This window comes from Rubricoccus marinus (genome assembly GCF_002257665.1).
Classification (GTDB): domain Bacteria; phylum Bacteroidota; class Rhodothermia; order Rhodothermales; family Rubricoccaceae; genus Rubricoccus; species Rubricoccus marinus.
The window spans coordinates 3,060,366-3,116,282 of the sequence record NZ_MQWB01000001.1 but is presented as its reverse complement, the minus strand read 5'-3'; the positions used below and the strand labels follow the sequence as shown (position 1 = coordinate 3,116,282).

The window sequence follows — 55,917 nt, the reverse complement described above, 5'->3', positions numbered from 1 at the left end:
GAGGCACGCCCGTCGTGAGCGCGACCGAGGGCATCGTGGCCGAGGTGGGCACCAACAACCTGGGCGGCAACGTGGTCTGGGTGCAGGGGCCGGGCCGCGAGGCGCACTACTACGCACACCTCGAGACGCAGCAGCCGGGGCTCGCCTCTGGCGACCGAATCGCCCCGGGCGACACGCTGGGCTTTGTCGGCACGAGCGGTAACGCGGCCGGCACGCCGCCGCACCTCCACTACGGGATCTACAGCGCCGGGGGCGCCACGAACCCGTACCCGAGGCTCGTGGAGCCGGAGGGCGGCACGCCAGAGGCCGAGTAGCGCCCGGGCCTCTGGCGCCGCACACGCACCGCGCCAGGGGTCCGTCTTCCATTGCGCGGCACCGGCCCGGCCCGTAACGTGCAGGCCGCACTGTCCCCTGCCGGCCCATGAGCGACGCCTCAACGACCCACGCCCCCACGCCCGACCCCGCACGCGCCTCCCGCCCCTCGGAGGAGCCGCACGCCGAGGGCAACCTGGAGAAGATCCGCGACCTGCTGTTCGGCCGCGAGATGAGCACCATCGAGACACGCTTCCTGCGCCTCGAAGCCCGCATGGAGGCTCAGGCCGCCGACCTCCGCGCCGACATCTCCGCGCGCATGGACGCCTTGGAAGCGCACGTCCGCTCCGAGCTTTCCAGCCTGTCCGCGACCATCACCCAGGAGCGCCGCGAGCGCATCGACGCGCTGGACCGCGCGACGGCCGACGCCTCTGGCGGTCGCGCCACGCTCGCGCGGATGATTCGCGAGCAGAAAGAGGAGCACGACCTCACCGCGCAGGCCGTCCGCCAGCAGATCCTGGACGAGGCCGCGACGGCGCAGAACGCGCTCCGCACGACGACCGACGAGATCCGCCGCACGATGGCGCACCACGCCGGCCTGCTCCAGACCCGCAAGGCCGACCGCGCCTCGCTCGCGGCCATCTTCTCCGAAGCCGCCTCACGTCTCGAAGACGGCACCTAGCCTCTCGTGCGCATCCGCCTCTGGCGCCCGATGCCCTCCGACCCGCGCCCTGACCCGCCTCCGTTCGCGCCGCTCGCCGCCGGCGGCGCGGACGCGCCCTCCGGCGACGGCTCGCCGCCAGAAGCCTCCGCCGAGGAAACGCTCCGCCGCCTCCTCCTCGGAGACGACCATGACGCCGCGCTGGACCGCGTCGTCCGCAACGAACTCCCGCCGCCGGAGATGGACCCGCGCGCGGTGGCGCGCGTCCTGCCCGAGGCCGTCCTCTGGCGCGAGACCGAAGACCACGCCCTCGGCGACGCGCTCGCCGGCCCCATCGAGCGCGGGCTGAAGGCGAGCGTGGAGCGCAACCCGCAGCCGGTCGTGGACGCCATCTTTCCCATTATCGGCCCGGCCATCCGGCGGTCCATCCAGCACGCGATGGCGCAGTCGCTGGAGTCCGTCAACCAGTCTGTCAACTACGGGCTCTCGTGGCGCGGCTTGAAGTGGCGCATGGAGGCGCGCCGCAGTGGGCTCTCCTTTGGCGAGGTGGTCTTGCGCCACACGCTGCAGTACCGCGTGGAAGAGGTGCTCCTCGTCCACCGCGAGACCGGGTTGCTCCTCAAGCACGTCGTGGCCTCTGGCGTGCCCGGCGCGGGCGAGGACGGCGACCTGGTAAGCGCGATGCTGACCGCCGTGCGGCAGTTCGTCGGCGACTCGTTCAGCGTGGACGAGGGCGACGCACTGGACACCATCGAGGTCGGCGATCTCAACGTGTGGATCGAGCCCGGGCCGCGCGCCATCCTCGCCGCCGTGATCCGCGGCCATCCGCCAGAGGCCTACCGCCAGCGGCTCAAAGCCGCCTGCGAGTCCATCCACTCGCGCCTGGGCGACGCGCTGACGACCTTTACCGGCGAGACCGCCCCGTTCGACGCCGCCGGCTCCGTCCTCGAAGACCTCCTCGACGCCGAGTACGCCGAGACGCCCGCCAGAGGCCTCTCGCCCAAGCTCCTCGTGCTTCTCCTGCTGGCGCTTGGCCTCGCCGCGTGGGGCGGCTACCGCTGGTGGGACGCCCGCTCCCGCGAGTCCGCCTACGTCGAAGCGCTCGACGCCACGCCCGGCCTGGACGTGCTCCGCACCGACCGCGAGGGCGGCCGCTTGGTCGTCGTCGGCGCGCGCGATCCTCTGGCGCCCGACCCCGCCACGCTTCTCGCGCCCGCCGGCCTGGACGCCGACGACGTGGACGCCCGCTGGGTGACCGCCTTCTCCACAGACACGAGCGTCGTGGCCCGCCGCGCCGCCGAGGCCTTTGGCACGCCGCCCGGCGTGCGCCTGCGCGCCGGCGCCGACGGCACGGTCCGGGCCTCTGGCGCGCGCGAGGACACGAGTTGGGTGGCGCGCGCAAGAGAGATCCTGCCCCTCGTGCCCGGCGTTCGGCGCCTGGACGTTTCCGGCCTGCGGGACGACATCGACGCTGCCCGCTCGGGGGTGGAGACCTTCTCGTTGCAGTTCGACGAGAGCGGAGCCGTGCCGCCCGACGCCGCCCTGGCCGATGCCCGGACCCGCATCGCGCGGCTCGACGCCGCCGCGGGCGAGCGCCGCCAGAGGCTGACCCTGGAGGTCACCGGCCATACGGACGACCTCGGCACGCCCGACGCCAACGCCGCGCTGGGCCTCGCGCGGGCCCGCGCCGTCGCCGCCGCGCTGGAAAGCGAGGTGGAGAACCTCGACGTGCGTACCCTGAGCCGTGGCGCGCAGGACGCCCTTGCCAACGGGCCGCACCCGCCCAGCCGCCGCGTCACCTTCCGCGTTCTCCGCTAACTCCGCGCCAGAGGCCGTCCCCATGAGCGAACCCCACGAGACCCTCCGCCTCAAGGTCTGCCTCGTCGGCGCGCCCGCCGTGGGCAAGACGAGCCTGGTGCGCCGCTACGTGGAGGGCACGTTCTCCGAGGACTACCTCACCACCATCGGCGTGCGGATCAGCCGCAAGCGCGTAACGGTGGACGGCGAGGCCGTCGGCCTCATCGTGTGGGACATCAACGGCGACGACGCTTTCGCGCCGCTCCAGAGCGCCTACCTGCGCGGCGCCTCGGCCTTCCTCCTCGTCGCCGACGGCACGCGGCCGATCACGTTCGACCGCGTGGTCGCCCTCCGCGACGAACTCGGCGAGGCCTTTGGCGGCACGCCGTCCATCCTCGCGCTCAACAAGCGCGACCTGGACGACGAGTGGGCCATCGACGAGGCGCAGGTGGAGGCGCTCCGAAACGCGGGCGTGGACGTGCGCGAGACGAGCGCCCGCGATGGCATGGAGGTTGAAGAGGCGTTCCTCGCCCTCGCCCGCCTCGCCATCGCCCATGCTCGTGGCTGAACCGACCCCGCTTCCGGGCGGCCTCATGGCCGCGCTCGATGTCGCCGTGCTGGAGCGCGGTGCCAGCGGCCTGTTCTCCCTCGTGGGCAAGCCCCCGGCGTGGTTCGAGGGCCTGTTCGCGCCGAGCGCGGAGGCTCCGGCCTCTGGCGACGCCGCGCCCGCCAGAGGCGCCGTGGACCCGGCCGAAAGCTCGGACTTCCTCGCGGACTTCCTGCCCAGTGCCATCGCAGTCTGGGACCGCGCGGAGCCAGGACGTCTGTCTTCGGGACCGTACACCGAGGCCGGCCGCGACGGCGTGGAGCGCACCCTGGAGGCCACCGCCCTCCGCGCCGATGGCCGCGCGCTGCTCCTGCTCGGCCCGCCGACGATGAGCTACGAGAGGACGCAACGCCTGCTTCAGACCGCCCGCGACGAGCGCTTGGACGTGGAGCGCACGCGCCGCCGGACGGAAGAGCGCGAGGTCCTGCTCCACTGCATCGTCCACGACCTCGCGAACCCTCTGGCGGGCCTCCGCGGCAGCCTGGGCCTCCTCGACGCCAGCGGCTTGCCCGAGGACGACCGCGAACTCGTGGACATCGCCCGCCGCCAGGCCGAGCGGATGCAGGGCATGATCCGCGACGTGCTGGACACCTTCCGCCAGGAAGTGGACGCCATGCAGCCCGCGACCGCCGCGCCTGCCGACGTGGGCGAGGCGCTCCGCCAGAGCGCCCGCGCGCTTGCGCCCCGCGCCCAGGCCTCTGGCGTAGCGCTCGCCGTGGACGCGCCAGAGGCTCCGCTCCGCGCCGTCGCCGACGCGCGTCGGCTGGAGCGCGTGGTGATGAACCTGCTGGAGAACGCGATCCGGCACTCGCCCGAGGGCGGCACCGTCCGCCTCCTGGCGCGCGAGACCTCGGATGGCGTGACGCTCGCCGTCGAGGACGACGGCCCCGGCGTGCCGCCAGAGGCCACCGCCGACCTGTTCAAGCGCTTCCGACCGCGCGGGCCGCAGCGCGGGCAGGCGGGGCTCGGGCTTTACTTCTGCCGCCTGGCCGCCGAAAGCTGGGGCGGCACGGCCGGCTACGAGCCGCGCGAGAGTGGCGGCGCCCGCTTCTGGGTGCGCCTGCGGCCCGCCCGTACGCCTCTGGCGGAGGGCGCCGCGTCCTAAACGCTCTGCGATCCAAAGCCTCTGGCGCCAGAGGCCGCTAGCTTCGCCGCATGGATTCTACGCCCCTCCGCGTCGCCCTCGTCGACGACGACCCCGACTTCTCGCGGCTGATCGCGCTGCGGCTCAAGCGCGGCGCCGGCGTGCCGTGCAAGACCACCGCGTTCGCCTCTGGCGCCGCGTTCGTGGACGCCCTGAACGGAGAGGCGGCGTTCGATCTCGTCTTCCTCGACGTGGTCATGCCCGAGATGGGCGGCCTGGACGTGCTGCGCCACGTGCAGGAGCGGCGCCCGGATCTGCCCGTCGTGATGGTTTCGGCGCAGTCCTCCATCCCGGTCGCGCTAGAGGCCATCGAATCCGGCGCGCAGGACTACCTCGTCAAAGGCGACGACGCGCTGGACCGCGTCCCCGTCCTCGCGCGCGCCGCAGCGGACCGGCTCGCGCTCGTGAGCCAGATCGACGCGCTCCGCCAGAGGCTGGGGGACCGCGCCGTCGCGCCGGAGATCGTCGGCGAGAGCCCCGAGATGGCGAAGGTGCTCCGGCTCGTGAGCCAGGCCGTCCGCGGCGATCTCGCCATCGCGGTCGTAGGCGAGAGCGGCAGCGGCAAAGAGCTCGTCGCGCGGGCCGTCCACCGCGGCTCGGCGCGCGCCAGAGGCCCGTTCGTGGTCCTCAACTGCGGCGCGATCCCGGCGGAGCTGATGGAGAGCGAGCTGTTCGGCCACGAGAAAGGCGCGTTCACCGGCGCCATCGCGCGCCACGCCGGCGTCTTCGAGCAGGCCAACGGCGGCACGCTGTTCCTGGACGAGATCGGCGAGCTGGACGCGCGCTTGCAGGCCAAACTGCTCCGCGTGCTCCAGGACCAGACCATCCGCCGCGTTGGAGGCCGCGAGGCGTTCCAGGTGGACGTCCGCATCGTGAGCGCCACGCACCGGGATTTGCAGGCGATGGTGGCCTCTGGCGAGTTCCGCGAGGACCTCTTCTACCGCCTGGTGCAGTTCGTCATCCCCGTCCCGCCTTTGCGCGACCGTGGCCTGGACGTCTTGCTCCTGGCCGAGCGCTTTCTCAAGGCCGTGACCGCGCGCTACCCGGACCTCAACGCCCGGCAGTTCTCGCCCTCGGCCCGCAAAGCGCTTCTCCGCTACGGGTGGCCGGGCAACGTGCGCGAGCTGAAAAGCGCCGTCGAGCGCGCCGCGCTCGTGGCCTCTGGCGTCAACGTCGGCGCCGGGGACCTCCGGCTGGGGCGCTCGCTGATGGGCGAGGCCCGCACGCCCGCCGAGCACGCGACGCACGCCGGCGCCGAGAGTGAGATCGTGCCTTTTGAGGAGCTGAAGCGGCTCGCGCTGGAGCACGCCCTGCAAATCTGCGAGGGGCAGATCGAGAAAACGGCCGAGGCGCTCGGGATCACGCGCTCCACGGTCTACCGCCTGCTCAAGAAGTACGAGATCGAGGCGTAGCGCCAGAGGCCTCTGGCGGTCCGGATGGGGCGGCTCCTAGTTCACGAGATGCTCGTCCCGGGATCGAACACCCGTGTCGGTGTTTGTCGCACAGTCGAACGCGAGGGGCGCCTATACCTGCGCTGGGGGGCTGAAATCGATGTTCGCAGCGTGGCACGGCTCTTGGAATAAGGGCTGTGCATCCCGGGATGCCGGTTCCTCGCCTCTCACCACAAGGGGCCGCCACCGAGGCCCGCCCCGGAGATGCATCCGTTCTTTCGCGCTCTGCGCAGATCCGCCCCACCTCTCACCCACGGGGGCCGCCCGTGCCCGCCCCTGGCCGGAGCGGATCTGCCGAGCACCAAAGCGCCGCCTCAACCGACCGGCAGCCCATTCCTGACGCTTGTGGGGCTGACACGCGCAGGGATCCGGGTCCGGTCGACGGGGCCGGGGTGACACGCCAGGGACGTCACCTCGGTCCCACTCGATCTCGCCCCGCTGGCCCGTAAGCCAGCGGGGCGGACTCATGTCTGCTCACCACGCCGGGAACTCCCTGGCGCGCCGCCGTTCACAGCATCCCTCTCTCCGTACATGATGCGCACCTCTCTCGCCGTCCTCCTCGTCCTCGCGGCCCTTCTCATCCTGGTTTCTGGCTGCTGGACCGAGACGCCCGCCGACACGCCAGAGGCCTCTGGCGACATGGCCGTCCAGTCGGTCTCGATGATCGGCGGGGACGAGCTGCCGTCCGACGAGGAGGTGGAGCGCGACCGCTACATCACGCGCCCGGTCCAGCTCGCGAACGTGGACACGCTCGCGCGCGCCGAGGCCGAGCAGGCCAACACCGAACGCCTCGCGGACCTGGACACCACGCGGGCGTGGTCCACCGAGATGCAGCTCCCGTTGGGCGGCAACGTGGAAGGCCCGAGTGTGCTCAAGCTCCAGGTGCTGCTGGACCGCGCGCGCTTCTCGCCCGGCGAGATCGACGGCCGCTGGGGCAACAACACCGAGGCGGCGCTGGTCTGGTTTCAGAAGTCCGCCGGCATGGAGGCCTCTGGCGTGGCGGACTCCGCGACCGTCGCCGCGCTCGGCCGCCGCGCCGGGCGTCCGGATTCCCTCGTGGTCACGTACACGCTCACCGCAGGTGATGTAGAAGGCCCTTTTGAGCCGTTGCCCGAGGACGTGTACGAAAAAGCCAAGCTGGAGCGCCTGGGCTACGAGTCGCTTGGCGAAGCCCTCGGCGAGCGCTTCCACGCCTCGCCCGCGCTCATCTCGCGCCTCAACGACAGCATGACGCTGGACAGCCTCTCCGCAGGCGACCGCATCCGCGTGCCCAACATCATGGGTGCCCCACGGGTCTCCGGCGAGATCGCGATGATCGTCGTCTCCGGCAGCGGGCATTACCTCCAGGCGCTCTCCGCCGACAGCACCATTCTGTTCCACGCCCCCGCCACCCTCGGCGCCGAGTACGACCCCTCGCCCAGCGGTGACTTCGAGGTGACGCGCACCGCGCGCAACCCGACGTGGCACTACCAGCCCAAGATCCTCGCGAGCGTCCCCGACGACCAGGAGGACGCCGTTCTTCCCGGCGGCCCGAACAACGCCGTCGGGACGGTCTGGATCGCGCTTTCCGAGCCGCATTACGGCATCCACGGCACGCGCGCGCCCAGCACCATCGGCTACGCCAGCTCGGCGGGCTGCACGCGCCTGACCAACTGGGACGCGGAGCACCTTCTGAGCATGGTCAAGACCGGCACCCCCGTCCAGTTCCGCGACATCACGGGCCGCGACGCCTCTGGCGCGAAGACCTCCACGTCGCGGTCCTGAGCCTCTGGCGCCAGAGGCCAGGCCTCAGCGCGCCAGGAGGTCGTACGGGTTGATCGGCTCGCCGTCCCAGAAGCTATCGCCGGGCTCGATGGTCCAAATGGCGAAGTGGAGGTGCGTGTTGCCGGGTGCCGCGTTGCCCGTATCGCCAACCGTTCCCAGCCGCTCGCCTCTGGCGACGCGCTGCCCGGCCTCCAGGCCCGGCGCGTACGCGTCCAGGTGCGCGTAATACGTCACGATCCGGCCCTCGCTGCCTAGGACGTAGACGGTCAGGCCGCCCTTGTCGCTCGTGAACAGCCGCTGCACGGTCCCCCCAAACGCGGCGACCACCGGCGTGCCGCGCGGCGCGAGAATGTCGATCGCGTTGTGTGTGCGGCCCTCGCTGCGCGCGGCGGTAAAGGTGTCTACCAAGTCCTCAGGCGCGATGCCGAGGACCGGGACGGCCCAGCCGCTACCGCTGACGTTGGGCGCCAGAGGCTTCGGCTTCTGGCGTGGCGTGGCCTCGCCAGCGCGCCGCGCCGTGACGCGCGCGGTGTCGCCTGCCGCGACGGGCGGATCGGGCGCGGAAGCGCTCGCGCTGTCGCCAGAGGGCTCTGGCGCAGGCTCGGGAGCGGGCGTCTCCAAGCGGCACCCCGACGCCACGAGGAGGATCAGGAGGAGCGCGCGGGTCACGTGTTCATCAGCCGGACGAGCCCCTCCTGTGTGGCGCTCGCCACCAGGCGTCCTTCGGCGTCGTGCACGGCGCCGCGCGTGAACGCGCGCCCGCCAGAGGCGCTCGGGCTGTCCATCGTGTACAGCAGCCAGCCATCAATGCGGAAGGGACGGTGGAACCAGATCGCGTGGTCTAGGCTCGCGGCCATAATGCCGGGGTCGAACACGCTGCGCGCGTGCGGGCGGAGCGCCGTGCCCAGCAGGCCGTAGTCGCTCGCGTAGGCCAGCAGCGCCTGGTGGATCAGCGGGTCGTCAGCGAGTTCGCCAGAGGCCTGTAGCCACACCTTGAGCTCGGCCTCCGTCGCCTCTGGCGCGAACGGGTTGACGGGGTCCACGGGGCGGTAGTCGATGGCGCGCTCGCCGGTAAGCGTGGCGCGGAACCGGCGGGGGATGCGGTCGGCGAGTGCCCGCGCGATCTCGACCTCGCTCGTGACCTCGCCGGGCGCGGGGACGGCCTCTGGCGCCGGGTCGGCGTGGTCCAGGCCCGGCTCTTCGCGGTGGAAGGAGAGCGCGGCGTTGAAGATGGGGCGGCCGTGCTGGATGGCCGTCACGCGCCGCGTGGCGAACGAGCCGCCATCGCGCAGCCGGTCCACGTGGTAGAGGATGGGCGCCTGCGCGTCGCCGGGGAGGATGAAGTAGGCGTGCAACGAGTGGCAGCGCCGGTCTTCTGGAACGGTCCGCCCGGCCGCGATCACGGCTTGCGCGAGCACCTGCCCCCCGAACACGCGCGGGGCGCCGTACGAGGCGCTCTGGCCGCGGAAGTAGTCGTGCTCCAGCAGTTCGAGGTCGAGAAGCGTGAGGAGGTCGTCGAGAGCGGAGGGCATGGGGCGCGAGAAAGAGGCGGAAGGATGGGGAGAGCCCCTGGCGGAAGAAAGCCCTTCACGTCGTACACGCCGCTTCTTCAACGCATCAGGTATTGGAGAGGGCATTCTACAGCGGCATATATTGCGGCGTGCGCTCAAGCACATCCGAGCCTCTCACCCCGGCTCGACATCACCCACCTGCATTCGCCCCTTTGGGGCATACGACTATGTTCAAGAACATCAGCATCTTCGCGCTCGCGTTCGCATTCATCGGCCTCACCGGCTGCTCCGACAACGACACCGTGGAGACCACGGAGATCGACGGCACCGAGGCCGAGGTCGTCACGCCCGTCGTGCCGTCCGACGAGACGATCGAGGGCGAGATGGAGGAGGCCGGCGCCGAGATGGAGGCTGGCATGGAAGAGATGGAGGCCACCGGCGAGGAGATGATGAACGACGCCGAGGCTGGCATGGAGGAGGTTGAGGCAGAGGTCGACGGTCAGTAGACCCTCGGCTCTTTCGAGCTTCCGGCCCGGCTGCGCACCCCGCGCGGCCGGGCTTTTTTTGTCCGCCCGGCTCGGCGCCTCTGGCGCCAGAGGCGACTGGAGTCCACATCCACAGCGGCTCTGCGCAGGTCCGCCTCCGCAAAGACGCGTCGCACGAAGCAGCGCCAGAGGCCTCTGGCGGCTATCCCGCCCGCTCGATCCGCACGAGCCGGTACGCGCCGTCCACCACGTCGAACGTGAGCCCGACGGCGCTCTCCGTGATCGCCTCGTCCTCCGGGACCACGTTGCCCTCCGCATCGTAGCCGACGACGACGTATACCTCGCGGCGCGTGCCCTCGCGGCGGTAGCGCTCCACGCCAGCGGCGAGCACGTGCTGCCGGACGGCGTCGTCTTCCGCGACGGCGGCGAAGTCCTGCGCCGAGAGCCCGGGCGCCGCGAGGCGCCGCGCGGTCCCTTTCTGGAGCGCCACCTTGAACTCCGTCAGGAAGGGCGCGAACGAGGGGCCGGGGTCCGGGAGCGCGGTCGCCTCCAGCGAGTCGGCCTCTGGCGTGCCGAGCGAGTCCGCGTCCTCAAACGCGTCGTCGAAGTCGTCCAGATCGCCCACGTCGGGGATGGACGGGGGGGCGGGTGGTAGGGCAGGGGCGGCCGGTTGTTGCGCGTTCTCGCCGCCGCATCCGCTGGCGAGGAGCGCTACCGCGAGGGCCCAGCGCTTCATGCCTCGGCGGGCGTGGCGTCGCTGGCGTCGGCGCCAGAGGCCTCGGGCGTTTGCACGCCGGAGAGCACGGCCCAGATCACGCCGAGGTAGCCGCCGAGCAGCAGCAACGGTGCGACCGTCAGCGAAAGCGCGCTGTCGACCGGGTTGTCACTCACGGCGTTGTCCACCAGCATGAGCACGTACCCCACCACGATCAGGGCAATGGCACCGAGCAGCAAGACGTAGTTGCGGCGCTCGAAGGGCATCCGAGCCGAGCGCGGGCCGCGGCGGGCGGCGGGCGCGGTTTTCGTCGCGCGCTTTTTAGAGGAACGCTTGGCCATCGGAGGGTCTGGAATCGTGTGGCGCAAGATACCGGCAACGGCCCTGTACGCACCCACAACCTCTTCCAGGCACAGGAGCGGTACGCGCTCCGGGGCGGCTCCGGCCTCTGGCGCCAGAGGCCAGCCACGGCGGTGGGGTGCGGGGAGCGGTTGTACGCGCAATTGGGTGCCACCCCGGGGAGTTGCCCGGGTAGCTTTGCCCCCGTCCCTCGTCCGTCTCCGATGCGCTTGCTCCGCCGCCCGTTTCTCTTCCTCGCGCCTCTGGCGCTCGCCGCCGTCGGCATCGTCGCGTGGCCACAGGCCTCCGTCGCCGACCCGCTCCAGGCCGACAGCGTGTCGGCCTCGGTCGACAGCGCCGTCACGTCGCCCGCGCGCGTGTCCGACGCGGAGATGGCCACCATCCTGGCGGAGATCTTGGACGACCCGGACCTGCCGCGCGCCATCTGGGGCATCCACGTGCAGGACCTCACCACCAGCCGGACGCTGCTCGCGCGCAATGCCGACCTCACGCTGCTGCCCGCGAGCACGATGAAGCTGCTCACGACCGCGACGGCCCTGGACGCGCTCGGCCCCGACTTCCGCTACACGACGCAGCTCTTCCACTTCGGCGACGAGGTCGGCGGCACGCTCCGCGGCGACCTCGTCATCCGTGGCGCCGGGGATCCCACGTTTGGCAGCGAATGGGTCAGCGCGGACCCGCTGAAGAACTGGGCCGAGGCGCTCTACGAGGCGGGCGTGCGGCGCGTCGAAGGCCGCATCATCGGCGACGACGACCGCTTCGAGGACGCGGCGTACGCCGAGGGCTGGGACGTGAGCCACATCGCGACCGAGAGCTACGCGCCGGCCTCTGGCGGGCTGGCATGGGGCGACAACCTCATGGCCGTCCGCTTCCGAGGCGGCGAGGTCAGCGTGGACCCGCCGGGCTTTGTCGAGTTCGTGACCGATCTCGCGGCCGAGCGGCGCGGCGGCGGGCGGCTCCGCGTGGGCCGGACGGTCGGCACCAACAAGGTCACGCTCTCCGGCACGATCCAACTCCCCGTCGAGAACCCCACGCTCTACGCCGCGACGGCCTTCGCAGACCGCCTGGCCGACGCGGGCATCGCCGTGGACGCGGCGATCGTGGACGTGGACGAGATGGCGACCGCGCCCAGCTACGAGGGCGCCGAGCCGCTCCGCGCCTACGTCTCGCCGCCGCTCCGGGAGATCGTGCAGCGCATCAACCGCAAAAGCGACAACCTGTACGCTGAGCACCTTTTCCGGACGCTCTCGTCCAACGGCTCTACCGAAGCCTCGGCGCGTCGCGTCAAGGACTTCCTCGCGAGCGCCGGCGCGCAGACTGACGGCCTCAACATCGTGGACGGCTCGGGCCTCTCGCGCAAGGACATGATCACGCCAGAGGCCATGGGCGCGCTCCTGGCGCGCATGAACCAGCACCCGGCTTCGGGCGCGTTCCGCCAGTCGCTGCCGCAGGGCGGGGGCGCGGGGTCCACGCTGCGCAACCGCATGCGCAACGTTCCGGTTCGGGCCAAGACGGGCTCGCTGCAAGCCGTCCGCGCGCTCGCGGGCTACGTCGAGGGGCCGCGCGGCCAGACGCTCGCGTTTGTGCTGATGGCGAACAACTACACCGCGCCCGACCGCAACATCACGCAGGCGATGGACCGCATCGTGGACGCGCTGGCCTCTGGCGAGCGGCCGCCGGCGGACGAGGAGTGAGCGTGAGGGCGCGAGCGAGGAGGGGTGTGTGGGGACGTTGAGAGCGCCAGAGGTTGGAGCCTCGGAGACTCCGCCCTGTCTTCCAAACGGCACCCGGCGCCTCTGGCGAAACTGGCGCTGAACCACGAGACACGACGATGGGCAAACGAGACGGCGCCAAGCACGACGGCTGGGACACGCATGAGGTCGACGGCTTCGAGATCCTCGTGGGGCTGAGCGCAAAGGAGAATGACCGCCTCACGCTGCGAGTGGCAGACCCGCTCGATGTCTGGATGCACGCCGCCGGCTGCCCCGGCAGTCACGTGATCGTTCGCAATCCGGACAAGCTGGACGTGCTCCCGCGCCCGGTCTTGCAGCGCGCCGCCGCGCTCGCGGTGAAGCACTCGAAGGCGAAAAACGCCAGCGGCAAAGTGAGCGTCCACGTCTGTCGCGCGTGCGACGTGTCCAAGCGGCGCGGCGCCCCCGCCGGGCAGGTCCAGCTCAAGCGCTACGACACGCTCAAGGTCTACGCCGCCGACTGACCACGTCGGGAGGATTGGCCTCTGGCGCCAGAGGCTTACAGGAAGCCGCGGAGGTAGGTCACCACGTCGTCCACGCCGGGCACGCGGTAGCGCGCCGCCGTCTCGCCCTCGCCGACTTTGACAGTGACGGGCTCTCTCTCGCCAGAAGAGGCGTCGAGCGCTTGGAACGCGTCCTCGTCGGTCGTGTCGTCGCCGATGTAGACGGGCGTGAGGGCGGGGTTCTCTGCCGCGATGCGGACGACGGCGGTGCCTTTGGATAGATCGCGCGGGCGGAGCTCCAGCACCTTTTTCCCCCAGACGGCGTGGAGCCCTTCGGGCACGTCTGAGGCCCACGCGCGAAGCGCCTCGTGCGCTGCCGCCTCGTCGCGCGCGTTGCGGTAGTGGACGGCAAACGTGGCGCCTTTGTCCTCCACCATCACGCCTTCCAGCGCGGGAACGGACGCCTTGAGCGCCGCCAGAGGCTCGGCAACGGCTTGGAGCGCAGCGCTCGGCGCCGGCTCTTCGCCAAGTGCGCCTTCTTCAGCGCCGTGAAGCCCGACGGCCTGGACCCGCACGCCGGGCAGGAAGTGGGTCAGCTTTGCAATCCCGCGCCCGGAGACGATGACGACGCGGTGCCGCTCGGCAAGCGAGGCCAGAAGTGCGGGGACATCGGGGTGCGGCCGCGCCTGCGCCGGGTCGTCCACGATGGGCGAGAGGGTGCCGTCGTAGTCGAGGAACAGGAGCGGTCGGTTAGGATGGGGAATCACGGCGATGGAGAGCGGCCGGTGGGGGAGGGGTTAGAAACGTCGGCGACTCGTGGCGCCAGAGGCCTCTGGCGAGGGGCGCTGAAGAAGGCGCGCGGACAACGCGGGAAAACTCAGCCCTAGGCAACTTGACCCAGCGCCAGAGGCCGCGCTGATTTGGCTACTGGCTACTGGCTACTGGCTACTGGCTACTGGCTACTGGCTACTGGCTGGCTTTCCCCTAGCCGGTCCAGGAAGCGAGCGGCCCAGGCGTGGACGTCAAGGCCGCGCACGGCCTCCCGCACGAGCGAGAGGCGGCGGCGCTTTTCCGCGAGAGGCAGGTCGATGGCGGCGCGGAGGACGCGAGCCAGTCCGTCGGTGTCGTAGGGGTTGACGCAGACGGCGCCGTCGAGGTAGTCGGAGGCGCCGGCTAGCTCGCTGAGGATGAGGACGCCCGGCTGAGCGCCGTCGTCCATGGCCGCGCCGGAGATGGCGCCGAACTCGTGGGCGACGAGGTTCATCCCGTCGCGCAGAGGCGTCACGAGCGCCACGTCGGCGGCGCGGTAGAGCGCGGCGAGCTCTTGCTGCGTGTACGCGCGGTAGCGGTAGTGGATGGGCGTCCACGCGCCCTCCGCGAAGCGCCCGTTGATGCGGCCCACGGCCTGCTCCACCTTGCGCTTGAGTTGCGCGTAGGCCGGAATCCCTGTGCGGCTCGGCGTCGCGATCTGAAACATGGCGACGTGGCCGTGCATCTCCGGGTAGGACTCCAGAAAGCGCTCGAAGGCTTCCAGCCGGAGCAGGAGCCCCTTCGTGTAGTCCAGGCGGTCGATGCCGAGCACGATGTGGTCTGCGAAGATCTCCCGCCGGAAGGTGTCAGCCTCTTGCGCGATGTGGGCGTCGTGGCCGAAGGCCTCGAACTTCTCCACGTCGATGCCGATGGGGTGGCGCTCGGCGCGGACGCGGCGCCCCTCCCAGAGCACGTCGTGCCCCTCTACGGTCGCGCCGACGAGGTCGCGCGCGGACTCGCGGAAGTTCTCCGCGTCGCCGTCGGTGTGGAAGCCGACGAGGTCGGCACCGAGCATCCCGCGCAGGAGCTCGCGGGCGGAGGGGAGGATGCGGAACACCTCGGGCGCGGGCCAGGGGATGTGCCAGAAGTGCCCGATGCGGGCGCCAGGCCGCCTCTGGCGGATCAACTCCGGCACAAGCATGAGGTGGTAGTCCTGAATCCAGAACTGGACCGGGTCCGCGTCGCCAGAGGCTCCGCTCGTCGCGGGGGGAGCGCTGGAGACCTCGGCGGCTGCGGCGAGCGCGGCCTCAGCGAAGCGGCGGTTGACGGCGCGGTAGGCGCCGCGGAAAGCCCGCTCCGGCGCCACATGGTTGACCAGGTAATGCGCCAGCGGCCACAGCACCTGATTGGACATCCCGTTGTAGTAGTCCTTGAACTCCTCCTCTTCCAACGGCACCCGGTGGACGGTAAACGTCGGGCTCGCTTCGGGGTACGGCTGCATGAGGGGCGCGCCGTCCTCGGGCTCTCGCATGGCGACCCACGCGCCGCCGCGGTCTTCCAGAACGGGCAGCAGGGCCGAGGCGAGGCCTCCCAGGGCGGCCTCCCAGCCCGTGGGCGTTTGCCGGATGGGTGCGCGGTTGGCGAGCAGGACGAGCGGCATCGAACAGGGGGTGAGAGGCGGAGGGTACGCAAGCTCGGGTGACGGGTTCGGCGTCACCCCCGCGCTAGAGGGCCGCCCCGCGTTACCCGTGCGTAGCCTTTGGCGTGTGGGGCGCGCGTGAAGCCTCTGGCGTGGTCGAGGGAAGCGCTAGACGCGTGGCGCCAGAGGCGGTAGCTTGGGGCTCCGCGCACGGCCTGCCGTGCTTTGCCTGGATGGCGGAATTGGTATACGCGGCGGTCTCAAACACCGCTGGCTTCACGGCCTTGTGGGTTCGAGTCCCACTCCAGGCACGAACCCCTCGGCGCGCTCGCGTGCCGAGGGGTTTTGCGTTGGGGCTACCCGCATGTGCCGCCAAAGGCCTCTGACGCTACAGCCAGCCTTCGGCGCGGTACCACGCCACGGTCTCGCGCATGCCCTCCGCCAGAGGCACCTCGGGCGCGTAGCCGAAGGCCATCCGCGCCTTCGCCGACGACGCCACCCACGCCTCTTTAGCCTCTCGCGCCTTTTCGCGGTTGAGCGGCGGGTACGCTCCGAACAATTTGCCGACGCCCTCTACGAGTGCGCCGATGGGCGCGACGACCCGCGGCGAAACCTTGACCTTGATCGCGCCCGTCCCGAGCGCAGCGGTCACCTCGCGATGGATCTCGTTCCACGAATGCGCCTCGCCCCCTAGGAAAAACGTTTCCCCCGCGGCCTCTGGCGTTTCGGCTGCGTCCACGATCCCGCGCGCCAGGTCGCGCACGAAGACCAGGTCCAGCGTCCGAGCGTGTGCGTCGCCCACAATGGGGAAGAGCCTCTGGCGGGCGGCGGTCTTGATCACGGTGTAGATGTCGGCCTCGCGCGGTCCGTAGACGGCGGGCGGGCGCACGATCGTCACGCGGTCCGCGAGGGGGTGGGCGGCAACGCGCTCTTCCATCTCGGCCTTGGAGCGGCCGTAGTTCGAAATCGGCCGCAGCGGGTCGCCCTCCGCCAGAGGCCGCGCGCCGCTCGGACCGACCGCGGCGAGGCTGCTCACGATCACGACGCGCTCGGGCGGTTTGGACGCGCTCGCGCAAGCGTCCAGAAGCCGCAGCGTGCCCACCACGTTGGCCTCACGCAGTTCGTCCAGCGTGGGCGCGCGCGTCAGCGCGGCAGCGTGGACGACGACCTCGGCGCCAGAGGCCGCTTGCGCGAGGGCGTGGAGGTCGGAGAGGTCGCCGCGGACGGTCTCGACGCCCAGGCCGGTCAGCCACTTCGGGTCGGAGCGGACGAGCGCGCGCACGCTCCAGCCGCGCCTCTTGAACTCTTCGGCGACGTGGCTGCCGACAAAGCCGGTCCCGCCGGTGAGGAAGACGGTGCGCATGGTGGGGCGTGGGGCTAGGGAGACGGCAAGATCGCAGCGCGCGGGGCCTCTGGCGCCAGAAGCCTACTGGCTCTCGTCCACGATCAGCGCGCATTTGCCGGGGCCGTGGGGGCCTTCGAGGTGCGCGTGCGCTTGGGGCGCCTCGTCCATCGCGAACGTGCGGTCCATGACGACGCGCGCCGCGCCAGAGGCGAAAAGGGTGGCGAGCCATTCCAGCGCGGGGCCGTCCGGGGCGGCCTGGGAGTACGCCATCACCGGGCCGGGCATGGCCTTCTGCAAAACCGTCCGCGTGACGACGCCGGGGCTGACTTGGGTCGTGATGTAGGCGCCCGCCGAGCGGAGCATGGGCCGCGCGAGGCCGAACGGGAGCGTGCCCGCCACGTCGAACACGAGGTCGAAGCCATCGCGGCGCGTGACGTCCTCGGCGCGGTAGTCCACGGCCTCGTGCGCGCCGAGGCTCCGCACCAGGTCTAGGTGCTCCGCGCTCGCGGTTGCCACCACCTCGCCGCCGAGCAGAGCCGCGATCTGCACCGCCATCGTGCCCACGCCGCCAGAGGCGCCGTGGATGAGCACGCGGTGCCGCGCGCGGAGGCCTCCCTTCGCGCGGAGGGCTTGGAGTGCGGTCAGCGCCGCCAGAGGCATGGACGCGGCCTCTGGCGCCGAGAGGTTCTGGGGCCACGGCGCGGCGTCCTCCTCAGGCAACGCGACGAACTCGGCGTAGCCCTCGCCCTTAAACGTCGGCATCGTGCCGATCACACGGTCGCCTTCGCGGTAGCGGCTCGCCAGAGGCCCCGACCGCACGACGGTGCCTGCCACCTCGACGCCGAGCCCGCGCGGCGGCGTGCCCGTCAAAACCCCGGAGACGCGCCCACCGCGGATGTCGGTATCGATCGGGTTGAGCCCCGTCGCGGCCACGCGGACGAGCAGCAGGTCGTCCTCGATCTCGGGGTCGGGCGCTTCCTCGACGCGGAGCACGGACGGCGGGCCGAAGTCGTGGAAACGAACGGCGCGCATGGGGGTGATGAGGCGCAACGGTGGGCGGGTGAGGAGGGAGGCCTACGCCCGACCCCGTGCCCAGTTCGTGGCGGTCGCCAGAGGCCTCTGGCGCTTACTCATGCGCCGCGCAGCCTGTGCCGCCAGCGGCCCGGAGCATTCCGAGGTCAACGATGCTGAAGCCGACCTTGGAAAAGATGGGCAGCAGGATGAACAACGTGGTGTCCACCGTCTGTCCCACGATGCCCAATCCCGACGGCCCGAGGATCCACGTGAGCGGGTAGCCGATCCAGAACAAAGCGAGGTACGCCGCCACCTTCCGGTAGATGCCACCGATCTCGGGGTCCTGCTCGGCCACGCGCCGGAGCGGCCCCCACGTGAGCGCGAACACGACGACAAGCGCGGCCACGCCGATGCCGAAGTAGACGTAGCGCGCCGGTCCAGACGAGAGGTCGCCCACGAGCCCGCACAGGATCATGATGATGTCCGCGCTGACGAGTCCGAGCAGGAGGGGGACGTGCTTGCTCTTGTCGCTCCGCGTGACGGCCGTCATCCACAGCGCCGTCAAGAGCAGCGGTGTGGTCACCACCCAGTCCGCATACCGGGCCCAGTAGGTCGTCTGACCGGCGATCTCTGCCGTGCCCAATCCGAGCGCCATCGCGAGGTACGCCAGTCCGGACCAGACGGGGATCAGCGCAGCCACGATGTACTCCCAGACGGGCACGCCCTTCGGGTCGCGCATCCACGAGAGGAACAACAGGGCGCCTGCCGCCATGCTGGCGATGTAGACGGTATACAGGAGGGTTTCGAGCGACATGCAGACGTAGAGGGGGGTGAGGTCTACCCAACCCTGCCCCCAGGGCTCCGCACGCGCCGACAATCAGGGCATCCCCGAGGCCTCTGGCGCCAGAGGCCTGGCTCGGCGCGCAACGCGTCGCACCGCTCTGCGGAGTGCCTGATGGTCTTGTTCAGGAAGAGACGACGTATGTGGTGGTGACCTCCCTTTTACCTGCCATGAGCACACCCCACAAGACCGTCACCCGCCGCGAGAGCCTCAAGCGCGTCGCTGGCGCCCTCGCGCTCGGCCTCGGCGCCCCCACCGCTTTTGCCGCGACGGCGCCAGAGGAAGACGGCGACTACCGCCTCGCCTTTTACAAGCCCGGCCAGGGCGAGCCGTACCTCATTATCACGATGGAAAACGTGCAGGCCGAGATGCTCGGTCGCGGCGACGGCCGGAGCCTTATGAAGATGGAGCGGCTCACAGGCCGCGCCCCCGAGGCGCTCGGGACTGCGCGCATCAAGGTCAAGTTCTAGGCCGTGTACCGCCTACCCGTCGTCCCCAAGACCCGGCGCGACTCTTTCTCGTACCGGTGCAACGGCTGCGGCCGCTGCTGCCACGGAAAGCAGATCTCGGTCGGCCCCTACGAGGTCGCGCGGCTCGCCGAAGCGCTGGGCGTCTCCACGTCCGAGGCCCTCGCGACAAGCGTCGACCCCGAAACGAGCACGCTGCGCTGGACCGATGGCGGCGTGTGCGTGCACTACGACGCCGGGCGGTGCGCCGTCCACGCGGGGCGACCTCTGGCGTGCCGCCTCTACCCGCTCGGGTGGATCACGATGCCCGGGGGCGCCGAGATGTTTATCCCGGTAGAGCCGCACCCCGAGTCGGCCGGGGTCTACGGCGAGGCTGGAGACGTAGAGGGCTACCTGCAGGCGCAGGGCGTGCCGCCTTATGCGCGCCGTTCGGTTCAGTACGAGGCCGTCGCCCTCCGCGCCGCTGGCGCGCTCGACGATGACGGCGCCGACCCCGGCGCTCCGCCCCCGGTCTCCGACGTGGACGCCGCCGTCCGCACCGACTGCGACGCCAGAGACGTCCCCGTTCCCGAGAGCGTAGAGGACCGCGTAGACCTCCACCTTGCCCTGCTCCACCGCTGGCTCGACGCCGCAGGCGCGCCCCCGGCCACCTCCTGAGCCTCTGGCGAGAGGTGCCCGGCCTCTGGCGACGCAGCCACCCGCCAGAGGCCCGCGAACACCCTGTGAGGCCTCTGGCGCGCGCGAACCCCACGCGGCGCCGGACGTGGAACGCGGCCAGATCTGAGAACCGCTCGACATGGCCGAAGTCCCGACCGCCCCCGACCGCACCGACACCGTCCGCCTCCAGGTGGCCGGCGCCCAGAACCCCGACGTCGGCAAGGGCGTCGCCCGCATCAACGCTGAAAGCTTGGCCGCGCTTGGCCTCGCGCCAGGGGCCATCGTGGCCCTCACCGGCAAGCGCACCACGCCCGCCATCGCGCTCCCGCCGTACAGCGCCGATGCCGGGCTGGACATCATCCGGCTGGATGGCCTCTTGCGCGCCAACGCCGGCGTCGGCATGGGCGACCACGTCGAGATCGCGCCTGCCCAGGTGCAGCCCGCGAAGAAAGTCGTGCTCGCGCCCGCCCAGCAGGGCGTGCGGTTGCAAGGTTCGGGTCGCGCGCTTCTGCGCACGCTTATGGGCCGCCCGCTGGCCTCTGGCGACGTCGTCAGCACCAGCGTCTACCGCCAGGGCGCGGGCCCCGAAGGCGGCAACCTGCCCGGGATGCCGCCCGACCTGTACCGCCAACTCTTTGGCCAGCAGCGCGGCTTCGGTCTGCAAGAAATCCGACTTGTCGTCACCCAGAGCAACCCGCGCGGGATCGTGCAGGTGACCGAGGAGACCGAGATCGAGTTGCTCCCCGAGTACGCCGAGCCCGAGAGCGGCGAAGGCCCCGTCGGCATCACGTACGACGACATCGGCGGCCTGGGCGACACGGTCGATCAGGTGCGCGAGATGATCGAACTTCCGCTCAAGCACCCCGAGTTGTTCTCGCGGCTCGGCATCGACCCACCCAAGGGCGTGCTGCTCTACGGCCCGCCCGGAACGGGCAAAACGCTGCTCGCAAAGGCCGTCGCGAACGAGACCAACGCGCACTTTCTCGTCATCAACGGCCCCGAGATCATGGGCCGCTACTACGGCGAGAGCGAGGGCCGCTTGCGCGAGGTGTTCGAGGAGGCGGAGCAGAACGCGCCCGCCATCATCTTTATCGACGAGATCGACTCCATCGCGCCCGCGCGCGACGAGACCGGCGAGGCCGAGCGCCGCGTCGTGGCCCAGCTTCTGACCCTTCTCGACGGGCTCGAATCGCGCGGCAACGTCGTCGTGATCGGCGCGACGAACCGGCCGGACTCCATCGACCCCGCGCTGCGCCGTCCGGGCCGCTTCGACCGCGAGATCGTGATCGGCGTGCCCGACACGAGCGGTCGCCGTCAGATCCTCGACATCCACACCCGCGGGATGCCTCTGGCGGAGGACGTGGACTTGGACACGCTCGCGCGGACGACCTACGGATTCGTCGGCGCCGACCTCGGTGCCCTCGCGCGAGAGGCCGCGATCAGCGCGCTCCGCCGCATCCTGCCCGAGATCGACTTGGAGCAGGACGAGATCCCGGGCGAAGTCCTGGACGAACTGATCGTCACCGCCGACGACTTCACCGACGCCACGCGCCGCGTGCAGCCGAGCGCGCTCCGCGAGATCCAGATCCAGGTGCCCAACGTGGGCTGGAAGGACATCGGCGGCTTAGAAGAGGTCAAGATGCAGCTTCGCGAAGGCGTCGAGCTTCCGCTTCAGCAGCCCGAAGCGTTCAAAAAGCTCGGCATCCGGCCCGCGAAGGGCTTCCTGCTCTACGGCCCTCCCGGGAACGGCAAGACGCTTCTGGCCAAGGCCGTCGCGCGAGAGGCCGAGGCCAACTTCGTGTCCACGAAGTCCAGCGACCTGCTGAGCAAGTGGGTCGGCGAAAGCGAAAAGCAGGTCAGCCGCCTCTTCCAGCGCGCCCGCCAGGTGGCTCCTACGGTTATCTTTATCGACGAGATCGACGCGCTCGCCCCCGCCAGAGGCTCCGGCATCGGCGACTCGAACGTGACCGAGCGCGTGGTGAACACGCTGCTGGCGGAGATGGACGGGCTGGAGGACATGCAGGGCGTCGTCGTCCTCGCGGCCACCAACCGGCCGACGCTGCTGGACCCGGCACTCTTACGCCCCGGCCGCTTCGACGAGATCGTCTACGTCCCGGTCCCGGACCAGGAGGGCCGCCGCGTCATCCTCGGCATCCAGACCGGCAAGATGCCTCTGGCGACCGACGTCGACCTCGACGCCCTCGCCGAGCGCACCGAGCGTTTTTCCGGCGCCGACCTGGAAAACCTCGTCCGCAAGGCAGGCCTGCTCACGCTCCGCGCCGGAGGCGAGGAGGTCGCCATGGGCGCCTTCGACGAAGCCCTCAAGACCACGCGCCCGAGCGTGACGCCAGAGGCCGAGAAGGAGTACGAGCGGATGCAGCGCGAGCTCCGGCAGGAGGACCCGCGCGGCAACCGGTCCATCGGCTTTCAGATCGCGCCAGAGACCGAGAACGGCCAGTAGACAACAAAGCGTCTCGCCAGAGGCCTCTGGCGGCAGCACGACCTATTACCTTGAGGCCGCACCACGCCTCTCCCACCTATGGACGTCGCCCGCAACGCACCCTGCCCCTGCGGCAGCGGACAGAAGTACAAAAACTGCTGCGCTGGGAAATCAAGCGGCATCGGTCGGAACGGGGCGGGGATCATCATCGGCCTCGTGCTCCTCGTCGGCGTGCTGATCGCGGGCGCTGCGGTCTCGGGCGCCGGCGATGGGCCACAGGGCGAGGGCGCGCCCGGCCAAGTATGGTCCGAGGAGCACGGGCACTGGCACTAGCGCCAGAGGACTCTGGCGGCACGTCGCGGCAGGGCCGAACACATAGCAGCAGGACTGACGCCAGGGGCTACGGCCTCTGGCGTTTTTGCGTGGGGGATAGGCCCAAACGCTCGCGGCTGAGGGGTCGAGACCCCGCTCGTGCCATTCGTGACACCGCCGTGCACCTCGTGCGCAGGCGTGCGGAATCGGGCCCGGCGGTCCCGTTCTTCTCTTCGTGACCGCCTGGGCCCACGGCCTCCGGCGCCCCCAACCCCCACCAGACAACGCCACCATGTCTCTCCGCCGCACCCTGACGCCTCTGGCGCTCCTCGGCCTCCTCACCTTTACTCTTCCCGCTTGCGCTCAGAGCCAGGAGGCGTCGCCGCAGCAGCGCAGCGCTGCAGGTGCCCGCGGAGGCGACGCGGCCTCCCGCGTACAGGCCCAAGTGTCGTCGCTGAGTGAGGCCGTAAACCTGACCGCCTCCCAGACGGCTCAGATCCGCGAACTCCTCGAGGCCGAGGCCGCCGACCGGCCCGCACGCGGCACCGGAGACCGGCAGGCCATGCGTGAGCAGATGCAAGCCCGGCGCGCTGAGACGACCCGCAAGATCGAAGCGCTCCTGACGCCTGAGCAGATCCCGGGCTTCCGGACCTGGCAGGAGGCGCAGCGCCAGAACCAGCGCGGACGCCGCGGTGGCCGCGGCAACGGCCGCTCCTGATTTCCCGGCCCCGGGTTCATCCCGGGGCCTTCCCCCTCGGCCTCTGGCGCCAGAGGCCACCCTTTTCTCTTTCTGCTTTCGTCGCCATGCGCGCTCTTTTCGCCCTCTCCCTGGGCCTCCTCCTTGCCACCTCGGCCTCCGCCCAGGCCGGCCGCACCGTCCAGGTGACGGGAACGGTCGTGGACGCCGCAGACGGTCAGCCGCTCCCCGGCGCGACCGTCCTCATGGTGCGCATGAGCGCCGATAGCACGCAGGTCGGCGCGGCCTCTGCCGCCGACGGCACGTTCCGTCTCGCGGTCGCCGCGGGCGCGTACGAACTCCGCGTCTCGTTCGTGGGCTACACCTCGCTGGCGCGCCCGGTTACCGCCAGCGGCTCGGCGCTCGCGCTCGGCGCGGTCGAACTCGCCGAGGACGCGGCGCTCCTGGAAGGCGTGGACGTGGCGGCGACGCGCCAGAGGGTCGAGGTCCGAGGCGATACGACGGCGTTCAGCGCCGACGCCTTCCCGGTCAACCCGGACGCGACGGCGGAGGACCTGGTGGCGAAGCTGCCGGGCGTGACCGTCGAGAACGGGACCGTCACCGCCGAGGGCGAGACGGTCCGCCGCGTGCTCATCGACGGGCGCGAGTTTTTCGGGACCGACGTGCAGGCGGCGCTCAACACGCTCCCGGCCGAGATGATCAAGGAGGTGCAGGTCTTCGACCGCCAGAGCGAGGAGTCCCGGTTCTCCGGCTTCGATGACGGCGACGCGGAAAAGACGCTCAACATCGTGACGCGCGCCGGAACGCAGAACAGCCAGTTCGGCCGCGTTTACGCAGGCGCCGGGCCTGAGGGCGAGTACCTCGCCGGCGGCAACACCACCATCCTGAAGGGTGACCGCCGCATCACCGTTGTGGGCCTCGCCAACAACGTGGACCAGCAGAACTTCGCCGCCGAGGACCTGGCGGGGATCGCCTCTGGCGGCGGTGGCCGCGGGCGGCGCGGCGGACGCGGTGGAGGCGACGTGGGCGGCTTGCTCCAGAACGAGCAGGACGGCATCGCGTCGGCCAACGCACTCGGCGTGAGCTACTCCGACGTGCTCGCGGGCGGCAAGCTCCGCCTGACCGGCAGCACGTTCTTCAACACCAGCGAGACCCTTCTGGATGCCGGCCTCACGCGCTCCACGCTGACCGACGGTGGCATCTCGCAACTCTACGACGAGACCGACACCGCCGACACGGACAACGCGAACGCCCGCGCCACGCTCCGCGCGCAATACGACCTGTCGGACCGGACGCAGCTCACGTTCGAGCCGCAGTTCTCGCTCCAGGACGTCGGCGCGATCAGCGACCTTCGCGGCATCACCCGCTCTCCCGATGGCGCGGCCCTCGCGCTGACCACGTCCGAGACGGACGCCAGCGCCTTCGCGCTCTCCTCCGAGATCGAGCTCGGGGTCCGCCACCGCTTTGCCGCCAGAGGCCGCACGCTCTCGCTCAGCGTGGAGGGCGCCGTGGGCGACCAGAACGGCGAGACGACGCAGGCGACCCAGACTGTCAATGCCGCGGACGGAAGCATGGCGTTTGCCAGCGATCAGCTGTTCGACACGGCCTCGGACTCCCGCTCCCTCCAGGCGCGGCTGAGCTTTACCGAGCCGCTGAGCGAGACCACGCAGCTCCAGTTCAGCTACCGGCCCGAGCTCTCGCGCAGCAGCTCGGACCAGGGCGCGTTCCTCGCCGACGCCTCTGGCGCGTACACCGTCCCCGACGCGTCGTTCACGAGCGCCTTTGAGCAGCAGTCGTTCGTGCAGCGCGGCGGCGTCTCGCTCCGCACGGGCTCGCGAGAGGCCAACGGGCAGATCGGCTTCGATCTCCAGCACGAGCGCCTCGAAGGCGAGCAGCTCGCGCCAGAGGCCTTTACGGTTGACCGCTCGTTCTGGTCGTTCCTGCCGTCGGCACGGGCGCGCATAACGCTGAGCGAGGGCAAGCGGCTGGACCTCAACTACCGGGCTAGCACGCGCACCCCGAGCGCGAACCAGCTCAGCAGCCTGGTGGATAACTCGAACCCGCTGCTGCTCACCACGGGCAACCCGGACCTCGACCCCAGCACGACGCACTCGCTCCGCGCCCGCTTTAACTCGACCGACGCCGCGGGCGGCTCTGTCCTCTTCGGCTTTATCAGCGGCTCCTACGGCCAGAACTACATCGGCTCCTCCACGATCCTGGCCCGGGAGCCGGTCACGACGCCCTCTGGGGTAGTCGTCCCGGCGGGCGGGCAACTCACGCAGCCTGAGAACGTGGACGGCTACTGGAACGGGCGCGCGCTGGTGAGCTACGGTCGGCCCATCGGGCTGATCAAGAGCAACGCCAACATGTCGTTCGGCGGCAGCTACACCCGCGCGCCGGGCCTCGTCAACAACGCGCTCAACGTCTCGGACCAGTTCGGGCTGGACGGCCGCGTGTTTATCGGCAGCGCCATCAGCGAGCGCGTGGACTTCTCGCTGGAGTACGGCGCGCGCTACTCCGCGACGACCAACTCCGACGCGCCCTCGCTGGATGACACCACGGTGCGGCACCTCGCGGGCGCGAAGCTGGCCTGGCTCCCCTGGGGCGGCCTCTCCCTGGGCACCAACCTCAACGCGCTGTACTACACCGGCCTGGACGATAGCATCGACCCCTCGCAGATCCTGTGGAGCGCGAAGGCCGGCTACAAGTTCTTGCCCGGCGACGTCGCCGAGGTCAGCCTGAGCGTCTACGACATCCTCTCGCAGCAGCAGGACGTGGAGCGGACCGTGACGGAGCTGTACATCCAGGACGCGCGCACGGAAGCGCTCGGCCGCTACGTGATGCTCAACCTCACGTACCGCCTCAGCAACTTTGGCCAGGGCAACGCCAGAAGCGACGACGACGAGCGGGGCGGCCGAGGAGACCGCGGCGGCTTCGGCGGACGCGGCGAGTAAGCCTCTGGCGCGATCGCCCAGGCAGCAGAAACGGAAGCGGTCCCCCTCACCGAGGGGGACCGTTTTTAGATGCACGGAGCGGACGGCGGTTGGCTCGGCCTCTGGCGCCAGAGGCGCGCGCTCAGCGGCAGGAGATCGCCGCGCTTCGCTCGCGATGACACCGGCTCGGGTAGGGCATCAACTCTCAGCTCGCCTTCCGGTACGGCACCTCCGTCGCCAGAGGCTTGACCGGCGCGGCGTAGGACTCCCACACGTCCGGGTAGCGCGCGTCCAGGCGGCGGACGAGGACGTGCGGCGCCTCGCCGTTGGCGACATGCCAGAGCGCCCGCGCGGGGTCGGCGTCACCGATCGGGTAGGGCACGAGCGCGCTCGGCTGCTCAGGCCGGATGGCGAGGCTGCGCGCCTCGGGTCCCGCGAGCGTCTTGAGGTTGATCTGGCCTCTGGCGGAGAACAACTCGGCGTCCCACTGCGCGACGAGGAAGAGCACGTCTTCCATGTGGTCCAGGAGGTCGCTGCCGCGCAGGCGGTAGACGGCGTCGGCGGCGCCAGAGGCGAGGACCGTGGCGTCGCGCCGCAACTGTCGCTGATGCTCGGGCAGGTTGCGCGCGCCGCCGATCTCGAAGGCCACGCGGCGCATGGCCGTCACGTCGCCCGCGTCGTCGCGGACCGGGACCTCGATCACGAAGTCGAACGTGAACAGCGCGCCGGGCAGCCGGTCGGTCGGCTCCACGGGGTGCTCGGAACGGAGCACGGCGTCGTCGGCGAGGTACTTCACGACGTGCCACGCGAACTCATCGTGGATGGCGCCGGCGTAGGGCGGCGGCGGCTCCACGGCGGGGCCGGAGAGGAGAGAGGTGGCCCAGTCACGCGGGGTGACGCGGGCGGCGGAACCGGAGAGGGGGACGCGGTGCATGTCAGTAGCCTCTGGCGAGAGAGGCGGGATGAGAAGGGCACGCGTTGGAGGTCGCTGAGGGAGGCTTCCCGCGCGCGCGTACGCGTAATTAGCGAATGCGAGTGACACCTGAATGGCATAGGCTGAATGCCTTCTGGCGACACGCTCGCGCACGGGTTTTTCGGTCTCGCCAGAGGCCTCTGGCGGGCGCGCACGGAGCGGCGTACGCCTCGCGTTCTGGTGCGCCGGAGTGACCGCCACGCCTCTGGCGGCGCCTGTATCCTGCCCTCCCCATCCTCCCGCCTGCTCGTGCTCCCGCGCCTCCTCGCCTTCGCGCTTCTCGCGTGCCTCGCCTCTGGCGCCGCGCTCGCCCAAACCCCCGGTTTCGCGTCCTTCAACGACCGCAACCACCCGGAGATCGACTGGCAGGTGGCGGTCACGGAGCACTTCGAGATCATGTACCCCCAGCACCTCGCGGGCATCGAGGAGATGGCGGCGCCGATTGCGGAGGAGACGTACGCGGCGCTCCAGGTCAACATCGGGCCGGTGGACTTCCCGGACCCGATCCGCGTCTACCTCTCGGACGAGGACGAGATCACGAACGGCATCGCGTTCGAGAGCAGCCGCGTGGGCGTGACGACGATCTGGGTGCACATCAACGACTTCGCGAGGCTCTGGACGGGCGACGTGAAGTGGCTCCGCAAGGTGATGGCGCACGAGATCGCGCACATCTTCCACTTCCGCAAGGTGCGGAGCAACGTGGGCACGGCGCAGAACCTCCTGGCCGACGCGATTCCGAGCTTCTGGGCCGAGGGCTTCGCCCAGTACCAGACCGAGCGCTGGGACGCCGCCAGAGGCGACGCCGTGCTGCGCGCCGCCGTGTTCGACGACCGCTTGAGCTACGAGGACGGCCTGAGCGCCCGCAACGGCCAATTGCGCTACGCCATCGGCAACAGTCAGATCCGCTACCTCGCGCAGACGCGCGGGGACTCCCTCGTCACCAAACTGCTGGAGCACCGCAAGCCGGCGTTGTTCGGCTTCGCGCAGGTCCACGATTTCTACCGCGCCTTCCGCGCGACGGTAGGCGTGAGCTACCCCGAGTTCTACGAGGAGTGGCGCAAGCACGTCAACGTGTACTACAACACCATCGCGGGGCAGATGGAGCGGCTGGACTCGCTGAACGTCAAGCCTCTGGCGGTGCCCGGGCAGGTCATTCAGCAGGTGCAGTTCAGCCCGGACACGTCGCGCTACGCCGCAGTCGTCTTCGCGAGCCTCGCGCGGCCCATCACGCGGCTGTTCTCGGTCAACAACCCCGGCGCGGACTCGACCCGCGCCCGAGACCTCCGGCTGTTGGAAGAAGGCTCCATCGTCGGCCCGATCTCGTGGAGCCCGGATGGCACGCGCATCGCGTACGCGCGGACGGTCCGCGGCCGCTACGGCTCGTTCGTCAACGACCTTTTCGTGGTGGAGGACGCGACGGCGAAACGCCAGAGGCTCACGCGCAACCGCCGCGCCATCTCGCCGACGTGGGCGCCCGACGGCCGCCGCCTCGCCTTTGTGGGCGTGGACGGGCCGACGGCCAACCTCTTCATCCTGGACACGGCCTCTGGCGTGGAGACGCCGTTGACGGCGTTTACCGGCGACGTGCAGATCTCCAGCGCGCGCTGGAGCCCGGACGGTGCGCGCATCGCCATCGCGCTCGTCGACGCCGACGGCGCCAGAGGCCTGGCAACGGTCGACGTGGCCTCTGGCGAGGTGACGCGCCTCTCTACGGACACCACGACGCCGCTGGACGAGCGCGACGACCGCACGCCGATCTGGAACGCGACCTCGGACGCGCTCGCGTTCACGAGCCTGCGCGACCGCATCAGCAACGTGTTCGTGGTGGGGACTGGAGGAGGGGGACTAGGGGCTGGCGATCTGCAGGCGAACGCGAGCCCTGCTGCGCCCTCGAGGCGTTCTCTCTCGGCGCCAGAGGCCTCTGGCGCGAGTTCTCTGCCCGTCCCCAACCTCGAGTCCCCAGTCCCCGGCGCGCAGCGCCGCACCTTCCTCTTCGACGGCGCCGAGATCCTGGACTGGCTCCCCGCCGACAGCACGCACCCAGCGGGCCGCTTGGTCGTCGGCGCGACAGAGACGAAGCGGCGCGACCGCGTGTTCGTCATCGACGCGCGCCGCGAGCCGACCGTGACTGCGGGGCCTCTGGCGGTGCCGGCGTCCTACGCCGCGTGGACCGAGCACCGGCCGCCCGCCGAGGTCCCGTGGCAGGTGGCCCCGGACGCAAGCTTGATCCGCGAGAGGCGCCCGTACAACGCGCTCGCCAACCTGGACCACGCCATCACCATCGCGCTGCCCTACGGGGACCCGGCCGAGGACGGCAAGCTGTTCACGGGCGATGACGACTACGGCGCCTTCGCGACCTCCATCTTCTTGGAGCCGCTGGGCAAGCACCAGCTCTTTTTCCTCGGCGGCGTCAGCGTCACGCGCCCCGTCGACCGCTCGTTCCTGTACCTCTCGTACACCAACCGCCAACTCGCGCCGACGCTGACGCTGGACCTGTACCGCTTCCCCGGTCCGGCCAACGTCTACGGCAATGACGTGCTCGTGGAGGACCTGATCGGCGGCGACATCTCGGCGACGCTCCCGCTCGACATCACGACGCGCCCCTACGCCAACTGGGCCGCCGGGACGCGCGTCCGCCTCGCGCACGCGAACCCGCTCGGCGTGGACGACATGACCGACCTCGACGCCGAAGGCTTGCCTCTGGCGGCGCCAGAGGCCGGGACCCGCGCCGACGTGCAACTCGGCCTCGCGTTCAAGCTCCAGCGGCCGTACCGCCTCAACGTGATCCACCCGCTGGACGGAACGGGCATCCGTGCGCGCGTGACGGCCGGCGTGCCGGTCTTCGGCGCCGGGACCTTCGCGAGACCGGACCTGGAAGCGTACCAGGTCTTCCCGGCGCCGCTCGGGCGCCTGTACGTCCACGGCCGCGCGACGGCGCTCCTCGGCGACCCGCAGTTGCCGCAGGACTTCGTCGGTCTCTCGCGTTACGACGACGTCAGCGCGAGCCTGCCGTTTATCGGCGCGCTCTCGCTCGATGGCGCCGAGCGCGTGCGCGGCTTCCGGCGCTACGCCGTGGGCCGCGGCCTGTTGTTCGGCTCGGCGGAGTACCGGATGGAGCCGGTGTTTGACCTGGAGACCACGATCCTCGGCGCCGTCAGCTTCCGCGAGATCGCGCCGTCGCTCTTCGTCGACGGCGGGCTGGTGTTCGACCAGGACTTCGGCAACCCGATCCAGCGCGCCGGCGTCGGCGGCGAACTCCGCAACCGCGTCTCGCTCGGTGGCTTCTCGTTCATGCACGCCGTCGGCGTCGCCATCCCGACGGGCAAGATCGACGAGGTCTGGAACGGCTCCATCGTGTGGGACGACGTGGACCTGTACTACCGGCTCCAGGCCGCGCTGCCGTTCTAGAGGACGCGCAGGCCTCTGGCGCCAGAGGCGTCACGCCGCGCCGATGGCGTCGGCAAGAGCCCTCTCGAACCGCTCGCGGTCGTCCACGTCCACGCCCAGCCGCAAGGCCACGCGCGTAATACCGAGCGGGCCGCGGACGCGCACCGGCTCGCGTAAGACGATGGCGTAGCGCGCCGCGCCCAGAGGCGTGAGGTCCAGAAACCCGTCCGTTCCCGCGTACGAGCCCCGTTCCAGGCGCCGGACCTCCGCGATCTGCGCCAGAGGCACGCTGGCGGTCCACCGCAGGCCGCAGCGCACGACCAGGCCTCTGGCGCCGAGACGAATCGGCCGGGCGTGCATCGCGCGGAGATCGGCCACGAGCCAGAGCGCGCCATACACCGAGAGCGCAAGGTGGACGCCAGCGGCCGTCGCGTTCCAATAGTGGAGCAGGAGGAAGTGTCCCAGCGCTAGCTCGACGGCGGCCCCGATGAGAAGGCCCGCGAAGACTGACGCGTAGCCGCTCCGCTGGCGATAGCCAAACGTGGTTGCGTCGCGCCGCTCCACGCCCCGGCCGAACGCGTATAGCGGCACGGATGCTTCGGCCGCGGCGGCTTCCATCGCGAACCCGTGCCCGAACGCCGCACCGAAGGCGCCGCGCAACCGCTCCAGCAGGTCCGCGTCGCCAGAGGCCCGGTAGGCGCGCACGACCGCTCGGATGCGGAGACCGATCCACGTCAGCGCCGCCGCCTCCACGAGCACCACGCCGATCTCGAACGGCCCCAACACGCCCTCGTACGCCTCCGGCAGCACCGCATACGCGCCAACCATGCTCAGCACGACCACCGGCGCGAGCGTGATCGCTGGCCTCTGGCGACCGCGCACGAGGAGCGCGTAGTACAGCGCCGGCACCAACACCACCAGGTCCACCGCTACGGCCCCCGCCAGAAGCTGCGGGCTCGGCACCGTGCCGAGGCGCCCGACCACGAAACAAGCGGCCGCGTACACGCCGAGCGTGAGGAGCACGAAAAGGGGGAACGCTGCGCGTCCGAGCCGGGCCGTCATGGACCTTGCGGGGTGACGCCAGAGGCTACGGCGGGCCGCCGCGTTTGTGGCAGGCTCCAGAGGCCTCTGGCGGAATCCGATGCGGACTCAGAAGGGGAGGGCAAAAGCCCCCAACGCCTCTGGCGCCAGAGGTGGCGATGGACTTCATTCCCAGAACCCAGAACCCAGAACCCAGAACCCAGAACCCAGAACCCAGAACCCAGAACCCAGAACCCAGAACCCAGAACCCAGAACCCGCCAGAGGCCTACAGCTTCCGGATGCGGACCGTCTCGATGCGGCTCGGGCTCGCCTTCAGGATCGTGAAGCGGTGCTCGTCGAGCTCCACCGTTGCGCGCTCGTCGGGGACCGTGCCGAGCATCGCGAGGAGGTAGCCTGCGACGGTTTCGTAGTCGCCGGCCGGGATCGCCAGGCCCGTCTCGCTTTCGAGGTCGTCCAGCTCAACGCGGCCGTGGACGTGCCAGCTCCCGTCCTCCAGCAAGCGGATCGGCGCCGCGGCGGCGTCGTGCTCGTCGCGGATGTCGCCGAACAGCTCTTCCAGAAGGTCTTCAAGTGTTACGATGCCCGCCGTGCCGCCGTACTCGTCCACGACGACGGCGAGCGTGGAACTCCCGCTGCGCGGCACGTCGTCGTCCTCGCCGCGCAGGAATGTGAACAGGAGGTCCTTGGCCGACTTCGACTCCGGGACGACGCGGACGGACCGCGTAATCGCTTTCAAGTCGTCCGGCGCGTGGAACAGGTCGTGCGCGAGGACGACGCCCACGATGCGGTCCACGTTTTCGCGGTAGACAGGGAGGCGGCTAAAGCCGGTCTCGACGAAGAGGTCGCGCACCTCGCGCAGCGACGAGGTCTCGTCCACGGCGTAGATCTCCGTCCGCGGCACCATCGAGTCCTTCACGCGGAGGCTGCGGAGCTCGAACACGTTGGAGAGGATCTCGCTCTCCTCTTCGTCCAGTTCGATCTGGCCCGTCTCGCGGCTCTCGCGCAGCACGATCTCGAAATCGCGCCGCAGGAACTGCTGGACCGTGTCGCCCTCGGCACCCAGTGCGCGGACCACGAGCCCGCTTGTCCAGCCCGCCAGCTTGATCAGGGGCCAGAACACCCAGTACGTCAGCTTGAGAGGCGCCGCGAGCGCGAACACGACGCGGTCCGTCGGGTTGCGGAGCAACGACTTTGGGATCACCTCTCCCAGCACGAGCACGAGCACGGCCGCGATGATGGTCTGCAGCGCGAGGATCAGGCCCGGTGACTCGCCCACGAGCCGCGCCAGAGGCGCCTCCAGCGTGAGGCTCATCAGCGTGGAGTAGACGACGAGCGCGATGTTGTTGCCGACGAGCGTCGTCGTGAGGAACGTGGCGGGGTTCGCCATGAACTCCTGCACCACGCGGCCGACCCAGCCCGCGCGGCGCGCCCGCACCTCGGTCTTGAGCCGGTTCGCGGTCACGAAGGCGATCTCCGAGCCCGAAAAAAACGCGCTCAGGCCGATCAGGACGAGGATGGCAACGATGGCCATGAGGAGGGGGCCAGTGGGGAGGGCCAGCGGCAGAGAAGATGGGAACGCGGCGCCTCTGGCGCCAGAGGCCGCAACTTTGGCTACTGGCTACTGGCTACTGGCTACTGGCTACTGGCTACTGGCTACTGGCTACTGGCTACTGGCTACTGGCTACTGGCTACTAGCGCCCTTGGAATTCCGGCTTCTGGCGGTTGAGGAACGCGCCGACGCCCTCGGCGAAGTCCTCCGTCGCCACGCATTGTCCGAACAGCGCGGCCTCGTGCTGGAGGCCTTGCGCCAGAGGCAGGTCGGCAGCGCGGAGCGCCTGGAGCGTCATCGCGACGGCGACCGGGGCCTTGCTTGCGATGCTCTCCACGAAGCCTCTGGCGGCGTCCATGAGACCGCCTGCATCGACGACTTTGTTGACGAGACCGATGCGCTCGGCGCGCGCCGCGTCGATGCGGTCGCCGGTGAGCAGCATCTCTGCCGCGTTGCCGTAGCCGACGAGGCGCGGGAGCCGCTGCGTGCCGCCAAAGCCCGCGATCAGGCCGAGCTGCACTTCGGGCTGCCCGAACTGCGCCGTGTCCACCGCGACGCGGAGGTGGCACGCCATCGCGAGCTCGCACCCGCCGCCGAGCGCGAACCCGTTGATGGCCGCGATGACCGGCTTCGGCATGCTCTCGATGCTGTTGAAGATGGCCTGGCCGCGGAGCGCGAAGCGGTGCGCCTCTAGCGGCTCCATGCCCGCGAACTCCGAGATGTCGGCGCCAGCGGCAAAAGCCTTCTCCCCGGCTCCGGTCACGATCACGCCTTTGACCGCGTCGTCGTTTTTCGCCGCGCGCATGGCCTGGCCGAGCTCGCCCACGAGCCTGCGGTTGAGCGCGTTCAGCGAGTCCGGCCGGTTGAGCGTAATCACCGCGACGCCAGAGGCGTCAACGTCGTAGAGGAGAGTCTGGAAGTCCATAGTGGGGGTACGGGGTACTCGGTACGGGGGCGGCGTTGGAGTCCGGCGGCTACGCCGCGTGCCCGGTACTCCCTACCTCGCGCGGCCTAGTTGCTCCGGCGCGTGCGGCGGCGCTCGGCGGCGCCAGAGGCCTCTGGCGCGATGTCGTCGAGCAGGCCAGAGTCGATGCGGTCCTCGACGTCACCAGAGGAGAACGAGAGATCGAGCTCCTCCATGTCGAGCGAAGTCAGGCCGGCCATGGGGTCGCCGAAGGCGTCTTCGAGCGCTTCGACGCTTGCCTGCGTTTCCTCCACCTCGGACACGAGCGTGTCGAGCTGGAACGAGACCTCCTCGGGGTTCTGCATCGTCAGCGACTGCTCGTAGACGTAGCGCGTTACGTCCTCGATGGTCTCGAGCTGCGCGCCGATGATGGCGAGGTTCTCGCCGGCCTTTTTGAACCGCTCCAGGCGCTTCTCCAAGATGCCCATGCGGCGTTGCTTGATGGCCCGGACCCGCGGTGGATCGGTCTTCATCTCCTGCTGCAGCCCGTCGATGGCGAGGACGATGTCGCGCTCGCCCGTCCGCTCGGTAAAGCGCACGTAGCGCTCTTTGAGCTGGAGCAGGTTGAGGTACGCATCCAGCAGGCCGTCCAGCTTTTTGAGGTGCGCGTCCAGGATGCCCTGAGACGAGTACGGCAGCTTGCCGAAGTTGTCCTTGATAGCCTTCTCCATATTCCGGAAGCGGACGTAGCGCTTCTGGTCGTCCTTGGAGAGCGAGCGGAACACGTCGCGGTCTTTTTTGACCTCGCGCTTCCGCTCGGCAATCTTGCGCGAGCGGACGAGCCGCTTGTAGCGATCGCTGCGTGGGATCGTGCCCAGGTAGAGCAGTTCGGCCGCCGCGGCGAACAAGAGGAGGATGTTCGCCATCGGCCCGGCGATGAGCAGCGCCGTCACCAGCGCGAAGATCAGGAACCCGAGGTTGAGCGGGCTCATGAACGCCTCCTTGTAAAAGTTGATCGGTTCGTCGGTCATAGGGGGGATAGGGCCAGCGGGGATGGAACAGTGGCGGACCACTCACCCGTTCCCACTCGCTACTGGCCTCGCCGTCGGCCGATGGATTTGGCGCCGCGCGTGGGCTCGTTCGCCTCTGGCGCGTCGGGCTCAGGGGGCGGCGTGCGGCCGATGGTTTTAGCGCTGCTCGGCGTCTCGCCAGAGGCCCGCGTGGACTGCGCCTCTGGCGCGGAGCGGGCGGCGGGCGGGGCGCCCGAGGCGTCGTCGCCGCCGAGTTCGGCCTTCATCTGGCGGATAAGAGCCTCGGCCTCGCTCTGGCGCGTGACTTCGGCGTCGGCCTCCTGCTGCGCGATGCGGGCGGCCTCCTCTTGCGCGAGTTCGAGCCGCGCCTCGGCCATCGCCGCGCTTTGGTTCACCTTGTCGGTGAACTCGTCGTGCGTCGCGTCCTGGTTGGGTGTGAGCATGCCCCGGAGGGCGTTCATCGTCGACGCCTTGCGGGTGGCGTCGCGGTGCTGCTGCTTGAGGCCGCGGAGCGTGCGGAGGTGCTCTTTCTCAGCGGCCTTGATCCGTTCGAACTCGTCTTTGTCCATGGGGGAAAAGGAAGGGGGAGGGAGGGGAGAGGCAGGAGTAAAGGCGTTGCGCTCCTACCCCGGCCTCGCGCCTCGTTCCTATTCGGTGCGGGCGCGGTCTCGCGCGGCGCCAGAGGCGCTGCTGATCTCCTCGTCGGGGATCTGAATCTGCGGCTGGCGGGCCGCTGGCGCGGGGGCCTCCATGCCCATCTCCAGCTTGAACTGCTTGACGAGCTCCTGCGCCTGGATGTCCTGCGCGTCCTCCTCGATCTGCATGGCCTCGGTGTCGATGGAGTCCAGCGCCATCTCCATGCGCGCCTCGGACTTCGCCGTCTGCTCGTTGACGCGGTTGATCATCTCCGAGTGCGTGGCGTCGACGCCGGCGACCTCGAACTGCTCCAGCGTGTCGGCGATCTTCGCCTGCCACTTGGCGCGCTCGTGGGCGCGGAGGGCCTCTTGCGCCTCCTGCACCTTGCGCTCACGCTCGCGCATGAACGCCTTCTTGACCTGGAGGGCCTTTTCGTAGGCGCTCTCGGCGAACTGCAGCTGCTCCCCGGTGCGGAGCTGCGCTTCCTTGACCTGCTGGAGGCGGAGCGCGTAGCGCTGCGCGATGTCGTCGCGGCCGGCCTGGATGGCGGCTTTGATCTTGGCCGTCATCGCGGCCTGCTCGTTCGCGTACTTCTTGTTCTCCTTCTGGAGGAGCATCACGTTGGCTTTCACCGTCGCGATGTTCTCGTTCATCTTCGGGACCTGATCGTTCAACTCGCGCATGTTCTGCTCGAGGATCAGACGGGGATCTTCCATCGCGGAGATGGCTCCGCCGAAGAGAGAGGCGACAACGCGCTTAAACCGCTTCCACATGGTGAGGTCGGTGTAGGGGAGTGGGGTGAGCGTGAGGCGTACGAGCCGCTGCGCCCCAAGGTTCAGGAAAGTACGCCGCGCGGCGCGGCGGACCGTGAAGCGGAGCGCAGCGCGGGTAGCCTGCGGGCCGAGGCCACGTGTGAGCGGGCTCAGAGCGGGGCCGGGCCGAGGCGCCATGCGGGGCTTCTGGCGCCAGAGGCCCCGCGTGTTTTGCTATCCCCTCCAGCCGCTGGCGTCGAGGCGGTCGAGGATCATGGGCTCCGGCGCGGGGGCGGACTCGCCAAAGGCGAAGGCGGCGAGCAGGCGCTCCGGGTTGGCCTGCTCCGGACGGCTGGCGTAGATGTGCGCCAGAGGCTCGCCGGGCTCGACGGCCTCGCCGGGCTTCTTGAGGAGGACGTAGCCGGCCTTGGGGTCCACGTCGTCCTCTTTACGGGCGCGGCCCGCGCCGAGCGCGACGGCGGCCAGACCGACCTCGAAGGCGTCGATGGCGGTCACGAAGCCGGCGCTGGCAGCCTGTGGCGCCTCGACGGTCGCGACGGGCTCGCCGTGGAGAAGGCTGGGATCGTCCATCACGGCCACGTCGCCACCCTGGGCCTCTACCATCTCGCGCATCACACCCCAGGCGAACCCGTCGCGGACGGCCGCCTCGGCGATCCGGCGGCCCTCGTCGGCGCCAGAGGCCTCGTTGCCGAGCGCTATCATCTCGCCCGCGAGGGCGAGCGTGACCTCCAGCATGTCGTCGATCTCGCCGCCGAGCGGGGCGTCGCCGTGGAGCGCGCGGATGGCCTCGGCGGTTTCCGGCCCGTTGCCGACGGCACGGCCGAGCGGGGCGTCCATGCGCGTCAGCAGCGCGACGGTCGGCTTGCCGAACTCCTCGCCGATGCCGACAAGCGCCTCGGCAAGGCGCCGCGCCTCGGTCGTGGACTTCATGAACGCGCCCTTGCCCGCCTTCACGTCCAGCACCAGCGCGTCGATGCCCTCGGCGAGCTTTTTGGACATGATGGACGCCGCGATCAGCGGGATGCTCTCCACGGTCCCCGTCACGTCGCGGAGCGCGTACAGCTTTTTGTCCGCGGGCGCGATCTCGGCCGTTTGCCCGATCATCACCACGCCGATCTCGTCCAACTGGCGGCGGTACGCGTCGATGTCGAGGTCCGTCCGGAAGCCGGGGATGGACTCCAGCTTGTCCAGCGTGCCGCCGGTGTGGCCCAGGCCTCGGCCCGAGATCATCGGGACCGGGACGCCGCACGCGGCCACGAGCGGCGCGAGCAAGAGCGAGACCTTGTCGCCCACGCCGCCGGTGGAGTGCTTGTCCACCTTGGTGCCGGGCAGGTCGCTGAGGTCCAGCACCTCGCCCGAGTGCAGCATCGCGCGGGTGTACGCCGCCGACTCCGACTCGTCCAAGCCGCGGATAAACGCCGCCATCAGGAACGCCGCCATCTGGTAGTCCGGCACGTCGCCAGAGGTGTAGGCGGCGACGAGGGCGGTCACGTCCTCTGGCGAGAGGCGCGCGCCGTCGCGCTTGGCGGTGAGGAGGCGGACAACGTCGAGGTCTGGCACGGGAACGCGGGGAGTGGAGAGCGGAAGGTCGGAACGCGGGGCCTCTGGCGAGGTGCCGGGGCGCAGAACGGGTCGGGCGCCGGCGCCAGAGGCGCAAATGGAACGAGGCCGCCTCCGTCGGGAAGCGGCCTCGCAGAGTCGGATCGGCGGGAGGCTACGCCTCGGCGCCTTCGGCTGCGGCCTTCTCGGCCTCTTCGGCAGCGTTCGCGGCCTCGTCGGCGGCGATCTGCTTGGCCTGCGCGTCACCGTAACGCTGGCGGAACTTCTCGACGCGGCCCGCGGTGTCGACCATGGTGCGCTTGCCCGTATAGAACGGGTGGTTCGAGGAGTCGACCTCAGAGTTGAGCCGCTCGCGGTCCATCGTGGAGCGCGTCACGAACTCGGTGCCGTCGGCGAGCTTGACGGTGAGGAACGAGTAGTCGGGGTGGATGTCGGCCTGCATAGGTCTCGGGATCGGAGCCTCTGGCGCCAGAGGCGGGAATCGGGCGCAGCGTTGCGCGGACGCGAAAGGTAGAGCGCCGCCCGCACGGCGCCAATCCTCCCGGCGCGTGTTCCCCCGGTCTTTGCACAGCGCCGGGCGCGCGAACCCTGCGGGCCACGCGCTGTAGGATCGGGCCCCCGCTCTACCGCGTGCCATGAAGATCGCCTGCCCGAAGTGTGCCTGGGAGCCGAGCGCCTCCGCGCGGTGGACGTGCTCGTGCGGCCACGTCTGGAACACGTTCGAGACCGGCGGCACCTGCCCGAAGTGCCGCACGACGTGGAAGCAGACGCAGTGCTTGGCCTGCTCCGGGTGGAGCCCCCACGTGGACTGGTATCATGACCTCCCGCCGGTAGACGCTCTCCTCGACCACGACGAGGTGCCTGCCTACGGTTCCTGAGCGCCCTCTGGCGCCAGAGGCCCCACTCCGCGGTCCGACGGGTTCGTCGTCGCACACCTCACCCCGACTCTGTGGCGAAGCAGAAATCCCTCAAGAAGACCCTCACGCTGTTCGACGTCTACGCCGTCAGCACCGGGGCCATGTTTAGCTCCGGCTTTTTCCTGCTGCCGGGCCTCGCGACAGCCAAGGCCGGCCCGGCCGCCATCCTCGCGTACTTGCTCGCGGGCGTGCTCATCCTGCCGGCCATGTTCTCCGTCGCCGAACTCAGCACGGCGATGCCAAAGGCCGGCGGGGCGTACTACTTCCTGGACCGCAGCCTCGGGCCTCTGGCGGGGACCGTGGGCGGGCTGGGCACGTGGCTGGCCCTCGTGCTCAAAAGCGCCTTTGCGCTGGTCGGCATGGGCGCGTACCTCGTGTTCTTCCTCGATATCCCGGTCAAGCCTCTGGCGGTGGGCTTCACGGTCGCGTTTGCGGCGCTGAACATCTTTGGCGCGAAGGAGACGACGGGGCTCCAGCGCATCTTCGTGGCGATCCTCGTGGGCGTGCTGGGCTTTTTCGTGATCCAGGGGCTCATCGCCGTCGCGGGGCTGGGCGGAGAAGAAGTGGCGACACAACTCACGCCGTTCGCGCCGTTCGGCACCAGCGGTTTGGTCGGCACCATCGGGCTCGTGTTCGTGAGCTACGCTGGCCTGACCAAAGTGGCGAGCGTGGCCGAGGAGGTACAGAACCCCGACCGCAACATCCCGCTGGGGATGATCCTCTCGCTGCTGACGGCGACGTTCATCTACGTTGTGGGTGTGTTCATCATGGTGGCGGTCCTGGACCCGAGCGAGCTCCGCAGTGATCTCACGCCTGTGGCCACCGCCGCCGAGGCGTTCTTTACGTGGCTGCCGGGGCGCCTGGGGCTGCTGCTCATCGTGATCGCGGCGATCGCGGCGTTTGCGAGCACGGGCAACGCGGGGATTCTCTCCGCCAGCCGGTATCCGTACGCGATGGCGAAGGACCACCTCGTCACCAAGCGCCTGGGCACGCTTGGCCGGTTCGGCACGCCGGTTCCTGCGGTCTTGGTCACGTCCGGCCTGATGATCGCCGTGATCCTCCTGCTCGACGTGGAGGGCATCGCGAAGCTGGCGAGCGCGTTTCAACTCCTCATCTTCGGGCTGCTCAACGTGGCCGTGATCGTGATGCGCGAGAGCCGGATCGCGGGCTACGTGCCGGGCTACCGCTCTCCGCTGTACCCGTGGCTGCAGATCATCGGCATCATCACGCCGGTCCTTCTCGTGGCGCAGCTCGGCGGCCTCGCCATTGGACTGAGCAGCCTGCTCATCCTCGCGGGCGTGGCGTGGTACTACTACTACGTGCGGCCCAACCCCGACGTGATCCGCGAGGGCGCGATCTACCACCTCTTCGCCCGTCTCGGCGCCCGGCAGTATGACGGCCTGGACGGCGAGCTCCGCACCATCCTGAAGGACAAGGGCATGGCCGACGAGACCTCGTTCGAGCGCTTGGTCACGCGCTCAGCCGTGCTGGACGTGGACGCGGGCACGAGCTACGAGGAGACCGTCCGCCTCGCGTCCGTCCTGCTCGCGCAGCACCTCCCGGTCACGCACGACGTTCTCGCCAGAGGCTTCGAAGCGGGCTCGCGCTACGGCGTCACGCCGGTCTCGCACGGGGCCGCGCTGCCGCACCAGCGCCTGGCATCGGTCAGCGGCTCGCACCTCGTGATGGTGCGCTCCAAGACCGGCATCGAGATCCGCTTCGAGGACCCCGAGAACGCGCACGCCTCTGGCGAGGTCGTGAACGCCATCTTTTTTCTCATCTCGCCCGAGGAGCCGCCGGGCCAGCACCTCCGTACGCTGGCCAACATCGCGAGCCGCATCGACGAGGACGGCTTCCTGGACGCCTGGAACGGCGCCGAGACCGAGCCCGAACTGAAAGAAACGCTGCTCGCGCACGACCGCTACGTCTCGCTCGCGGTCGAGGCCTCTGGCGCGACCGCCGGCCTCGTCGGGCGTCCGCTCCGCGACGTGCGTTTCCCCGCGGGCACGCTCGTGGCGCTGATCCGCCGCGACGGCCAGATCGTGGTCCCGAGCGGCTCGACGGTCCTGGAGGAAGGCGACCGCGTGACCGTAATCGGCGACGCCAGCGGCATCGTAGCGCTGAACGCGGAGTACGGCGCCTAGCCCCAATAGCCTCTGGCGAACCCGCGCGGCGCTCTTGCGCGTGCACCGCCCGCCTCTGGCGCCAGAGGCGCTCCCATCCTCCCGCCTGATCTTATGCCCGCTCCATCGCCAGACGAATACGCCGTCGGCATTATGACGATGGACGTGGAGGGGAAGAACTCGGAGGCGTTCCGGGACGTGGTGGACCGCGGCGTGGCGCTGTTCGAGCGCGCGCTGGACCGGCTGGGGCTGCGCGTGGAGCCTTTCGCGTTCGAGGGGCCGCACCTCACGCCGGGCGCGGGCGCCTATGCGCCGCTGGACTTTTTGCAGATCGGGATTGCGGAAAAGCTGGAGCGCAAGCTGCCGTTTTTGCTCATCGTGACCGAGGTGGACCTGTCCTCGTCGTCGCTGGCGTACACGCTGGCGTTGCCGAGCCAACTAACCAACATCGGCGTGGTCTCTACCAAGCGGCTGGACCCCGGCTTCTGGGGCGACCGTCCCGACGCTGGCATGGCGTCGCAGCGGCTCGCGGCGCTTATGCTGCACACGTTCGGCCACCTTCTCAACCTCCGCCACGACGAGGACCCCGCCAACGCGATGTTTCCGGTGGAGAGCGTGGAGGATCTGGACACCGTCGGCGCGCTCTCGGAGGCGCAGCGCCAGAGGCTGCTTCGCACGCTCCCGCGCGAGAGCCACGACACCTTCGCGGGCTCTCGCGGCTTTCTGGCGCGGTGGGCATTCGTGCTCCGCGTCCTGGTGGCGGATGCGGGCAGCATCCTGCGGGCCATCGTACGCGCCAACCCGTTCCGCCTCGCCACGCGGATGCCGACGATGATCGCGGCGGGGCTCTCGGTCGTGATCGCGCTCATGTTTGGATCCGAGACCTGGGAGGTGGCGAGCGCGGTCTCGATCTACGAGGCCGCTCTGTTCTCCAGCTTCTCCGTGGCCGCGGCGGCGTTCGTGCTGTACCGCGCGTTCGCGTTCGAGTCGCTCTCCGGCCGCGACGGGCTTCTGGCGGAGTCCACCGTCGTCACGGTCGCGGCGACGGTCGCGAGCCTGGGACTCACGGTCGTCGTGCTGTTCGGCGCGTTCGCGGCGCTGATGTACGTCGGCGTGGTGACGGTTTTCCCCAAGCGCCTGATCGACCTCTGGCTCTCGGTGGACGCCGCGAACCGGACGATGGACCACGTCAAGCTCAGCCTGTTTCTCGCCGCGATGGGCGTGCTCGCCGGCTCGCTCGGCGGCCGCTCGGACAGCCGCGACATCGTGCGCGGCGTGCTCTTCCTTACCGAGGAGTCCTAGGGCGCCAGAGGCCGCACACGGCTGTAGCCTCTGGCGGGGCTCCCCAAGCGTCCGCTGACCCCTGGCGACGGCTCGGCACGCGCCAGAGGCTTCTGACGGTGTGGGCGGGTCCATCTGCGGCCCTTTTCGCGTACGTTCGGCGCCACCCCTTTGCCCCGACGTATGCGCGTGGTCACCCGTCTCGTCCTATTCCTGCCTCTGGCGTGGTTTGCCATCTCGTCGGCCTCGGCGCAGTTTGGTCTGCCGGCCGACCCGTGTCTCTATGGGACAGCCGAGGGTGTGCTCCGCGGCGCCGACGTACAGGCCCTGTTGTTCACGAACGGTGTCCTGTTTCTGGGCAACCAGGAGAGCGTCGGCAATGGGTACCTCGTCCCGATGAGTGGCGAGGACGCGGGAAAATCCGCCGTCTTCTTCTCCGACATCTGGGTCGGGGGCAAGGTGGCGGGCGAAGTGCGCGTGGGTGCTGCTCGCTCGACGAGCCCCGGCACGCTGCATCCGGGGCGTACCGGCGACGACTTCACCCCGCCGACGCCAGAGGCCTGCGCCGGAGCCGACCGGGTGTGGGTGGTCTCGCGCGAGGACGTCGCGAGCTACCTCGACGGCAACGCGCCAGAGGCGGACCTCGCCGAGTGGCCCGTTCATCTCGGCGCCCCGGTGTTAGACGGCGATGGTATCGAGGGCAACTACGACCTCGAAGCGGGCGATCAGCCCGCCATCCGTGGCGATGTGACCGCTTTCTGGGCCATGACCGATACCGCGCCCGGCCCCAACCCACTCGGACTGCCGCTGGGCGTGGACGTAACCGTAGAGGCCTTCGCGTTCCGGCAGACACTTTTCGCGCAGCACACCTTCTACCGCCTCACCGTCACAAACCGCAACCGCGTCCCCATCGACAGCGCCTACGTCGGCCTGTTTGTGGACGTGGACCTGGGAGAACCCACCGACGACTACGCGGCGACGGATACGACGAACCACATGGTGTTTACGTACGGCATGTACGAGAGCGATCCCGTGTACGGCGTGCCGCCCGCACTCGGCGTCGCCGTTCTGGACGGGCCTCTGGCGCCAGAGGCCAACAGGCGCGACGACGACGGCGATGGGCAAATAGACGAGACAGGGGAGTGGTTAGGTCTCATTTCCAGCATCCCCGAGTTTAACGGTGGAGGCCCGCTCTCCATCGTGATCAACGAAGAGGAGCTCTACTGCCGGCTCCAGGGGTTGCGAAACGACTGCGTGCCGCTGTACGCCTTCGGGGCAGGCTATAGCGACGGAGCGCCAGAGGATGTCCCGACCACTCCCTTTCTCTACCCCGGGGACCCAGTAGCGGGAGAGTTCTGGAGCCCCGAAAACATCGATGGGATGGGGACACGTCTCGGGCCGCGCGTAGACATGTACTCGCTCGCCAGCGGCCCCGTTACCCTCCAGCCCCAGAGCTCGACGACGGCCACGTTCGCCTATCTCTTCGCGCAGGGGGGAGACCGCTTCAGCTCTGTCCGTCGCCTTCGCGGTCAGGCCCGGGGCGTCCACGTCGCCCACGCCTCTGGCGCCTTCGAAGCCACTCCCGTCGCAGGCTCGGCTCCGCCCGAGCAGCTTCTGGCGATACGCCGCCCGCGCCCCAATCCCTTCAGCGGAACGACCGCGATCCAACTCCAGGGCGCCGTGGATACGCCGGTCCGCGTGAGCGTCTACGACGTGCTCGGGCGGCGCCTCTCTATGACCGAGACCTCGGCGCCAGAGGCCCGCGTTGAGATCGGCGCGGAGCTGGCCTCGGGCGTGTACGTGGTGCGCGTGGAAGGGCGGGCGTTCGCGGAGACGTTTACCGTCGTCAAGACGCGATAGCGGGCGCCCCACGCCTCTGGCGCCAGAGGCATGCTGGATGCAGCTTTACTCGGAACTCGGAACTCGGAACTCGGAACTCGGAACTCGGAACTCGGACCTCAGGCCGCTGGCGGCGGCACCGGGTCCGCCGGGTCGGGCGCCAGAGGCTCGATCCACGAGCGGCCGTCCTGCGCCAGAAGCCGCTCGGCGGCGGCGGGGCCCCAGGTGCCCGACGTGTAGTTGGGAAACTCCGGCGGGATCGTCCCGCCCCACGCATCCAGGACGGGCTGGACCAGCTTCCACGCGGCCTCCACCTGATCGGCGCGCATGAACAGCGTGGCGTCGCCCTTGATGGCGTCGAGGAGGAGCGTTTCGTAGGCGTCCGGTGATGCTTCGCCGTAGGCCTCGTCGTACTCGAAGCGCATCGCGACGGGGTGCAGGAGCATGTTCGGGCCGGGGCGCTTGGCCTGGAACTTGAGCACGATGCCCTCATCGGGTTGGATGCGGAGGACGAGCCGGTTGGGTCGCCACGCCTCGTCGGCGCCAGCGGGGAAGGCGCGGTGCGGGACGGGCCGGAACTGGATCGAGATCTCGCTTACGCGGCGCGGCATCCGCTTGCCCGTGCGGAGGTAGAACGGGACGCCGTGCCAGCGCCAGTTGTCGACCTCCAGCTTGAGCGCGGCGTAGGTCTCCGTCGTGGAGTGCGGGTCCACGTTGGGCTCGGTCCGGTAAGTGGGCACGGCGGTGCCTTCCACGTAGCCCGCGCCGTACTGCCCGCGCACGGCCACGTCCGATACGGCCTCTGGCGTGATGGGCCGGACCGCGCGCAGCACCTCCACCTTCTTGTTGCGGACCTCGTCGGCGTTGAACGAGACCGGCGGCTCCATCGCGACGAGGCAGAGGAGCTGGAGCAGGTGGTTCTGCACCATGTCCCGGAGTGCGCCCGCCTGCTCGTAGTACCCGCCGCGGTGCTCCACGCCGACCGTCTCCGCGACGGTGATCTGCACGTGGTCGATGTAGCGGCGGTCCCAGACGGGCTCGAAAAGGGCGTTCGCGAAGCGGAAGGCGAGGATGTTCTGGACGGTCTCCTTGCCCAGGTAGTGGTCGATGCGGTAGATCTGGCTCTCGTCGGCCGTCTTGAGCAGCATCTTGTCCAGGTCGCGCGCGCTCGCGAGGTCCCAGCCGAACGGCTTCTCGACGACGATCCGGCTCCGCTTCGCGTCGCGCAAGAGGCGCGCGTTCGCCAGCCCGGCCCCGATAGGCTCCACGAGAAAGGGCGCGACCGAGAGGTAGAACACGCGCTCGGGCTTGCTGCCCTTCGGCGCGAAGGCGTCCAGCTTTTCTGCCAGGCGGTCGAACGTCTCCCCGTCGGTCACGTCGCCCTGCACGTACGCGAGGCGCTTCGCGAACGAGCCCCAGCTTTCCGCGTCCGCCGTTTTGGGATAGAACCGCCCGAGCGTGTCCGCGGCGCCGCAGGCGAACTCGCGGAAGCCCTCGTCGTCCATCTCCTTGCGGTCGGCGCCGATGATCTGGACGTGGTCCGGAAGGTGCCCTTCGCGGTAGAGGTCGTAGAGCGCCGGGATCAGCTTGCGGTGGGCGAGGTCGCCCGCGGCGCCGAAAAGGACGAGTTGGACCGGGGCGGTAGAGGAGGGCATAGAAAGGGGGCGTCGCCAGAGGCCTCTGGCGAGGGCGGTCAGCGGAGGGAGTCGGGCGCCGCGGGGGCGAGGCGCCGGAAGGTGACGGGGCCGGGCGGCTCGCCGTCGAAAAAGATGGGGATCAGCGTGAAAAACGCCATGCCGCCAGCGGCCCGGTCAAACGTGAGGTCGCCGTCGGCGTTGAGCCCGATCTGGGCTTTCACGTCGCGGAGGGCCCAGACGAGGGGCGGAAAGCCCGCGAGCCCGGAGCGGGTGCGGAGGCGCGCGTAGCCGTCGGGGCGGAGCGAGAGGCGGATCTCCTCCTGCCAGGTTTTACCGCCCGCGCTGGTCAGCGTCGCGCGGAGCCGGTCCCGCCCGAGGGCGTCCAGGCGGACGGTCGCGCCGAGGTCGCTGAGGTTGACCCACCGCTCGGGGGGGATGGCGTACAGGATGCGGTCGTCCACGCCGAGCACGTCCCCAAAGCCGACCTGGCACCGCGCCCGGTAGTGGCCGCGCGCGAGGGAGTCGGCCTCGGCGGCGCCGCACGCGCTGCCCTCGTAGGCGTAGAGGCCTTCCAGCGCGGCGGCCCCCGTTTGGTCCAGGCGCACGCGCCCGGGCCTCTCGGGCACGTCCAGCGAGGCGCACCCGCTCAATAGGCAGAGCGCCACGAGAACGGCCCCGATCCCGCGCAGGCCTCTGGCGCCAGAGGCGGCGCCTTTAGCGGACGGTTTCATCCCACTCGGTGTGGAACGTGCCCTCGCGGTCGGTGCGCTCGTAGGTGTGCGCGCCGAAAAAGTCGCGCTGCGCCTGGATCATGTTGGCCGAGACGCGCGCGCTGCGCATGGAGTCCAGGTACGCCAGCGAGGCCGAGAGCGCCGGGACGGGGATGCCCGCGCGAGCGGCGGCCGCGACCACTTCGCCGAGCGCCTCACGCGTGGCCGAAAGCTGGTCCGAGACCTCTGGCGCCAAGAGCAGCGTCGGGAGATCGGGGTCGGCTTCAAAGGCGCTGCGGAAGGGTTCCAGCATGGCGGCGCGGATGATGCAGCCGCCGCGCCAGATGCGCGCCACGTCATTGGGCACGAGGTCCCATTCGTACTCGCGAGAGGCCTCGGCGAGCATGGAGAAGCCTTGCGCGTAGGTGACGAGAAAGGCCGCCAGAAGCGCGTCTTCGAGCCGGTCTTCGAGGCCGGGGTCGAGAGCGAGGTCGGGATCGGCAAGCGTGTCCGCGATCCGCTCGCGTGTGGCTTTCTGCGCGGAGACGTAGCGCGCCGCCACGGCGGCGTCGATGGTGGGGATGGGCACGCCGAGGTCGAGCGCGTCCTGGCTTGTCCACTTGCCCGTGCCTTTCTGCTTGGCCTTGTCCAAGATCCTGTCGATCAGGCGGCCCTCGGCGGGCGCGGCGTTTTCGGGCGCCTCTGGCGCGGGGAGGTCGTCCTTCTGGCGCAGGATGGCGGCGCTGATCTCGACAAGGAAGGACTGGAGCGGGCCGTCATTCCAGGTCGAGAAGCGGGCGGCTAGCGCGTCGTCGTCCAAGCCGACGCCTCGGTGGAGCACGTCGTAGGCCTCCGCCAGGAGCTGCATCAGCCCGTACTCGATGCCGTTGTGGACCATCTTGACGTAGTGGCCGCTGCCGCCTGGGCCCAGGTGCGTCACGCACGGATCGCCGTCCACCTTGGCCGCGATGGCTTCGAGCGTGGGGCGGACGCGCTCGTAGGCGTCTTTGGGGCCGCCGGGCATCAGGCTGGGGCCGTGGCGGGCGCCCTCCTCGCCGCCGCTCACGCCCATGCCCATAAAGTGCAGGCCTTCGGCTTCCAGTTCGGCCTGGCGCCGGGCCGTATCGGTGTAGTGCGAGTTGCCGCCGTCGATGAGCAGGTCGCCGCCGGTGAGGTGCGGCTTGAGCGACGTGATCACGGCGTCGACGGCCGGGCCGGAGGGCACCATCACGAGGATGGCGCGCGGCGTGGGCAGCGCCGTGAGGAAGTCGTCCAGGCTCGTCGTCGCGAACACGCGCTGCTCGCCAGAGGCCTCGGCCAGGATCGCGTCCACGGCCGGTTGCCCCAGGTCGTAGCCCGCGACGGCGATGCCCTCGTCGGCGGCGTTGAGCGCGAGGTTGCGCCCCATCGTGCCCAGCCCGACCAGCCCGAAGGCAGCGCCGAAGCCCTCGGCCTCTGGCGCCGGGCGCGTGGCCCCTTCCGCGTGGGCCGCAGGCCCGCCAGAGGCGTGGGGATCCACGCGCGAGGCGGCGTCGGGGTCGGCCGGGCGCTCGTCTACGGAGCCCGTGGCGGGGTCGTCGGGGAGCGGGTCGGTGGCGGGGGAGGGGACGGCGTCCGGCGTGGGCATCTAGAATGGGGGAGGTGCGCGGGGTCAACGCCGCCCGGCCCGGCGGGGTCCGGCGCCCGGCCTCTGGCGCCAGGGGCGCCGCCCCCACAGCGCTCACGCGCGAGCGCGAGGTTGGGCCGCTCCGCGCCGAGGGAGCCGGCGGGCTAGATCACAGCGTCCGGTACGAGACCACGCGGGAGTCGGGCGTTTCCGCCAGAGGCCCGTCCAGCCCAACGGTGCCCGTCCGCGCCGAGCCCTTCGGGATAAACGTGAACGTCACCATGCTGCACGCCTCCTCGCCTGCGCAGACCTCGATCACGGCCTCCTCCGCCACGCGGTCGCCCATGTTCTCGACCTCCAGCGGAATGAAAACGGTCTCACCGACCGTCTTCGGTTCCTGGAGCGTGACCTTCAGTTCCGCGGGCTCGTCCGAGCCCCAGATCATCTGGTAGCCGAGGTACCCGACCACGCCGGCCGTGATGAGGACGCCGAGCGCGAAGACCGACCACTCCAGCCAGTTGGTGCGCTGCGTCTTGCCCGAGTCCTCGTCGCCAGAGGCGTCGCTGGAGGCGTCGGAGGAAGGCGTGGCGTCGGACATGAGATCGGTAGGCGTGGACAGAAAAAGCGAGAGGTCGGGCAGCGGAAGGAGGCGGTACGGCGCCGCCTTACAGCAGCATCCGCCCGGCAGAGGCGCCGAGAGCGCAAGGGAGGCCCAGGATGACGATGGCGTCGATGGAGGCGGCGAAGCCGAGGGCGTCGTACCGGCCGCCGGACCACAGGAGGCCGGCCGCAGCGAGCAGCGCGAGGCCGTAGGTCGCGCAGGCGCCGCCGAGCGGCCCCCCGACGAAAGCCGAGTCTCCGCTCGACCCGCGGAAGCCGACGTAGCTCACGATGCCAAGCGTGACGAGAAGCGAGAAGACCGCGACCGCGAGCACCTGCCACGCCTGCGCCTCCACCGACACCATCACGATCTCTTCCGTCGGGGCCACGCTGGAGCCGATCAGCACGGCTCCGAGAACGGACAGCGCCACGTCGTGCACGATGCCGCTCTTCTCGCTCGCGTCCTCCTCCTCGTCGCCAGAGGCCTCGCCGAGTTGCGCCGCACCCACGGCCACGCCGATGGACGCGTGGACGCCCACCATCGTGATCCGCGCGACGATCTCGAACACGGAGGCCCCTGGCGGAAGCTGCCCGACCAGGAAGAGCACGAGCGCGGAGAGCGAGAAGCCGAGCGCGATCGACTCCATCGCCTCGAAGGCGTTGTCCCCGACCGAATTGCTGTCCTCGAAGCCGTCGTAGTGCGCGTACGCCATCAGCAGGCCGAGCATCGCCACAAACGTGGTCACGATGACGTGCGCGGGCGTGGAGTAGCCCTGCCACCAGATCTCCATCGTGTACATCGCCGCTACGGCGAACAGCAGCCCGCCCGCGACGGAGCGCCCGTACTGCATGAGGGTGTTGGAGACGGGGCGGACAGAGGCGGACGGCATGGGGCGCGGGCGGGGCGGGACCCGACCTGGGCCACGCGCCGAGAATACGCCTGCCGCGCGGTGGCGCCCCACTCCCTCCGTGGAGGCGGGCCTCGCCAGAGGCCTCTGGCGCCGCGCATCTAGGCGCGTGCGGGTATGTTCGGGTCTCTACTTGCCCCGGTTCGAATGCCGCGCCTCGCCTTCCGTCTGCCTCTCCTGCTGGCCGCCCTCTGCCTGGTTCTCGCCTCCGGCGCGAGCGCCCAGGAAACGCTCCTGCTCCGACAGCCCACGATGAGCGCCACGCACGTGGCCTTCGCACATGGCGGCGACCTGTGGATCGTGGACCGCGCCGGCGGTGATGCGCGGCGGCTGACGAGCACGCCCGCCGTCGAGGCCGACCCGCACTTCTCGCCCGACGGGCAAACCCTCGCGTTTACGTCCAACCGCTCGGGCGTGGACGCCGTCTATACCGTGCCGGCCTCTGGCGGCGACCCGACGCGCCTTACGTGGTACCCCGCCTCCTCTGGCGCCAGAGGCTGGACCCGCGACGGGCAGCGCGTGCTTTATGCGTCCTCACGCGAAACCGCGCCAACCGGCTACGACCGGCTGTGGACCGTTGCCGCCTCTGGCGGACCCTCCACCGTTCTCCCCGCGCCGTGGGGAACGGACGGCAGCTACGCCCCCGATGGCGAGCGCGTGATCGTGGACCGCGTGGCGCGGTGGGACAGCGAGTGGCGCGCCTACCGCGGCGGGCAGAACACGCCACTGACGATCCTCGACCTGGGGACCCTGGCCGAGTCCGAGATCCCCAACACCGAGCGCACGACCGATATCCAGCCGGTCTGGATGGGCGACACGATCTACTTCCTCTCCGACCGCGACTGGACCAGCAACGTGTGGGCCTACACGCCTGCCTCTGGCGCGATCCGCCAGGTCACGCGCTTTACGGGCTCCGATGTCAAAACGATGGGCGCTGGCCCCGACGCGCTCATCATCGAGCGCGACGGCCGTCTCCACACCGTCGACCCCGCCTCTGGCGACGTGACCACGCTCCGCATCTCCGCCAGAGGCGACATGCCGTGGGCGGCGACGCGCTGGGAGGACGTGAGCGACGACATCGAGGACGTGTCGCTCTCCGCCACGGGCCAGCGCGTGCTCGCGAGCGCCAGAGGCGACGTGTTCACCATTCCGGTCGAGAACGGCGACGCGCGCAACCTCACGCGCTCCTCGGGCGACGCGGACCGCGCGCCGATCTGGTCGCCGGACGGCACGCAGATCGCGTGGTTCTCCGACACGGCCTCTGGCGCCCGCACCGCCAGAGGCGGCGCAGGGTACGCGCTGATGATCGGCGGGCAGGATGGGCTGGGCACGCCGCGCCGCATCGAGATCGGCGAGAGCGCGATGGCGTGGGAGCCTACGTGGTCGCCCGACGGCGAGCACATCGCGTTCGCGGACGACAAGACGCACGTCCGCATGGTCCATGTGGAAAGCGGGGACGTCCGCACCGTCGGTGTGGGTGGGACCAACATCGAGCGCGGCGAGATGGGCCTCACGTGGTCGCCGGACTCCAACTGGCTGGCCTACTCCAAGAGCGGCGCCAACAACTTCCGCAGCATCATGGCGTGGAGCGCGGCCTCTGGCGAGACGCTAACGCTTACCGACCCCCTGGCGGACGCGTACGCCCCCGCGTGGGACCGCAGCGGGCGGCACCTGTACTTCCTCGCAAGCACGGACCTGGCGCTGGGCTCCGGCTGGGCCAACACCAGCGCCATCACCTCCGACGCCGAGTACGCCGCCTACGTCATCGTGCTCCGCGCCGACGACCCGACGCCGTTCTTCCCCCAGAGCGACGAGGAGCCGGAGCCCGAGGAGGACGCTGAAGAAGAGGCCGCCGAGGACGACGCGCCAGAGGCCGACGATGACGCCTCCGGCGAAGACGAGGCGCCAGAGGATGAGATGGAAGTCCTGATCGACATCGAGCGCATCGGCCGCCGGACGGTCGCGCTGCCGATGCCCGAGGCGAGCTACGCGCTCACGCTCGCGGGTCCGGAGGGCACGGTCTTTATCGGCGCGTTCCCGCCCGAGGGCCGAGGCCTCACGCTGCACAAGTTCGACCTCAAGGAGCGCGAGGCGACCGAGTTCGTCAGCGGGGTGCGGCAGGTCGCCATCTCCGCCGATGCGCAGAAGATGGTGCTCAACACGGGCGGCTGGAAGGTCGTCGGCACGGGCGGCCCGTCGGCGGGCGGGGGCGAGAGCTTCTCGCCGCAGCTCCAGACCGAGCTCGACCGCCAGGCCGAGTGGAAGCAGATGTTCGACGAGGCGTGGCGCTACCAGCGCGACTATTTCTACGACGACAACATGCACGGTCGCGATTGGGACGAGGTCTACGCGCGCTACGCGCCGCTCGTACCGCACATCCGCCACCGCGCCGACCTCAACTACGTGCTGGACCAGATGAACGGCGAGCTCTCGGTCGGCCACAGCTTCGTCTTCGGTGGCGACATGCCCGAGACCGACCAGCCCCGCGTGGGGCTCCTCGGCGCCGACTTGGAGCCCGCCAGAGGCCGCTGGCGCATCGCGCGCATCTACACGACCGAAAGCTGGAACCCCGGCCTGGACGCGCCGCTGGACCGCTCTGGCCTGGAGATCGAAGAGGGCCACTTCCTCGTCGGCGTCAACGGGCGCGAGATAACGGCGGCGGACGACCCGTACCGCTTCTTGGACGGCACCTCTGGCGTCCAGACGGTCCTGCACGTCAACAGTGAGCCCACGATGGAGGGCGCGTGGCGCGAGACCGTCACGCCGGTCCGCAGCGAGAACGGGCTCCGCCAGAGGGCGTGGGTGGAGGACAACCGCCGCCGCGTGGACGAACTCTCCGGCGGCAAGCTGGGCTACGTCTGGGTGCCCAACACCGGCGGCCCCGGCTTCGTCTCGTTCAACCGCTACTACTTCGCGCAGCAGGACAAGCAGGGCGCCGTCATCGACGAGCGCTTCAACGGCGGCGGGCTCCTGGACGATTACATGGTGGACCTCATGACGCGGCGGCTCCGCGCGGCTGTCACCAACGAGGCCCCTGGCGGCGCGCACCTGCGCCTCCCGGCGGGCATCCTCGGGCCGAAAGTCCTGCTCATCAACGAACTCGCAGGCTCCGGCGGCGACTTCTTCCCGTGGGTGTTCCGCCAGCAGAACGCCGGGCCGCTGATCGGCACGCGGACGTGGGGCGGGCTCGTCAAGTCCTCGGTCCACTACGCGCTGGTCGACGGCGGCGCGCTGACGGCGCCGGACAACGCCGTTTTCGACCCGATCAACAACGCGTGGATCGGCGAGAACGAGGGCATCGCGCCCGACATCGAGGTGCGCCTGGACGCCCGCTCGGTGGCCTCTGGCGGCGACCCGCAGCTGGAGCGCGCGGTGCAGGAAGCGCTGCGCCTGTTGGAGGAGGAAGGCACGCCAGAGGTGGTCCCGCCCACGTACTCCACGCCCGCGCGCCAGCCCCGCAGACGGTAGGCGCGCCGGCCTCTGGCGGGAAGCCCGCCGCGCCCCCTTCGTCCTGCCATACCCAGCACCGTAGGGGCGTATCGCATACGCCCCATGCCGCACACGCCCTCGTACGGATCGCTCTCGCGCCAGAGGCCGGGTTTACACACGCACAACGGCAGCGCGCCCGCGGTCCGGGTACCCTGCAGACCCCTCTCCGACCTCTCATGCGTCTCGCCGTTCTCTCGCTCGTCCTCGTCCTCGCGGGCTGCTCCTCTACCGCCCCTCTAGAGGCGCAGCCCGCTCCGGCCTCTGGCGCCGATCCTGTGCGCGCGGCGCAGGCGCTGCTCCCCGGCTACGCCTATCCCACTGGCGATACGGTCCGCGTCGCGACGTTCAACCTGGAGCACTTCGTCGACCTCTACGACAACCCGTACATCCGCAACGCCCGCGAGGACGCGCCCGACGCCGCGGCCCTGCGCCAGAGGCACGGCCTTTTCGCCGACGCGCTCCGCGCGATGGACGCCGACGTGATCGCGCTGCAGGAAGTGGAGGGCGAGGGGCTGATCCGCTCGCTCGTGGACAGCCTCGTCCCGGAGATGGGCTATCGCTTTGTCGCCTCGGCGGATGACGCCGACTGGTACCAGAACGTGGTCGTCATCAGCCGCCTCCCGCTCGGCCCGCTCACGACGTTCGCCGACGCCGTCACGCCCATCCCAGGCTCCACCGACGATGAGAACCGCCCGGAGGCGACGGACATGGTCAACCACCGGCTGTTCGCGGTCGAGGTGTACGCGCGGCCGGACTACAGCTTTACGCTGGCGGCGGCTCACCTGAAGGCGGGCGGTGGCGAGCGCAACGAGGCTTGGCGCTCGGCGAGTGCGGCGCTGCTCCACGCGTGGCTGGGCCAGCGGTACGGCGCGCGGGCGGCCCAGGCCAACGTGCTCCTCGCGGGCGACCTCAACTCGATCCCCGGCACCGCCTCCTTCGGGGCGTTGCTCAACGCCGAGGGCGCGCTCGGGCCGGTGCGGCTCCAAGACCCTCTGGCAGGGACCGGGCAGCTCTCGCACCCGTCGGACGATCCGCAGCGCCGCTTGGATCACGTGCTCGTGAGTGCGGGCGCGGCGCCAGAGGCCGTAAGTGCGGAGGTGATGGCGCCCATCGCCTCGCCCCAGCGGCTCTCGGATCACCTCCCGGTCGTGCTCACGCTCATCGCGCGGGACCGCTAAAACAGACCGCTGGGCCTCTGGCGCGACGCCAGAGGCTACAGGTTCGAACGGTTGAACTCGCGCAGGATGACGACGCGGCCGTTGGCCTCGAACTCGCGAGCGTCGACTGCGGTAAACGCGGAGACGGGCGGGACGGTGCGCCGATCTCGAACCCGCATCTGGTAGAACCCGGAATCTGCCCCGGGCCGATAAAGTTCGATGTGCAACGGCGCCGCTTCACCACGGCGCACGATGGTCTCCTCTGCGACAGGACCGACTCCGAACTCGATGCTGATCGTGGCCGCGAAGGACACGTCAAGCGCAGTCACAACGATGTCGGACGATGTGAGGTTGACGATGACGCCCTCGGCCTCTGGCGAGCGTGCGGCCTCGATCATCGCGTCGAGTTCGGCCTCGCTCGGATCTGTAAAGGAGCATCCCGCCAGAGGCAGGAAGGCGAGCAGCGCAGAGAGGAAGAGGCGTCGGATCATCGGGAACGGAGGGTGGTCTCTAGCGCCAGAGGCTAGAGTGAGCGGACGGTGACGGTCTCGCCGTTCTGCTCGAACCCGCGAGCGGAGGCTGCGAGCGTGGTGGCGTACGTCGCATGCCCGTCCGTCACGCGGTACACGAACACCACGATGTCCTCGCCGCGCTCGTAGCCGTCGATATCGAACGGCGCCGTCTCGCCGGGGGGGACCACGCGCTGGTCCGTGATGTCGAACTCCGGCGCGATGTCGATCAGCGTGGCCGTCTCGGCATCGACGGCGAACACGTGGATGGCCTCCGCGGTCTGGTTCGCCACCCGCCCGTCGGCGCCGATCGGGAGCGAGGCGGAGCCATCGAAATAGGAGCAGGCGGCAGCAGCGAGGAGCAGAACCGGGGCGAAGCGGAGCATCGGGAGGCGGCGGCAGGAACGGCGACGGGCCTCTGGCGACGGGAGGCGCTGGGATCGCGCCAGAGGCGTGTGCCCAGCCGCTACGGAGCGCGGGCTCAAAACGCTGCGCGCGTCTCGGATATCTTCGCGCCGTGACCGCCACCGTTCCCCTCGCTCTCGCCGCCTGGTTCGCCGTCTTGATGGCGAACGCGGGCCGCGGCCCCGCGCCAGAGGCCCACGATGCCGCCTCTGGCGAGACCGCCGCGCGCATCCGCGACGGCGACGGTCAGGCCTTCCGCCGCTTCTTTGACGCCACGCACGCCGGCCTTCTCGGCTCGCTGCGCCGCCGCGGGCTGGACGCGCCAGAGGCCGAGGACGTGGCGCAGCAGGCGTACGTGTGGATCTGGGAGCACCGCGCGGAGATCGATCCGGCTCGCTCGCTCCGCGGCCTCCTCTTCCGCATCGGCTTCTCGCGCGGGCTCAACGCCTTGCGCGATGGTGCGCGGACGGAGCCGCTGGCGGATCGCCGCCCGGAGGATCTCTTGCCCGACCCTCTCGCCTCTGGCGACCCGGCCGAGATCGCGGACCTTCGCCAGAGGCTCGCCGAGGCCGTGGCGGCGCTGCCCGAGCGGCGCCGGCAGACGTTCACGCTCTGCTTTACCGACGGGCTCACGCACCGCGAGGCGGCGGAGGTGATGGGCGTGAGCCCTAAAACCGTGGAGCACCAGATGGCCGCCGCGCTCGCGGCGATCCGCCAGAGGCTCGCGCCGTTTCTGGAGACACCCGGAAAAAATCCGCGCTCGAATAGGGGGACCCCCACGCCTG

Annotated in this window: 50 protein-coding genes and 1 tRNA gene (2 of these 51 running past the window's edge); 25 read left to right on the top strand and 26 right to left on the bottom strand. The window is 70.1% G+C overall.

The window, feature by feature from the left end:
* From BSZ36_RS13165 to BSZ36_RS13135, 7 genes are all read left to right on the top strand, one after another.
* A protein-coding gene (locus BSZ36_RS13165) for a M23 family metallopeptidase (protein WP_094549709.1) crosses the window boundary here: on the top strand, window positions 1-314 show its 3' portion. Its footprint begins 259 nt before the window's first position; the window shows 314 of its 573 coding nt (coding positions 260-573); its start codon lies off the left edge, out of view; it ends in the stop codon at window positions 312-314.
* A gap of 107 nt (window positions 315-421) precedes the next feature.
* Window positions 422-994 (top strand): hypothetical protein, encoded by a 573-nt coding sequence (locus BSZ36_RS13160; RefSeq protein ID WP_094549707.1) that lies wholly within the window; start codon window positions 422-424, stop codon window positions 992-994.
* Window positions 995-1,024: 30 nt separating this feature from the next.
* Window positions 1,025-2,791 (top strand): OmpA family protein, encoded by a 1,767-nt coding sequence (locus BSZ36_RS13155; RefSeq protein ID WP_094549705.1) that lies wholly within the window; start codon window positions 1,025-1,027, stop codon window positions 2,789-2,791.
* Between the two features lie 22 nt (window positions 2,792-2,813).
* Window positions 2,814-3,338 carry a Rab family GTPase gene (locus BSZ36_RS13150; RefSeq protein ID WP_094549703.1) on the top strand — a complete coding sequence of 175 codons (525 nt, stop codon included), beginning with the start codon at window positions 2,814-2,816 and terminating at the stop codon, window positions 3,336-3,338.
* A complete protein-coding gene (locus BSZ36_RS13145; protein ID WP_218827664.1) occupies window positions 3,325-4,482 on the top strand; it encodes a sensor histidine kinase in 1,158 nt (385 codons plus the stop codon). Before BSZ36_RS13150 ends, BSZ36_RS13145 begins: the two co-directional genes overlap by 14 nt.
* Window positions 4,483-4,532: 50 nt before the next feature.
* Window positions 4,533-5,933: a sigma-54-dependent transcriptional regulator gene (locus BSZ36_RS13140; protein WP_094549699.1), complete on the top strand. Its 1,401-nt coding sequence runs from the start codon at window positions 4,533-4,535 to the stop codon at window positions 5,931-5,933.
* A gap of 570 nt (window positions 5,934-6,503) precedes the next feature.
* A complete protein-coding gene (locus BSZ36_RS13135) occupies window positions 6,504-7,736 on the top strand; it encodes a L,D-transpeptidase family protein (RefSeq protein WP_094549697.1) in 1,233 nt (410 codons plus the stop codon).
* Between the two features lie 24 nt (window positions 7,737-7,760).
* On the opposite strand, the gene BSZ36_RS13130 is transcribed toward BSZ36_RS13135, so the two are convergent.
* Both BSZ36_RS13130 and BSZ36_RS13125 read right to left on the bottom strand, forming a co-directional pair.
* Complete coding sequence (locus BSZ36_RS13130) at window positions 7,761-8,405, bottom strand: M23 family metallopeptidase (protein ID WP_094549695.1); 645 nt, start codon at window positions 8,403-8,405, stop codon at window positions 7,761-7,763.
* Window positions 8,402-9,268, bottom strand: a complete 867-nt coding sequence (locus BSZ36_RS13125; protein WP_094549693.1) for an acyl-CoA thioesterase — start codon at window positions 9,266-9,268, stop codon at window positions 8,402-8,404. The genes BSZ36_RS13130 and BSZ36_RS13125 overlap by 4 nt, the downstream gene beginning before the upstream one ends.
* Window positions 9,269-9,474: 206 nt before the next feature.
* On the opposite strand from BSZ36_RS13125, the gene BSZ36_RS19490 reads away from it, so the two are divergent.
* Window positions 9,475-9,753 carry a hypothetical protein gene (locus BSZ36_RS19490; protein WP_094549691.1) on the top strand — a complete coding sequence of 93 codons (279 nt, stop codon included), beginning with the start codon at window positions 9,475-9,477 and terminating at the stop codon, window positions 9,751-9,753.
* A 181-nt stretch (window positions 9,754-9,934) separates the two neighbouring features.
* On the opposite strand, the gene BSZ36_RS13115 is transcribed toward BSZ36_RS19490, so the two are convergent.
* Window positions 9,935-10,468, bottom strand: coding sequence for a hypothetical protein (locus BSZ36_RS13115; protein ID WP_143536898.1), 534 nt, complete (start codon window positions 10,466-10,468; stop codon window positions 9,935-9,937).
* Window positions 10,465-10,788, bottom strand: a complete 324-nt coding sequence (locus tag BSZ36_RS13110; protein ID WP_094549687.1) for a DUF3098 domain-containing protein — start codon at window positions 10,786-10,788, stop codon at window positions 10,465-10,467. Before BSZ36_RS13110 ends, BSZ36_RS13115 begins: the two co-directional genes overlap by 4 nt.
* A gap of 222 nt (window positions 10,789-11,010) precedes the next feature.
* Here BSZ36_RS13110 and dacB point away from each other — a divergent pair, with 222 nt between their 5' ends.
* Window positions 11,011-12,501 carry a D-alanyl-D-alanine carboxypeptidase/D-alanyl-D-alanine endopeptidase gene (gene dacB, locus BSZ36_RS13105; RefSeq protein ID WP_094549685.1) on the top strand — a complete coding sequence of 497 codons (1,491 nt, stop codon included), beginning with the start codon at window positions 11,011-11,013 and terminating at the stop codon, window positions 12,499-12,501.
* 137 nt (window positions 12,502-12,638) lie between these two features.
* Window positions 12,639-13,022 carry an NFACT RNA binding domain-containing protein gene (locus tag BSZ36_RS13100; RefSeq protein ID WP_094549683.1) on the top strand — a complete coding sequence of 128 codons (384 nt, stop codon included), beginning with the start codon at window positions 12,639-12,641 and terminating at the stop codon, window positions 13,020-13,022.
* 35 nt (window positions 13,023-13,057) lie between these two features.
* On the opposite strand, the gene otsB is transcribed toward BSZ36_RS13100, so the two are convergent.
* Together otsB and BSZ36_RS13090 are read right to left on the bottom strand one after the other, a co-directional pair.
* Window positions 13,058-13,768, bottom strand: a complete 711-nt coding sequence (otsB, locus tag BSZ36_RS13095; protein WP_094549681.1) for a trehalose-phosphatase — start codon at window positions 13,766-13,768, stop codon at window positions 13,058-13,060.
* 185 nt (window positions 13,769-13,953) lie between these two features.
* On the bottom strand, window positions 13,954-15,411 hold the full coding sequence (locus BSZ36_RS13090; RefSeq protein WP_094549679.1) for an alpha,alpha-trehalose-phosphate synthase (UDP-forming): 1,458 nt from the start codon (window positions 15,409-15,411) through the stop codon (window positions 13,954-13,956).
* 206 nt (window positions 15,412-15,617) lie between these two features.
* On the opposite strand from BSZ36_RS13090, the gene BSZ36_RS13085 reads away from it, so the two are divergent.
* Window positions 15,618-15,701, top strand: a tRNA-Leu gene (locus BSZ36_RS13085).
* A gap of 77 nt (window positions 15,702-15,778) precedes the next feature.
* Here the strand turns inward: BSZ36_RS13085 and BSZ36_RS13080 are convergent.
* The 3 genes from BSZ36_RS13080 to BSZ36_RS13070 all read right to left on the bottom strand — a co-directional run bounded on the left by BSZ36_RS13080 (window position 15,779) and on the right by BSZ36_RS13070 (window position 18,563).
* Window positions 15,779-16,753, bottom strand: coding sequence for an NAD-dependent epimerase/dehydratase family protein (locus tag BSZ36_RS13080; protein ID WP_094549677.1), 975 nt, complete (start codon window positions 16,751-16,753; stop codon window positions 15,779-15,781).
* 63 nt (window positions 16,754-16,816) lie between these two features.
* Window positions 16,817-17,767 carry an NADP-dependent oxidoreductase gene (locus BSZ36_RS20040; protein WP_094549675.1) on the bottom strand — a complete coding sequence of 317 codons (951 nt, stop codon included), beginning with the start codon at window positions 17,765-17,767 and terminating at the stop codon, window positions 16,817-16,819.
* A 94-nt stretch (window positions 17,768-17,861) separates the two neighbouring features.
* Window positions 17,862-18,563 (bottom strand): bacteriorhodopsin, encoded by a 702-nt coding sequence (locus tag BSZ36_RS13070; protein ID WP_094549673.1) that lies wholly within the window; start codon window positions 18,561-18,563, stop codon window positions 17,862-17,864.
* A gap of 197 nt (window positions 18,564-18,760) precedes the next feature.
* Between BSZ36_RS13070 and BSZ36_RS13065 the strand changes: the two genes are divergently transcribed.
* From BSZ36_RS13065 to BSZ36_RS13040, 6 genes are all read left to right on the top strand, one after another.
* Window positions 18,761-19,060 (top strand): hypothetical protein, encoded by a 300-nt coding sequence (locus BSZ36_RS13065; RefSeq protein WP_094549671.1) that lies wholly within the window; start codon window positions 18,761-18,763, stop codon window positions 19,058-19,060.
* A 3-nt stretch (window positions 19,061-19,063) separates the two neighbouring features.
* Window positions 19,064-19,714, top strand: coding sequence for a YkgJ family cysteine cluster protein (locus BSZ36_RS13060; RefSeq protein WP_094549669.1), 651 nt, complete (start codon window positions 19,064-19,066; stop codon window positions 19,712-19,714).
* Window positions 19,715-19,853: 139 nt separating this feature from the next.
* Entirely contained in the window at window positions 19,854-22,175 is a 2,322-nt protein-coding gene (locus BSZ36_RS13055) for a CDC48 family AAA ATPase (RefSeq protein ID WP_094549667.1), read from the top strand.
* Between the two features lie 78 nt (window positions 22,176-22,253).
* Window positions 22,254-22,487 (top strand): SEC-C metal-binding domain-containing protein, encoded by a 234-nt coding sequence (locus BSZ36_RS13050; RefSeq protein ID WP_094549665.1) that lies wholly within the window; start codon window positions 22,254-22,256, stop codon window positions 22,485-22,487.
* A 271-nt stretch (window positions 22,488-22,758) separates the two neighbouring features.
* On the top strand, window positions 22,759-23,184 hold the full coding sequence (locus BSZ36_RS13045) for a hypothetical protein (RefSeq protein WP_094549663.1): 426 nt from the start codon (window positions 22,759-22,761) through the stop codon (window positions 23,182-23,184).
* Between the two features lie 86 nt (window positions 23,185-23,270).
* Window positions 23,271-26,117 (top strand): outer membrane beta-barrel protein, encoded by a 2,847-nt coding sequence (locus BSZ36_RS13040; protein ID WP_094549661.1) that lies wholly within the window; start codon window positions 23,271-23,273, stop codon window positions 26,115-26,117.
* A gap of 184 nt (window positions 26,118-26,301) precedes the next feature.
* Here the strand turns inward: BSZ36_RS13040 and BSZ36_RS13035 are convergent, their stop codons facing one another.
* A complete protein-coding gene (locus tag BSZ36_RS13035; RefSeq protein ID WP_094549659.1) occupies window positions 26,302-27,030 on the bottom strand; it encodes a hypothetical protein in 729 nt (242 codons plus the stop codon).
* Between the two features lie 126 nt (window positions 27,031-27,156).
* Here BSZ36_RS13035 and BSZ36_RS13030 point away from each other — a divergent pair, with 126 nt between their 5' ends.
* A complete protein-coding gene (locus BSZ36_RS13030) occupies window positions 27,157-30,477 on the top strand; it encodes a PD40 domain-containing protein (protein ID WP_094549657.1) in 3,321 nt (1,106 codons plus the stop codon).
* Between the two features lie 30 nt (window positions 30,478-30,507).
* On the opposite strand, the gene BSZ36_RS13025 is transcribed toward BSZ36_RS13030, so the two are convergent.
* The 9 genes from BSZ36_RS13025 to rpmE all read right to left on the bottom strand — a co-directional run bounded on the left by BSZ36_RS13025 (window position 30,508) and on the right by rpmE (window position 38,393).
* Complete coding sequence (locus BSZ36_RS13025) at window positions 30,508-31,518, bottom strand: hypothetical protein (protein WP_094549655.1); 1,011 nt, start codon at window positions 31,516-31,518, stop codon at window positions 30,508-30,510.
* Window positions 31,519-31,543: 25 nt separating this feature from the next.
* Window positions 31,544-31,666: a hypothetical protein gene (locus BSZ36_RS20035; protein WP_281253154.1), complete on the bottom strand. Its 123-nt coding sequence runs from the start codon at window positions 31,664-31,666 to the stop codon at window positions 31,544-31,546.
* 97 nt (window positions 31,667-31,763) lie between these two features.
* Window positions 31,764-33,029 (bottom strand): hemolysin family protein, encoded by a 1,266-nt coding sequence (locus BSZ36_RS13015; protein ID WP_094549653.1) that lies wholly within the window; start codon window positions 33,027-33,029, stop codon window positions 31,764-31,766.
* Between the two features lie 160 nt (window positions 33,030-33,189).
* Window positions 33,190-33,972 carry an enoyl-CoA hydratase/isomerase family protein gene (locus BSZ36_RS13010; protein ID WP_094549651.1) on the bottom strand — a complete coding sequence of 261 codons (783 nt, stop codon included), beginning with the start codon at window positions 33,970-33,972 and terminating at the stop codon, window positions 33,190-33,192.
* A gap of 86 nt (window positions 33,973-34,058) precedes the next feature.
* Window positions 34,059-34,982 carry a hypothetical protein gene (locus BSZ36_RS13005; protein WP_094549649.1) on the bottom strand — a complete coding sequence of 308 codons (924 nt, stop codon included), beginning with the start codon at window positions 34,980-34,982 and terminating at the stop codon, window positions 34,059-34,061.
* A 59-nt stretch (window positions 34,983-35,041) separates the two neighbouring features.
* The gene (locus BSZ36_RS13000; protein ID WP_094549647.1) at window positions 35,042-35,551 is read right to left on the bottom strand and encodes a hypothetical protein; all 510 of its coding nucleotides are present in this window, start codon (window positions 35,549-35,551) and stop codon (window positions 35,042-35,044) included.
* A gap of 78 nt (window positions 35,552-35,629) precedes the next feature.
* On the bottom strand, window positions 35,630-36,391 hold the full coding sequence (locus BSZ36_RS12995) for a PspA/IM30 family protein (RefSeq protein ID WP_094551318.1): 762 nt from the start codon (window positions 36,389-36,391) through the stop codon (window positions 35,630-35,632).
* 213 nt (window positions 36,392-36,604) lie between these two features.
* A complete protein-coding gene (locus BSZ36_RS12990) occupies window positions 36,605-37,951 on the bottom strand; it encodes a thymidine phosphorylase (RefSeq protein ID WP_094549644.1) in 1,347 nt (448 codons plus the stop codon).
* Window positions 37,952-38,105: 154 nt separating this feature from the next.
* Window positions 38,106-38,393, bottom strand: a complete 288-nt coding sequence (gene rpmE, locus BSZ36_RS12985; RefSeq protein ID WP_094549642.1) for a 50S ribosomal protein L31 — start codon at window positions 38,391-38,393, stop codon at window positions 38,106-38,108.
* 193 nt (window positions 38,394-38,586) lie between these two features.
* Between rpmE and BSZ36_RS12980 the strand changes: the two genes are divergently transcribed.
* From BSZ36_RS12980 to BSZ36_RS12965, 4 genes are all read left to right on the top strand, one after another.
* A complete protein-coding gene (locus BSZ36_RS12980; protein WP_094549640.1) occupies window positions 38,587-38,829 on the top strand; it encodes a hypothetical protein in 243 nt (80 codons plus the stop codon).
* Window positions 38,830-38,900: 71 nt separating this feature from the next.
* A complete protein-coding gene (locus BSZ36_RS12975) occupies window positions 38,901-41,012 on the top strand; it encodes an amino acid permease (RefSeq protein ID WP_218827662.1) in 2,112 nt (703 codons plus the stop codon).
* 93 nt (window positions 41,013-41,105) lie between these two features.
* The gene (locus BSZ36_RS12970; RefSeq protein ID WP_094549638.1) at window positions 41,106-42,293 is read left to right on the top strand and encodes a hypothetical protein; all 1,188 of its coding nucleotides are present in this window, start codon (window positions 41,106-41,108) and stop codon (window positions 42,291-42,293) included.
* A gap of 162 nt (window positions 42,294-42,455) precedes the next feature.
* Window positions 42,456-44,132, top strand: coding sequence for a T9SS type A sorting domain-containing protein (locus tag BSZ36_RS12965; RefSeq protein ID WP_094549636.1), 1,677 nt, complete (start codon window positions 42,456-42,458; stop codon window positions 44,130-44,132).
* A 98-nt stretch (window positions 44,133-44,230) separates the two neighbouring features.
* Here the strand turns inward: BSZ36_RS12965 and zwf are convergent, their stop codons facing one another.
* The 5 genes from zwf to BSZ36_RS12940 form a co-directional block, all read right to left on the bottom strand.
* Window positions 44,231-45,766 (bottom strand): glucose-6-phosphate dehydrogenase, encoded by a 1,536-nt coding sequence (zwf, locus tag BSZ36_RS12960; protein WP_094549634.1) that lies wholly within the window; start codon window positions 45,764-45,766, stop codon window positions 44,231-44,233.
* A gap of 38 nt (window positions 45,767-45,804) precedes the next feature.
* The gene (locus tag BSZ36_RS12955; RefSeq protein WP_094549632.1) at window positions 45,805-46,479 is read right to left on the bottom strand and encodes a hypothetical protein; all 675 of its coding nucleotides are present in this window, start codon (window positions 46,477-46,479) and stop codon (window positions 45,805-45,807) included.
* Entirely contained in the window at window positions 46,463-48,085 is a 1,623-nt protein-coding gene (gene gndA / locus BSZ36_RS12950) for an NADP-dependent phosphogluconate dehydrogenase (protein WP_094549630.1), read from the bottom strand. Before gndA ends, BSZ36_RS12955 begins: the two co-directional genes overlap by 17 nt.
* A gap of 148 nt (window positions 48,086-48,233) precedes the next feature.
* On the bottom strand, window positions 48,234-48,662 hold the full coding sequence (locus BSZ36_RS12945; protein ID WP_094549628.1) for a hypothetical protein: 429 nt from the start codon (window positions 48,660-48,662) through the stop codon (window positions 48,234-48,236).
* 67 nt (window positions 48,663-48,729) lie between these two features.
* A complete protein-coding gene (locus BSZ36_RS12940; RefSeq protein WP_094549626.1) occupies window positions 48,730-49,554 on the bottom strand; it encodes a DUF2391 family protein in 825 nt (274 codons plus the stop codon).
* A 165-nt stretch (window positions 49,555-49,719) separates the two neighbouring features.
* Between BSZ36_RS12940 and BSZ36_RS12935 the strand changes: the two genes are divergently transcribed.
* Window positions 49,720-53,040 carry a S41 family peptidase gene (locus BSZ36_RS12935; RefSeq protein WP_094549624.1) on the top strand — a complete coding sequence of 1,107 codons (3,321 nt, stop codon included), beginning with the start codon at window positions 49,720-49,722 and terminating at the stop codon, window positions 53,038-53,040.
* A gap of 197 nt (window positions 53,041-53,237) precedes the next feature.
* Window positions 53,238-54,239, top strand: a complete 1,002-nt coding sequence (locus tag BSZ36_RS12930; protein WP_094549622.1) for an endonuclease/exonuclease/phosphatase family protein — start codon at window positions 53,238-53,240, stop codon at window positions 54,237-54,239.
* Window positions 54,240-54,274: 35 nt separating this feature from the next.
* Here BSZ36_RS12930 and BSZ36_RS12925 read toward each other — a convergent pair whose 3' ends face one another.
* Complete coding sequence (locus tag BSZ36_RS12925) at window positions 54,275-54,709, bottom strand: hypothetical protein (RefSeq protein WP_094549620.1); 435 nt, start codon at window positions 54,707-54,709, stop codon at window positions 54,275-54,277.
* A gap of 32 nt (window positions 54,710-54,741) precedes the next feature.
* On the bottom strand, window positions 54,742-55,113 hold the full coding sequence (locus BSZ36_RS12920) for a hypothetical protein (RefSeq protein WP_094549618.1): 372 nt from the start codon (window positions 55,111-55,113) through the stop codon (window positions 54,742-54,744).
* Window positions 55,114-55,244: 131 nt separating this feature from the next.
* Between BSZ36_RS12920 and BSZ36_RS12915 the strand changes: the two genes are divergently transcribed.
* On the top strand, window positions 55,245-55,917 hold the 5' portion of the coding sequence (locus BSZ36_RS12915) for an RNA polymerase sigma factor (RefSeq protein ID WP_094549616.1). 8 nt of this gene lie beyond the right edge of the window; only the first 673 of its 681 coding nucleotides appear in the window; the start codon lies at window positions 55,245-55,247; its stop codon lies beyond the right edge, outside the window.

Excerpts from the sequence above, each read along its gene's own strand:
- BSZ36_RS13160 (WP_094549707.1), top strand. The coding sequence starts at position 422 with ATGAGCGACGCCTCAACGACCCACGCCCCCACGCCCGACCCCGCACGC.
- BSZ36_RS13155 (WP_094549705.1), top strand. The coding sequence starts at position 1,025 with ATGCCCTCCGACCCGCGCCCTGACCCGCCTCCGTTCGCGCCGCTCGCC.
- BSZ36_RS13150 (WP_094549703.1), top strand. The coding sequence starts at position 2,814 with ATGAGCGAACCCCACGAGACCCTCCGCCTCAAGGTCTGCCTCGTCGGC.
- BSZ36_RS13145 (WP_218827664.1), top strand. The coding sequence starts at position 3,325 with ATGCTCGTGGCTGAACCGACCCCGCTTCCGGGCGGCCTCATGGCCGCG.
- BSZ36_RS13140 (WP_094549699.1), top strand. The coding sequence starts at position 4,533 with ATGGATTCTACGCCCCTCCGCGTCGCCCTCGTCGACGACGACCCCGAC.
- BSZ36_RS13135 (WP_094549697.1), top strand. The coding sequence starts at position 6,504 with ATGATGCGCACCTCTCTCGCCGTCCTCCTCGTCCTCGCGGCCCTTCTC.
- BSZ36_RS13125 (WP_094549693.1), bottom strand. The coding sequence starts at position 9,268 with ATGCCCTCCGCTCTCGACGACCTCCTCACGCTTCTCGACCTCGAACTG.
- BSZ36_RS19490 (WP_094549691.1), top strand. The coding sequence starts at position 9,475 with ATGTTCAAGAACATCAGCATCTTCGCGCTCGCGTTCGCATTCATCGGC.
- BSZ36_RS13115 (WP_143536898.1), bottom strand. The coding sequence starts at position 10,468 with ATGAAGCGCTGGGCCCTCGCGGTAGCGCTCCTCGCCAGCGGATGCGGC.
- BSZ36_RS13110 (WP_094549687.1), bottom strand. The coding sequence starts at position 10,788 with ATGGCCAAGCGTTCCTCTAAAAAGCGCGCGACGAAAACCGCGCCCGCC.
- dacB (WP_094549685.1), top strand. The coding sequence starts at position 11,011 with ATGCGCTTGCTCCGCCGCCCGTTTCTCTTCCTCGCGCCTCTGGCGCTC.
- BSZ36_RS13100 (WP_094549683.1), top strand. The coding sequence starts at position 12,639 with ATGGGCAAACGAGACGGCGCCAAGCACGACGGCTGGGACACGCATGAG.
- BSZ36_RS13090 (WP_094549679.1), bottom strand. The coding sequence starts at position 15,411 with ATGCCGCTCGTCCTGCTCGCCAACCGCGCACCCATCCGGCAAACGCCC.
- BSZ36_RS13080 (WP_094549677.1), bottom strand. The coding sequence starts at position 16,753 with ATGCGCACCGTCTTCCTCACCGGCGGGACCGGCTTTGTCGGCAGCCAC.
- BSZ36_RS20040 (WP_094549675.1), bottom strand. The coding sequence starts at position 17,767 with ATGCGCGCCGTTCGTTTCCACGACTTCGGCCCGCCGTCCGTGCTCCGC.
- BSZ36_RS13070 (WP_094549673.1), bottom strand. The coding sequence starts at position 18,563 with ATGTCGCTCGAAACCCTCCTGTATACCGTCTACATCGCCAGCATGGCG.
- BSZ36_RS13065 (WP_094549671.1), top strand. The coding sequence starts at position 18,761 with ATGAGCACACCCCACAAGACCGTCACCCGCCGCGAGAGCCTCAAGCGC.
- BSZ36_RS13055 (WP_094549667.1), top strand. The coding sequence starts at position 19,854 with ATGGCCGAAGTCCCGACCGCCCCCGACCGCACCGACACCGTCCGCCTC.
- BSZ36_RS13050 (WP_094549665.1), top strand. The coding sequence starts at position 22,254 with ATGGACGTCGCCCGCAACGCACCCTGCCCCTGCGGCAGCGGACAGAAG.
- BSZ36_RS13045 (WP_094549663.1), top strand. The coding sequence starts at position 22,759 with ATGTCTCTCCGCCGCACCCTGACGCCTCTGGCGCTCCTCGGCCTCCTC.
- BSZ36_RS13040 (WP_094549661.1), top strand. The coding sequence starts at position 23,271 with ATGCGCGCTCTTTTCGCCCTCTCCCTGGGCCTCCTCCTTGCCACCTCG.
- BSZ36_RS13035 (WP_094549659.1), bottom strand. The coding sequence starts at position 27,030 with ATGCACCGCGTCCCCCTCTCCGGTTCCGCCGCCCGCGTCACCCCGCGT.
- BSZ36_RS13030 (WP_094549657.1), top strand. The coding sequence starts at position 27,157 with ATGCCTTCTGGCGACACGCTCGCGCACGGGTTTTTCGGTCTCGCCAGA.
- BSZ36_RS13025 (WP_094549655.1), bottom strand. The coding sequence starts at position 31,518 with ATGACGGCCCGGCTCGGACGCGCAGCGTTCCCCCTTTTCGTGCTCCTC.
- BSZ36_RS20035 (WP_281253154.1), bottom strand. The coding sequence starts at position 31,666 with ATGAAGTCCATCGCCACCTCTGGCGCCAGAGGCGTTGGGGGCTTTTGC.
- BSZ36_RS13015 (WP_094549653.1), bottom strand. The coding sequence starts at position 33,029 with ATGGCCATCGTTGCCATCCTCGTCCTGATCGGCCTGAGCGCGTTTTTT.
- BSZ36_RS13010 (WP_094549651.1), bottom strand. The coding sequence starts at position 33,972 with ATGGACTTCCAGACTCTCCTCTACGACGTTGACGCCTCTGGCGTCGCG.
- BSZ36_RS13005 (WP_094549649.1), bottom strand. The coding sequence starts at position 34,982 with ATGACCGACGAACCGATCAACTTTTACAAGGAGGCGTTCATGAGCCCG.
- BSZ36_RS13000 (WP_094549647.1), bottom strand. The coding sequence starts at position 35,551 with ATGGACAAAGACGAGTTCGAACGGATCAAGGCCGCTGAGAAAGAGCAC.
- BSZ36_RS12995 (WP_094551318.1), bottom strand. The coding sequence starts at position 36,391 with ATGTGGAAGCGGTTTAAGCGCGTTGTCGCCTCTCTCTTCGGCGGAGCC.
- rpmE (WP_094549642.1), bottom strand. The coding sequence starts at position 38,393 with ATGCAGGCCGACATCCACCCCGACTACTCGTTCCTCACCGTCAAGCTC.
- BSZ36_RS12980 (WP_094549640.1), top strand. The coding sequence starts at position 38,587 with ATGAAGATCGCCTGCCCGAAGTGTGCCTGGGAGCCGAGCGCCTCCGCG.
- BSZ36_RS12970 (WP_094549638.1), top strand. The coding sequence starts at position 41,106 with ATGCCCGCTCCATCGCCAGACGAATACGCCGTCGGCATTATGACGATG.
- BSZ36_RS12965 (WP_094549636.1), top strand. The coding sequence starts at position 42,456 with ATGCGCGTGGTCACCCGTCTCGTCCTATTCCTGCCTCTGGCGTGGTTT.
- zwf (WP_094549634.1), bottom strand. The coding sequence starts at position 45,766 with ATGCCCTCCTCTACCGCCCCGGTCCAACTCGTCCTTTTCGGCGCCGCG.
- BSZ36_RS12955 (WP_094549632.1), bottom strand. The coding sequence starts at position 46,479 with ATGAAACCGTCCGCTAAAGGCGCCGCCTCTGGCGCCAGAGGCCTGCGC.
- gndA (WP_094549630.1), bottom strand. The coding sequence starts at position 48,085 with ATGCCCACGCCGGACGCCGTCCCCTCCCCCGCCACCGACCCGCTCCCC.
- BSZ36_RS12945 (WP_094549628.1), bottom strand. The coding sequence starts at position 48,662 with ATGTCCGACGCCACGCCTTCCTCCGACGCCTCCAGCGACGCCTCTGGC.
- BSZ36_RS12940 (WP_094549626.1), bottom strand. The coding sequence starts at position 49,554 with ATGCCGTCCGCCTCTGTCCGCCCCGTCTCCAACACCCTCATGCAGTAC.
- BSZ36_RS12935 (WP_094549624.1), top strand. The coding sequence starts at position 49,720 with ATGCCGCGCCTCGCCTTCCGTCTGCCTCTCCTGCTGGCCGCCCTCTGC.
- BSZ36_RS12930 (WP_094549622.1), top strand. The coding sequence starts at position 53,238 with ATGCGTCTCGCCGTTCTCTCGCTCGTCCTCGTCCTCGCGGGCTGCTCC.
- BSZ36_RS12925 (WP_094549620.1), bottom strand. The coding sequence starts at position 54,709 with ATGATCCGACGCCTCTTCCTCTCTGCGCTGCTCGCCTTCCTGCCTCTG.
- BSZ36_RS12920 (WP_094549618.1), bottom strand. The coding sequence starts at position 55,113 with ATGCTCCGCTTCGCCCCGGTTCTGCTCCTCGCTGCTGCCGCCTGCTCC.